Origin of the sequence: Actinokineospora inagensis DSM 44258 (genome assembly GCF_000482865.1) — a bacterium.
Lineage (GTDB): Bacteria > Actinomycetota > Actinomycetes > Mycobacteriales > Pseudonocardiaceae > Actinokineospora > Actinokineospora inagensis.
The window spans coordinates 1-57,671 of sequence record NZ_AXWW01000034.1 but is presented as its reverse complement, the minus strand read 5'-3'; the positions used below and the strand labels follow the sequence as shown (position 1 = coordinate 57,671).

The window sequence follows — 57,671 nt, the reverse complement described above, 5'->3', positions numbered from 1 at the left end:
CCGCAGAACCGAGCGCGGCCATGATGACCCGTTGCTGCGACGGTCCGTTCGGTGCTGTCAGACCGTTGGAGGCGCCATCGGAGTTCACCGCGGACCCGCGGACGACCGCCAGCACGTGGTGACCGTTGGCGATCGCGTCGGCGTACTTCGCCAGGACCAGCACGCCGACACCCTCGCCCCAGCCGGTGCCATCGGCCTCGGCGGCGAACGAGCGGCAGCGGCCGTCGACCGAGAGACCCTTCTGCCTGCTGAACTCGGTGAAGATGCCGGGGGTGGCCATCACCGTCGCGCCACCGGCCAGCGCCAGGTCGCACTCGCCGTTGCGCAGGGCGGCGGCGGCCAGGTGCAGGGCGACCAGGGACGACGAGCAGGCCGTGTCGACGGTGAGCGCGGGGCCCTCCAGGCCGAAGGTGTAGGCGAGCCTGCCGGAGGCGACGCTGGTGGCGATGCCGGTGAGCGAGTGCCCGTCGGACGGGCCGCTGTCCAGGCCGTAGAGCGAGGTCGCGACGCCCATGAACACGCCGGAACTGCTGCCGCGCAACGACATCGGATCGATGCCCGCCCGCTCGAACGCCTCCCAGGCGGTCTCCAGCAGGACCCGTTGCTGCGGGTCCATGGCGGTCGCCTCGCGCGGGGAGATGCCGAACAGGCCCGCGTCGAACCCGGCCGCGTCGTCGAGGAACCCGCCGGAGCGGGTGTAGGTCGTGCCCAACCGCCCCGGATCGGGGTCGTACAGCGCTTCGAGGTCCCAACCCCGGTCGGTCGGGAAGTCCCCGATCGCGTCCACTCCGGACATCACCAGCCCCCACAGGTCTTCCGGTGACGCCACCCCACCCGGATACCGGCAGGCCATCCCGATGATGACCACGTCGTCCGGTCCTGGGTGGCCGTCGCGGCCCCGGGTGGCGTCACGGGGCAAGTCTCGACCGCCCGCAATGGCTGTGGGGAAACTCGGTTTCGGCTGGGGACGACTCGATGAGATGTGGATAACTAGTTGCGTGGCGAGAGCATTCGGGGTCGGGTGGTCGAAGACGATGGTGGGCGGGAGGCGAAGGCCGGTGGCGGCGTTGATCCGGTTGCGCAACTCGACCGAGGTCAGCGAGTCGAACCCGAGATCGCGGAACGCACGGCGGGGGTCGACGGCCTCGGCGGACGCGTAGCCGAGGACGGCGGCGGCCTGCTCACGAACGAGGTCGAGCGCGTTGTCGGCGGTCAACTCCCGGGTCGCCTGACGGCGCTTGCCTGGGGCGAGGCCACGCAACAACGGGTGGTCCGCGCGTTTGTCGATCACCAGGGGCAGCAGGTGCGGCCGCGAGTGGGCGCACGCGCGGTCGAACAGCGCTAGTCCATCCTCAGTGGACAAAGGAGTGCCGAGGCGGGCCCGGTCGGAATCGGAGAGGGCACCGGTGATGCCGGACGTCTCCGCCCACAGTCCCCAGGCCAGCGCCTTGATCACACCCCGGCCGCGGTGGGCGAGGGCGTCGAGGACGGCGTTCGCGGCGGAGTAGTTGGCCTGGCCGGGGGTGCCGAAGGTCGCGGACGCGGACGAGTAGAACGTGAGCGTGTTGAGGTCCAGGTCGGCCAGCAGTTTCGCGGCCTCGGCCTTGGGCGCCAGGACTCTCCGCAGCCGGTCCGGGGTGAGGTCGGTGATCAGGGCGTCGTCGGTGACCGCCGCGAGGTGGATGACATCCGTGGGGCGGTGCGTGGCGATGACCTGCCCCAACGCCACCGGATCGGTGATGTCGCAGGCGACCGTGGTGACATCGAGGTCGGGGATGGCACCGCCGGTTCGAGAGACCAGCACGAGGTTGTGGCCTAGGGCCGCGAGGTGGCGAGCCAGGGCGGTGCCAAGCGCACCTGTGCCACCGGTGATCAGGACGGTTCCCCCGGGGTCGAGAGAACGCGGGAGGACGAAGACGTTCTTACCGATGTGCTTGCCTTGGCCAAGGTGGCGGAACGCGGACCTGGCCTCGCGGATGTCCCAGGTTCGAGTGGGCGGCAACGTAAGCGTGCCTTGGCTGAACAGGGCAATCAGCTCTTGGAGCATGACCTGGAGTCGGTCTAAACCGGCCTCGCTGAGGTCGAACGCGCGGTAGAGCCGGTCGGGAAAGTCGCCCGGATCGCGTGGGTCGGCCTTGCCCATCTCGATGAACCGGCCGCCTGGGGCGAGCAGCCGCGCGGACGCGTCGATGTACTCGCCGGTCAGCGAGTTGAGGACGACGTGGAAACCGGGGGTGAACTTGTCCGCGAACCCGAGATCGCGGGATGAGGCGAGGTGGTCGTCCGGTAGGCCTGTCGCGGACCACTTACCAGGGCTCGCGGTGCCGTGGACGTCTGCGCCGAGATGACGGGCGATCTGGGTCGCTGCCATACCGACACCACCGGCAGCGGCGTGGATAAGAACCCGTTCGCCGGCTTCAAGCCCGGCGAGATCCACCAACGCGTAGTAGGCCGTGAGGAACGCCATCGGCACGGCGGCGGCATCGGTGAAGGACCAACCGGGTGGGATGGACGCGATCAGCCTCTGGTCGACAACCGTGCGCGGACCGAACCCGCCTGCGAACAAGCCGAAGACGCGGTCGCCGACAGCCAGCTCTACGTCGGGACCGACCTCAACAACGACACCGGTACCTTCAGACCCCATCACCGCTTGTTCCGGGTAAGTACCCAAGGCGATGAGGACGTCGCGGAAGTTGATGCCCGCAGCGCGGACGTCGATCCGGACCTCCCCGCGCGCGAGTGGGCGGTCGGGGTTGGGTATCGGGGTCAGGTTCTCAAGCGTGCCACCGACAGCCACGTCGAGTCGCCAGGGCTCGTCCGGGAGCTCTAGGCCGGGAGCGGCACGGACCAGGCGGGGCACGTGGACGATCCCATCGCGCACGGCCAACTGCGGCTCGTCGAGCGACAGCGCGCCCGCCAAACCGTCAGTGCTGGGGGCGTCGACGAGGACGAACCGGTCGGGGTGTTCGGTCTGGGCGGACCGCACTAACCCCCAAGACGCGGCGGCTTCGAGGTCGGTGAGGTCGTCCGCTGGCACGGCGGCGATGGCACCGGAGCTGACCAGAACCAACCGGGGGTCGGGGTTGTGGCGGATCCAAGCCTGCACGAGTTCGAGCGTGTCGATGACAGTGGCGGGCATGGGGAGAACGACGTCACGGACCTCGGCGGTGTCCGGCGCGGACAACGGAGACCAGTCGATGGTGAACAGGGCGTCGTCTAGCGGCCGGGCCGCAGCACGCAGCGTAAGAGACTCGATGGTGGCGACAGGCTCACCCGCGCTACCGGCAACGACCACGCTAACCGTGTCGGGGCTGGTGCGCGTGATGTGGGCGCGCAGTTGGTCCGCCCCGGTGGCGTGCAGGGTGACGCCGGTCCAGGCGAAAGGCACGCGCGCGACGTTGTCCCCATCAAGCGCCAACGCATGAAGGACCCCGTCGAGCAGGACTGGGTTGAGGCCGAACCCGGCGTCACCGGTGACCGTCTCGGCAAGGATTCCGGTGGATGTGCGCCACGCCGCCCCCAGTGCCTGGAACTCGGGGCCGTAGTCGAGGCCGGCAGCGGCAAGAGCCGGGTATAGGTCAGCGAGGTCTACCGGGCCACTTGTCGGTGCGGGCAGCGGTGACGGGGTGGTCTGGATGTTGCTAAGGATGCCGGTCGCGTGCCGGGTCCAGGTGTCGGTCGCGCGGGCGTGGATGGTGACAGTGCGGGTTCCATCGTCCTCGGGGCCTACCGTGATCTGGATGGCAGCGGGAACGGGCAGCGGCGCTTCGATGGTGAGTTCGTCGAGGCGGGGGCAGCCAGTCTCCCCACCCGCATGAAGGGCGAGGTCGACGAGAGCCGTACCCGGTAGGACTACCTGACCGTGGACTACGTGGTCGGCCAGCCAGGAATCAGTCGTGAGGGCGCCGGAGAACAGGTGGCCGCCATCGCTAAGCGGGATGCTGGCGGTAAGAAGCGGGTGACCTGCCGTGGGCGCGGTGGGCTTCGGTTCAGCCCAGAAGCGGCGGCGTTGAAACGCGTAGGTGGGCAGGTCGGCACCGGGGCCACTGGTTGGCCACGTGACCGAGACGCCGTAGGTGTGCAGAGCAGCGGTGGCGCGCTCGAAAGACTCAATTTCGGGGTGACCAGCGCGCAGTGTCGGTAGGGCTACCGTCTCCAGGCTCTGCTGGGCGAGCGCGGTAAGAACCCCGTCCGGGCCTAGCTCAAGCAGGATGCCTACGTCGGTGAGGCTGGTAAGGGCGTCGTGGAAGCGGACCGTGTCGCGCACCTGACTCACCCAGTAGTCCGGGGTGGCTGGGTCGCCGGTTGAGGTCGGGACCATCTGGAGTCGTGGCTGCCGGTAGGTCAGGCCGGCGGCGAACTCGGCGAACTCGGCGAGCATCGGGTCCATGAGCCGCGAATGGAACGCGTGCGACACAGCGAGCCGTTTGACCCGATGGCCCTGCTCGATCATCTGGGCCTGGAAGCGCTCTAGAACAGCGGTTTCGCCAGAGATGACCAGGGAACGGGGGCCGTTGACGGCCGCGAGGTCGAGGCCATCGGGGAGGTCGATTTCGTCGGCCTCGACTGCGAGCATTGCCCCGCCGGGCGGGAGCGACTGCATCAATCGGGCCCGAGCGGCGACCAACCTGCAAGCGTCATCGAGGGAGAGGATTCCGGCGACGTGAGCGGCGGCGATCTCGCCGATCGAGTGTCCGATGAGGACGTCCGGCTGGACGCCACGGGATTCGAGGAGTCGGAACAGTGCGACTTCGAGGGCGAAAAGGGCGATCTGAGCGTTGCCGGTCTGATCGATCTCGTCGTCGGAGAAGGGCGCTCGAGCAGTGATCTCATCGAACGCGGCCGCGAACACGTCGAACGACCGCAGCCCATTGCCCATGCCCGAGCGCTGGGAACCCTGGCCGGTGAACAGGAATACGAGCTTGCCGTCGACGACCGATCCGGTGCTGCCACCGCCGCCCGCCAGATCGGCAAGCGCTTGGAGATCACCGGCCGGAACAACCGCTCGGTGGTCGAGAGCCGCCCGACCGTGTGCGAGCGTGTGGGCCACCGCGTTCCGGTCGAACTCGGCGTCGTTGTCGAGGTAGCTCAACAATCGCCTGGCCTGGTCACGAAGCCCATCCGGCGAGCCCGCGGACAGAAGCCACGCGGGGAAATCCGCACCGGCGGCCGGTTTCACCGGAGCCCCGGGAGCGGCCTCCAGGATCACGTGGGCGTTGGTTCCGCTAACGCCGAATGACGAGACTGCGGCCCGTCGAGCCCGATCCACCTCCGGCCACGACCGCGACTCGGTGAGCAGGGACACCGCACCCGTCGACCAGTCCACATGCGACGTCGGCGAGTCGATGTGCAGGGACTTCGGCAGGACACCACGCCGGAGTGCCTGCACCATCTTGATCACTCCGGCGACGCCCGCGGCGGCCTGGGTGTGGCCGATGTTGGACTTCACCGACCCCAGCCACAGCGGCGTCTCCCGGTGTTGACCATAAGTCGCCAGCAGCGCCTGGGCTTCGATCGGGTCGCCCAGCACCGTGCCCGTCCCGTGCGCCTCCACAGCATCCACATCAGACGTTCCAAGCCCGGCCGAAGCCAACGCCGACAGGATGACCCGCTGCTGAGACGGACCGTTGGGAGCCGTGAGGCCGTTGGAGGCACCGTCCGAGTTGACCGCCGAACCCTTGACCAGAGCCAGTACGCGGTGACCGTTGGCGACCGCGTCCGACAGCCGCTCGACCAGCAGAACGCCGACACCCTCGCCCCACGACGTGCCGTCGGCCGCTTCCGCGAAGGGCTTGCACCGGCCGTCCGCAGCGAGTCCGCGCTGGTGGGAGAACTCGACGAAGGCGCCGGGTGTGGCCATGACGGTGACGCCACTCGCGATCGCGAGCGAACACTCGCCGTCGCGCAGGGCCTTCGCAGCCAGGTGCAGGGCGACAAGACTGCTGGAACACGCCGTGTCGACGGTGACGGCAGGACCTTCAAGTCCGAAGCTGTAGGCAATTCGTCCCGAAAGGACACTCGCCGTAATGCCCGTCGAGAGGTAGCCGGTCAGGTGCTCCGACGCGAGGGCCACCCCGGCGTAGTCCTGGCCATTCGTGCCTGCGAAAACACCGATCGGCTCGCCGCGGAGCGACGTCGGGTCGATTCCGGCCCGCTCGAAGACCTCCCAGGTCGACTCCAGGAGTAGCCGCTGCTGGGGGTCCAGAACGGTGGCCTCGCGGGGGGAAATGCCGAAGAGTTCCGCGTCGAAGTCGGCCGCGTTGTCCAGGAACGCGCCGCGCAGGGAGTGGGAACTGGTGCCGAGTGCGTCGAGGTCCCAGCCGCGGTCGGTGGGGAAATCGTCAACGACAGCCGTGCCGGACTCAACCAGGTTCCAGAGGTCTTCCGGGGAGTTGACGCCGCCGGGGAACCGACAACTCATGGCGATGATCGCGATGGGCTCGTCGGTGCGGACCGCGATGTCAGCGCGAATCCGTTCCCGCTCACCACGGGCTTGGCGTTGGAGGCGGTCAGCCAGGGCTTTCGCGTTGGGGTAGTCGTAGACGAGAGTCGCGGGCAACGGTTGACCGGTTGCTTTGACCAGTTTGTCGCGGAGCTCGACGGCGGTGAGCGAGTCGAAACCGAGATCCTTGAACGGTTTCTGCGCGTCGACCGAGCCGGAATAGCCGAGAACGGTGGCGACTTCGGCTCGAACCAGATCGAGAGCACCCCGATCGTCCCATGTGGATTTGGTTTCGACTTCGGTTTGACGCCAAGGCAGCAAAGTGCTGGGGCGGTTGGAGGTGTAGAGCGCGGCGAACCGGGGGCCATCGACATCGACGACGGTGACGTTGGTGTCGCCCGCGTCGAGTGCCCGGCCGAGAGCGGCCAAGGCGCGACTCGGGGCCATCGGGGTGAGGCCGCGACGGCGCAGGTAGTCCTCGGACTCGGTGGCGGCGAGCATGCCCGAACCCGCCCACGGACCCCAGGATACGCAGGTCGCGGGCGTGCGATGGGCGGCGAGCGCGTCGAGGTGAGCGTTCGCGGCGGCGTAGGCGGCCTGGCCACCGCTACCCCAGACGCCGGCGATCGAGCCGAACAGGATGAGGTGCGCGTCGGGAAGCAGCTCGTGCAGGTTGGTGGCGCCGTCGGCCTTCGCGCGGACGGTGTCCGCGAACTGGTCGGTCGTGGTTTCGGCGAGGCTGACGGAGGCGACGGCGCCCGCCGTGTGGAAGACGGTGGTGATCGCGCGGCCGCCGACAAGAGCCGCGAGAGCGTCACGGTCGGCGACATCGCAGGCGGCGACCTCGACGTCGACACCCAGCTCGGCCAGTTCGGCGACGAGGTCCGCCGCGCCGGGGGCGTCGGGGCCACGTCGGCTGGTGAGGACGAGCTGACGGGCGCCCCGGGTGGCGAGCCAGCGGGCGACGTGGCCACCGAGAGCACCGGTGCCGCCGGTGATGAGAACCGTCCCTTGTGGACGCCAAGTGGTCCCGGTCGATACCGGGGCGGGGACGAGCCTGCGGGCGTACAGGCCGTCAGAGCGGACGGCGAGTTGGTCTTCGTGGCCGGTGAGAGCGGCAACCAGGTGGCCGATATCGAGGTTTTCAGGGAGGTCGATCACTCCACCCCAGCGGTCGGGGTGTTCTAGAGCGGCTACCTGGCCGAGTCCCCAAAGTTGAGCGGCGGCGGGGTTGGTGACCGGATTGTCGGGGCCGGTGGAAACCGCGCCTCGGGTAAGCGCCCAGACGGGAACCGTCGCGGCGCGGAGGATTTCAATGACAGTGGCGGGGGTGGCGCCAGGGGCGATGACGATGCCTTGCGGGTCGTCATCGCGGGGTAGTTCGGCGAGAGCTGGATCGTCGCCGATGACCTGCCAACCCCGAACTTCGTTGTGCGGCAGGGTAATTGGTATCCACTCGACGCGGTAACGCCAATCGTCTACGGCGTGTGCGGCGGGGTTGAGCCAGTAGCGGGACCGCTGGAACGGGTAAACCGGTAAAGGAACTCGCCGGGTTCGAGGGATTACCGCGGTCCAGTCGACCGGAATTCCCATGACGTAGAGACTGGCAAGAGCAGTGATGGCGGCAGTAGGTTCGTCGCGGTTGGCGCGGAGAGCGGGAATTCCGCCCACCAGCGCGGACAACACAGCGTCAGGGCCGATTTCGAGGAACCGGGTGTCCGGAACCTGCTTGACTGCGTCCGCGAACCGGACGGTTTCCCGGACCTGACGAACCCAGTACTCGGGAGTAGTGGGGTCGCCGCCGGCGGTGGGAATGAGCGGGATTCGCGGTTGGTGGAACGCGATTCGGCCGGTGACACGTTCGAACTCGGCGAGCATGGGATCCATGAGCCGAGAGTGGAAGGCGTGCGACACGGCGAGTTGCTTGACCCGCCTGCCGGTGAGTTCCTGTTTGAGGCGTTCGATCGCGGCAGCGTCCCCCGAAACGGTCAGCGCGTTCTCGCCGTTGACGGCAGCGATGTCGACGTAGTCCGGGATGTCGTCTTCGGTGGCCTCGACGGCGAGCATGGCGCCGCCCGGCGGGAGGGCCTGCATGAGCCTTGCGCGCGCGGAAACCAGGGTGCAGGCGTCGTCGAGCGTCAGGATTCCGGCGACGTGGGCGGCCGCGAGTTCGCCGATGGAGTGTCCGACGAGGACATCGGGTTTGACACCCCAGGATTCGAACAGGCGGAACAAAGCCACCTGGAGGGCGAAAATGGCGGGTTGGGCATTGCCGGTTTCCTGGATCGCGTTGTCGTCGAACGGGAGTTTGGCGCGGATTTGGTCGTAGACTTCGGCGAACGCCGGGAAGACCCGAAGGGCCTGGCCCATGCCCGCACGCTGGGAGCCCTGGCCGGTGAAAAGGAATCCGAGGTCAGTGTCGGTGATCGCGCCCGTCACCAGACCTGGGTGAGATTCGTTGCGCTGCAAGGCTTCTAGCGCTGGCTTGGAGAAGACGACGGCGCGTTCGTCGAGGTTGGCACGGGTCGTGGCGAGCGCCCAGGCGATCTCAGTGGAGAGGGTCGTCAGACTCCGGGCTTGAGCTTTGAGCGCATCCACGGACTTGGCCGAGAGTATGAACGGAGTGACGACCGGGTTTCCTACCGGAACCGATTCTTCGGCCTGGTCGTGGGATTCGAGGATGACGTGCGCATTGGTGCCACTGATGCCGAACGACGAAACACCCGCCCGGCGCGGCCGGTCAACCTCGGGCCACGGCCGGGATTCGGTAAGCAGCTCAACGAAACCGCGGCTCCACGCGGCGTGCGGGGTGGGGGCGTCGACGTGCAGGGTGCGCGGCAGGATTCCATACCGCATCGCCTGGACCATCTTGATGATGCCCGCGATACCGGACGCGGCCTGGGTGTGCCCGATGTTGGATTTCAACGACCCCAACCACAGCGGCGTTTCCCGGTTCTGCCCATACGTCGCCAGCAGCGCCTGCGCCTCGATCGGATCGCCCAACCTGGTGCCGGTGCCGTGACCCTCCACCACGTCCACATCGGACGTTTGGAGTTTCGCGTTGTTCAGCGCTGCTTGGATAACACGTTGCTGGGACGGGCCATTGGGCGCCGTCAACCCGTTTGACGCGCCATCGGAGTTGACCGCTGAACCTTTGACCACGGCGAGAACATCGTGCCCATTGGCGATCGCGTCCGACAGCTTCTCCACGACCAGTACCGCGACACCTTCGGACCACCCGGTCCCATCAGCCGCCGCGGCGAAAGACTTGCAGCGCCCATCCCCCGCCAGCCCCCCTTGACGCGCGAACTCGGCGAACACCGACGTCGACGGAATCACCGTCACCCCGCCGACCAACGCCATCGAACACTCGCCACCCCGCAACGCCCGCGCCGCGATGTGCAACGCGACCAACCCGCTCGAACAAGCCGTGTCAATCGTGACCGCCGGGCCTTCCAGCCCGAGGGCATAAGCCACCCGGCCGGAAATCACACTGTTCGCCGTGCCCGTCAACGCGTGCCCGGAAACCTCCTCGGACAACGCGACCCCAGCCCCATAACCGGAGTTCGACGCCCCCGCGTAAACCCCGATGTCCCTCCCCCGCACCGAATCCGGCGCGATCCCAGCCCGTTCCAACGCCTCCCAACAGGCCTCCAACAACAACCGCTGCTGCGGGTCCATCGCCACCGCTTCCCGCGGCGAAATCCCGAACAACCCCGCGTCAAACTTCGTGGCATCCTCGACAAACCCACCAACCCGCGCGAACCCGCCCCCGTCGACCTCCCACCCGCGGTCAACCGGAAACCCCGTTATCCCATCACCGCCCCGCTCCACCAACCCCCACAACGCCTCCGGCGAATCCACCCCACCCGGCAACCGACACGCCATCCCCACAACCGCCACAGGTTCCGCCGCCGCCGCGACCACCCCCCGCAACCGCTCCGTCTCCTTGACCGAAGCCCGCAACGCCTCGACGATCTGCTGCTCGCGACTCATACCCAGCCCCCCAGACCCACCCAGCCCAGTCCCCCATCGAGCGAACCCTTCCCCCACCTCTTGACAACCGCCCACCCACCGACCCCAGGCAGCCCCCACCCTCCCGGGGGGCGTCCCCGGTCCCAGTTTACCGGCGTGACGGGGGTGGGGAAGTGGAAGCGAGTTGGCTGTGGATGGGGTGGGGGGATGTGGATAACTCGACCTGGGGGGAGGTGGTTGTGGGGGTGCGGTGGGGCGGAAGTGCACCCGGGTGAGTGGAGGCTTGGTCGGGGTGGGGAGAAACGGTTGGGGAGTGGGAGCAGGGCGGAGGGTCGGGCTGAAGAAGGACTGCGGAAAGCTGAGAGGCCGGTAGGGAGCCGGACGCGATCAGGGCGTGGGAGCGAGGCAGGGAAGGCAGCGGCACGCCAGACCGATGAACAGCCGCGACGTGGAGGCAGCACGGCGAGACTGGCTGGCGGGATGTGGCCGCGAGGTGGTGGCGGAGCGGAGGGGTTGGCGGGCGGAAAGTAGCTGCGACCCGAAAGCGCGACCGAGCGGGTGACAGGCGAGACGTGACCGCCGCACGAAAGCAGAGCAGAGGAGCCAGCAGGCGAGACGTGGCCACGACGCGGAAACAGGGCCGATGGAATGGCAGGCAGGACACAACCTCGACGCGAAGAGGAGCTGGCAGGCGAGACGTGGCCACGACCTAAATGCAGGGCCGAGGGAGTGGCAGACGGGATGTGGCCGCGACGTAAAAGCAGAGCGGAGGAGCTGGCATGCGGGATGTTAGTGCGAGGTGGTGGGGTGGAAGGGACTGCGCCAGGCGGAAACTGCAGAGGGTGGCCTGCGGCAGTGGTGAGCCGGCCCAGGGGTGGGGTGGAAGGCCGCGAGGCGGATGGGGGCGTGGGTGTCCTCGTGAGCGGGCGGTGGGGCTGCTGGGCAGGGACTGGCGGCGGGGTGGTTGGCATGGTCACGTGCCCGGGGTGTCGAGGGCGGATGGGGGCGGGAAGAGGAGGTCGATGACGCCGAGGTCGCGGAGGTGGGTGAGGGGGAGGGTGGCCAGGGCGTGGCGGATGGCGGCCTCGGAGGTGCCCGCGTCCAGCTCGGTGGTGAGGTGGGTGGCGAGGGTGGTGGGGGTGGGGTAGTCGAAGACGAGGGCGGCGGGGAGGTCGAGGCCGGTTGCCTCGGTGAGGCGGTTGCGGAGCTCGACAGCGGTGAGGGAGTCGAAGCCGAGGTCGGCGAAACCCGCGCGGGCCTGGACGGGGGTCGCGTGGCCGAGGACGGCGGCGGCGGTGCGGCGGACGAGGTCGAGCAGGGCGCGTTCGCGGTCGGCGGGAGCGATGGTGGTGAGGCCCGCGGCGAAGTCGGTGAGCGGGCCCGACGTGTTGGGGGCTGCGAAACCGGTGTGGGAGGACAGGGGGAAGCCGGGTGTCGGGGCGAGTGCCGCAGGGACGCTGGGAGGAGCGGGCGCGGCGGTTTCCAGGACGGAGTCGACTGCAGGCGACGAGGCGGGGTCGTGGGTGGCAGGACTCGTGGAGGCGGCGGAACCAGTCAGCGGCGCGGAAGCACCAGGGATCAGAAGACCCGAGAGACCGGTAGAAGCCGCAGGCTCGGGAACGTCGACAGTGCTCTCAGCCGAGAAGCCGGTTGAGGCGGATCCGGCAAGAGGTGGTGGAACGTCGTGGCTGGCGGAGCTCAGTGCCGAAGGGGCGGGACCAACGCGAGAACTGGGAGACGCGGGGGCGGTAGGGCTCTGCATTACAGGGATGGCGGTCCCGGGGGTGTGATCCGTGCGAGGGCTGGGAGGTGCGGTGGCGGCGACCTCGGAGGCGAGGTGGGTGAGGAAGGGGCTGGGACGGGTGATGGTGAATGGCGGGAGGAAGCGGGGCCAGTCGACGTTGGCGATGGTGGTGTGGGGGGTGGGGGTGGCCAGGGTGTCGGCGAGGGCGGCGAGGGCCTGGTTGGGGGGCATGGGGATTAGGCCGCGGGCGCGGAGGTAGGTGTCGGCGGGGCCGGAGGCCAGGCCGCCGTCGGACCAGGGGCCCCAGGAGATGGCGGTGCAGCGGCGGCCCTCGGCGTGGCGGCGGGTGGCCAGGGCATCGAGGTAGGCGTTGGCGGTGGCGTAGGTGGGCTGGTTGCCGCTGCCCCAAACACCCGCGATGGAGGAGAAGAGGACCAGGTGGGCGGTGGGGAGGAGGGCGTCGAGGTGGCGGGCGCCGTCGATTTTGGCGGGGGAGGCGAGGGAGGTCAGGGTGGCGATGGGTGTGGTGTCGGCGGTGCCCGCGGTGTGGAAGACGGTGGTGGGGCGGTGTTCGGCGACGACGGCGGCAAGGGCGTCATAGTCGGTGACGTCGCAGGCGATGATGTCGACGCGGGTAGGGAGGGCCTGGAGGTCGTCGGCACCGGGGGCGGCGGGGCCGCTGCGGCTGAGCAGGATGATGTGGGTGGCGCCGAGGCCGGTGAGCCAGCGGGCCAGGTGACCGCCCAGGGCGCCGGTGCCTCCGGTGATGAGGACGGGACCGTCCGGGGCCCAGCGGAAGCCGTCGGGTTTGGGGGCGCGGACCAGGCGGCGGGCGTAGACCTTGCCATCGCGGATGGCGAGCTGGTCCTCGCGGGAGGACAACGGCAGGGGCGGCAAACCAGCAGACCCGACGAGCGGCGACGCGAGCCGGGCAACCGGGCCGGCGTGGGCATCCGGCGGCACGGTCGGCAAGCCCGCAGACCCGACGAGCGGCGACACGGGCCGAGCAACCGGGCCGGCGTGCGAGTCCGGCGGCAGGGCTGGCACACCAACAGACACGCCGAGCGGCGACACGGACCGGGAAACCAGATCAGCGTGGGAATCCGGCGGCACAGGCGACACACCAACGGGCCCGACGAGTGGTGGGGTGAGCTGGGTAATCGGGTCTGGGTGGGGGTGTAGGTCGGGTGGGAAGTCGATCGCGCCGCCGGTGGGGCGGGTGAGGGCGGCGACTTGGGCGAGGGCGAAGGTGCGGGCCTGGTCGGGGTTGTGGGACTTGTCGCGGGTGGCGGTCCACACGGGAGCGAGGGGGGTGGATTGGAGGACTTCGAGGAGGGTTTCGGGGGGGCCGGGGAGGACGAGGATGCCGTCGGCGGGGGTGGTGGCGAGGGCGGCGGGGGTGACAGGGGTGACAGTGGCGGTGTGGGACAGGGCGGCGGTGATGTCGGGGGAGCCGGTGCCGATGACGAGCCAGTGGCCGGTGGCGGGGGGTGGGGTGGGGATCTCGGTCCACTCGACGTGGTAGCGCCAAGTGTCTGTTGTGGATGGTTCGGTGAGCCAGAAGGGGGTGCGGTCGAAGGGGTAGGTGGGGAGAGGGGTGCGGGGGCCGTCGCCGAGGAGGGTGGGCCAGGGGACGGGGGTGCCGCAGGTCCAGGCGGTGGCGATGGCGGTGAGGGTGGTGGTGATGTCGTCGCGGGTGCGGCGGAGAAGGGGGAGACCATCAGGGACCAAAGTGGACAGTACGGCGTCCGGGCCGAGTTCCAGGAAGGTGGCGTCGGCCAGTGGGGCGACGGCGGCGGAGAAGTTGACGGTGCCGCGGACCTGGTCAACCCAATATGAGGGGGTGTTGATATGGCCCGTAGACGTTGTGATGATGGGGATTTGGGGTTCGTGGTAGGTCAAACCGGCGGCGACGGAAGCGAACTCGGGGAGGATCGGGTCCATCAAGCGCGAGTGGAAAGCGTGGGACACCGACAGTTGTTTGACGCGATAACCGTTGGCGGAGAGGCGGAGTTGTTCGATTGCCGAGGCGTCGCCGGAGACGACGATGGAGCGGGGGCCGTTGACGGCGGCGAGGTCGACACCGTCGGGGAGGTCGATGTCGGCGGCCTCGACGGCGAGCATGGCGCCGCCAGGTGGAAGGGACTGCATCAACCGGGCCCGTGCGGCGACGAGGGTGCAGGCGTCGTCGAGGGAAAGGACTCCGGCGACGTGGGCGGCGGCCAGTTCGCCGATGGAGTGGCCGACGAGGACATCGGGGTGGATGCCCCAGGATTCGAGCAACCGGAAGAGGGCGACTTCGAGGGCGAAAAGGGCGACCTGGGCGTTGCCGGTTTGGTCGATCTCGTTGTCGGAGAAGGGAACCCGAGCGGTGATCTCGTCGAACGCGCGGGCGAAAACCGGGAAGACGCGGAGTCCGGCGCCCATTCCCGCTCGTTGGGAGCCCTGGCCGGTGAACAGGAACACGACGCGGCCCGGACCGGCGTATCCGGTGGCGATTGGCGGGGCCTGCGGGTCGAGCAGGACGGCGCGGTGGGGCAGGTCTGCGCGGGTGGCGGCGAGCGCGCGGGCGATTTCGACGCGGGGGGCGTCCAGTGACCGGAGGCGGGCGAGTTGGGTTTCCAGGGCGCGGGCGCTGGCCGCGGAAACCACGAGTGGGATCACGGGAGGCTCGGGGTCTGCGGGACGCGGCGAAGTGGTTTGGATAGGTGCTTCTTCGATGATGGTGTGCACATTCGTCCCGCTCACCCCGAACGACGACACACCGAACCGCCGAGGCCGATCCCCGCGAACCCACGGTCGCGACTCAGTCAACAACTCAACCGCGCCCGAATCCCACTCAACATGCGGCGACGGGACCTCAGCGTGCAGAGTTCGCGGCAAAGTCGAGTGCCGCAACGCCTGAACCATCTTGATGATCCCCGCAACACCGGCCGCAGCCTGCGCATGACCGATGTTGGACTTCAACGACCCCAACCACAACGGCTCGACCCGATCCTGCCCATACGTCGCCAACAACGCCTGAGCCTCAATCGGATCACCGAGAACCGTCCCGGTCCCGTGTGCCTCAACTGCGTCCACATCAGACGGTGACAGTCCGGCAGAGGCCAAAGCGGCCCGGATGACCCGCTGCTGCGAAGGCCCATTCGGCGCCGTCAAACCATTCGACGCACCATCTTGGTTGACCGCCGAACCCCGCACCACAGCCAAAACCTGATGCCCACGAGCAATGGCGTCCGACAACCGCTCGACCAGGAGAACGCCAACGCCCTCGGACCAGCCAGTCCCGTCAGCGTCGGCGGAGAATGACTTGCAGCGGCCGTCGCGGGCCAAGCCGCCTTGACGGGAGAACTCGGTGAACATGCCTGGTGTCGCCATGACCGCGACCCCGCCGACCAGGGCCATCGAGCATTCGCCGGAGCGCAGCGACTTGGCCGCCCAGTGCAGTGCGACCAGCGACGACGAGCACGCCGTGTCGACTGTGATCGCGGGTCCCTCCAACCCGAAAACGTACGCGAGCCTGCCGGACGCCACGCTGGTCGCGGTCCCGGTCATCTGGTGGCCCGCGATCTCCTCCGACCGCACCGAAGCCCCGTAGAGCGACGCCGCCGCCCCCACGAAGACCCCGGCATTCGTGCCACGCAACGACAACGGGTCGATGCCCGCGCGCTCGAACACCTCCCATGAGGCTTCCAGCAGCAGCCGTTGTTGTGGGTCCATACCCAGGGCCTCGCGCGGGGAGATCCCGAACAGCGCCGCGTCGAAGCGGCCCGCGCCGGTGACGAAGCCGCCACGGTCGGTGGTGCTGACGCGGGTGAGTTCATCGAGGTCCCAACCACGGCCGGTGGGGAACGGGCCGATGGCGTCGCCGCCGTCAGCGACCAAGCGCCACAGGTCTTCGGGCGATTCGACCCCGCCGGGGAACCGGCAGCTCATGGCGATGATCGCGATCGGTTCGTCGGCCGGTGCCCGGACCTGGGCGCGCTCGGCCACCGGTTCGGTCAGGTGGGCGGCGAGGGCGGCCGGGGTGGGGTGGTCGAAGACCAGGGTGGCCGGGAGCCTGCGGCCGGTGGCGGTGGTGAGCCGGTTGCGGAGTTCGACGGCGGTGAGCGAGTCGAACCCGAGTTCCGCGAACGACCTGTCCGGGTGTACAGCGTCCACAGTGGAATGACCGAGCACGGCGGCGACCTCGGCGCGGACCACCGCGATCATCGACCTGTTGGTCACCGCCCGCTTCGGCGCCTTCGTGATCCCCCGGAGCAACGCAGGCCCGTCCGCGGCGCGGTTGAGCGAGGCGGCCACGAGGTGCGGGCGGCCGGTCTGGATGGCGGCGTCGAACAGGGCGAGGCCGTCTGCGTCTGAGAGCGGTGCGCCCAGTCGGGCCGCTCGGACCCGAGCCGTGTCATCAAGGTGACCGCTGAGGTCGCTCGCCCGCTCCCACAGCCCCCATGCGACCGACAGAGCAGGCAATCCCCGGGCGACGCGCTGGTGGGCGATGGCGTCGAGGACGGCGTTGGCCGCGGCGTAATTGCCCTGGCCCGCGGTACCCAGGGTCGCCGCTACCGACGAGTAGAGCACGAACAGGTCAACGTCGCCGACGAGGTCGTTCAGGTGTCGGGCACCCTCGGCCTTGCCCGCGACCGAGCGCAGGCGGTCCGGGGTGAGGGAGTCGACCAGGGCGTCGTCGGTGGTACCCGCGGCGTGGATGACGGCCGTGAGGTCCGGGATGCCCGCGAGCAACTCGGCGACGGCGTCCCGGTCGGCGATGTCGCAGGCCACAACCGTGACGTGGGCGTCGAGGTCGACGGGGACCGCCGGGCCGCGCCTGCTGGCCAACACCAGTTTGCGAACGCCGTACTGCTCGACCAGGTGCCGGGCGAGCAGTTGACCGAGCGCGCCGGTGCCGCCGGTGACGAGGACTGTCCCTTGTGGATTCAACGCGCGCGGTACGGTGAGCACGTTCTTCCCGATGTGTCCGCCCTGCGCCACGAATCGGAACGCGCTCACCGCGTCCCGCACGTCCCAGGCGCGAATCGGCGGCAGCCGAAGGATTCCACGCGCGAACAGGTCGAGGACTTCGACCAGCATGTGCCGCAACCGATCCGGCCCGGCTTCCCACAGGTCGAACGCGCGATAGCCGGGAATGCCGGTCCGCAGGTCCGCCTTGCCCATTTCGATGAATCGGCCACCGTCGGCCAGCAATCCGGCGGACGCGTCGACGAACTCCCCCGCCAGCGCGTTCAACACCACGTCGACCTGCGGGAACTTGTCCGCGAACGCCAAGTCCCGAGAAGACGCCAGGTGGTCGTCGGACAATCCCGTGGCGGCCCATTTCGTCGGGCAGGCGGTGCCGAACACTTCCGCGCCGAGGTGTCGCGCGAGTTGGACCGCCGCGCCACCCACTCCCCCGGCCACCGCGTGGATCAGCACCCGTTCACCGGAACGGAGACCGGCGAGATCCACCAGGGCGTAATAGGCGGTGAGGAATGCCATCGGGACAGCCGCTGCGTCAGCGAACGACCAGTCGTCCGGGATGCGGGCGAGGAGCCGCCGGTCGACGACGGCGGTCGAGGCGAAGCCGCCGCCGAGCAGTCCGAACACCCGGTCACCCACCTGGAGGTCGGTGACACCAGCCCCGACCCCGGTCACCACGCCCGCGCCCTCCGACCCGAGTTCGGCGGCCTCCGGGTAGCTGCCGAGGCTGATCAGCACGTCGCGGAAGTTGATCCCGGTCGCGCGAACCGCGAGCCGGACCTCACCCGGCGCCAGGTCCGCAGGCGGGATCTCGACGGCGCGCACGTCGGCGAGGGAGGTGCCGCCCGGCACCAACCGCCACGGGCGCTCCGGCAGGGAGATCGCGGGTCGCCGCCGAACCAGCCGGGGAACATATGTCTGACCTGCGCGAATCGCCACCTGCGGCTCACCCGGGACGATCTTGACCGGCGTGCCGGGCGCGCGGTCGACCAAGACGAACCGGTCCGGGTGCTCGGACTGCGCGGTCCGGACCAGCCCCCAGATCGCCGCAGGCGCCGGGTCGGTGATCCGATCGCCCGGAACCGCGACCACGGCCCCCGAGGTGACGACCGCCAGTACGCCATCGGGCCGCGCGATCCAGTCCTGAACGGCACCAAGCGCCTCGACCACATCGGCCGGTTCGACCACAGCGTCCGGGGTGACCACAGCGCCCGGGGTAGCAGCGTCCTGCGGGGTCCAGTCGATCTCGAACAGGTCACCGGCGCGGGGTTCGGTGAGCTGCCGGAGGGTGAGGGCGCCGACGGTGAGCACCGGGTTGCCCGCCGGGTCCGCCGCGTGCAGCTCGACGGTGTCGGGTCCGGTCGGGGCGATGCGCACGGCGAGCCGGGAGGCGGCGGTCGCGTGCAGCGTGACCTCGGCGAAGACGAACGGCACCCGAGCGGTGCCCCCAGGCAGTGCGACGGCCACGGCCTGGACGGCGGCGTCGAGCAGGGCCGGGTGCACGGCGAACCCGCCGGGTTCGCCGATCTCCACCTCGGCCCGGATCTCGTGCCGGAGCCACCCTGGGTGGTCGATCAGCCGGACCGACTTGAGCCCCTGGAAGACAGGCCCGTAGTCAAGCCCGGCCTCGGCAAGCGACGGGTAGTGGTCAGTCAGGTCGAGCTCGTCTGCCTCAACCGGCTGGATGGTCGTAGGCGCCGCCGCGTCGGTGAGGGTCGCCGTGGCGTGATGGGTCCACGGGCCGTCGTCGCGACGGGAGTAGACGGTCACGGTAGGGCTGTCGACGACCACTTGGAGCTCGGTAGAGCCCTCAACGGTGAGCGGCGCGTGCAAGGTGAGTTCTTCGACCGCAGGGAACTCGGTGTGTGTGGCGGCGTGCAAAACGAGGTCCAGCACAGCGGTACCGGGGACGACGACCTTGCCGTGCACCTTGTGGTCAGCGAGCCAGCCCGAGGGCGTAAGAGTCCCGGTTAGCAGTACCTGCGCACCTGTGGCCGTGGTGACCACGGCAGAGAGGAGCGGGTGGTCAGCCGCGCGAGGCCCGCCAGCCTTGGTGGGGACTTCCTGCCAATAACGGTCCCCCTGGAAGGCGTAGGTGGGGACGTCGGTGTGCCTGCCGCCCCACGGAGCGATCACCGCTGGCCAGTTCGGATCGGCGCCCCGGGTGAAAGCGTGCGCGACGGCGGCCATGGTGGTCTCGATGTCGTCACGGTCGCGGCGCAGCAGCGGGACCGAGTCGGCCACGAGCGCGGACAGCACCCCGTCCGGCCCGAGTTCGAGGAACGCGCTGGTAACCGCCGCTGCGGCCGGGGCGAACCGGACGGTCTCGCGGACCTGCCGCACCCAGTACTCGGGTGTGTCCATCGCTCCGGACGCGGTCGCCTTGATCGGGATGCGCGGCGCGCGATAGGTGAGCCCCGCCGTGACCTCGGCGAACTCGGCCAGCATCGGGTCCATCAACCGCGAGTGGAACGCGTGCGAGACCACCAACTGCTTGACCCGCACCCCTTGGTCGACCAGCGATTGCCGCAACCGCTCAACGGCCGCGCTGTCGCCGGACACCACCACCGACCGTGGCCCGTTCACAGCGGCGAGATCAACACCGTCTGGCAGTTCCAGCTCGGCTGCCTCGACGGCCAACATCGCGCCACCGGGCGGCAACGCCTGCATCAACCGCGCCCGAGCCGCCACCAGCGCACACGCGTCGTCCAGCGACAAGATCCCGGCCACATGCGCGGCAGCGACCTCGCCAATGGAGTGTCCGATAAGGACAGATGGCGTGATCTCCCACGACTCCAACAAACGGAACAGTGCGACCTGCAGCGCGAACAGGGCGGGCTGGGCATTGCCGGTCTGGTCGATCTCCTCGTCGGAGAACGGAACCCGCGACCGGATGGAGTCGAAGGTCTCGGCGAACACGGGGAACACCCGCAGGCCGGCCCCCATTCCGGTCCGCTGCGACCCCTGACCGGTGAACAGGAACCCGAGCGGAGCCGGAGAACCCGTGATCGTCCGGCCGCCGAGCACCACGGCCCGGTGTGGCAGGTTCGCCCGGGAAACCAGCGTCCTGGCCACGTCGGCGGACGGCAGGTCGAGCCCGACCAGCCGCTCGACCTGGGCGTCAAGCGCTTGCGCCGAGTTCGCCGACACCGGCCACGGCGCGGCGCCGGTGATCAGCGGCCGGGAAACCGGCGCCACCGGCCCGGCCTCCCCGATGATCACGTGCGCGTTGGTGCCGCTGATCCCGAACGCCGACACACCAGCCCGGCGCGGCCGATCCGCGACCGGCCACGGACGCGCGGCGGACAGGATCTCGACGGGGCCCGCCGACCAGTCGACGTGGCTGGTGGCGGTCGCGGCGTGCAGGGACGCGGGCAGCGTCTGGTGGCGCAGCGCCAGCACGGTCTTGATCACCCCGGCCGCACCCGCCGCCGCCTGCGTGTGGCCGATGTTGGACTTCACCGACCCGAGCAGCAGCGGCGTCGACCGATCGCGCCCGTAGGTGGCGAGCAGGGCCTCCGCCTCGATCGGATCGCCCAGCACGGTCCCGGTCCCGTGCGCCTCCACAGCGTCCACATCAGACGGTCGCAGTCCTGCCGAGGCCAACGCCGCTCGGATCACCCGTTGTTGAGCCGGACCATTGGGCGCGGTCAGACCGTTCGAGGCCCCGTCGGAGTTGACCGCCGAACCTTCGATCAACGCCAGCACGGGATAACCGTTGCGTTGGGCGTCCGAGAGGCGCGAGACCAGCAGCACGCCGATGCCCTCGCCCCAAGCCGTCCCGTCGGCGTCATCGGAGAACGGCTTGCACCGACCGTCCGCCGCCAACCCGCGTTGCCTGCTGAACTCGATGAACGCGCCCGGAGTCGCCATGACCGTCACTCCGGCCGCGACCGCCAGCGAGCACTCCCCTTGCCGCAAAGCCTGTGCCGCCAAGTGCAGCGCGACCAGAGCGGACGAGCACGCCGTGTCCACCGTCAGCGCCGGACCCTCCAATCCGAACGCGTACGCGACCCGACCGGACATGACGCTCGCCGCCCCACCGGTCGCCACGTGTCCCGCCGGGACGTCGACGGCCAGCGTCAGCCGCGTGTAGTCCTGACCGTTGGTGCCCGCGAACACCCCGGTCCGACTCCCGCGCAGCGACCGTGGATCGATGCCTGCCCGCTCGAACACCTCCCAGGTCGTCTCCAGCAGCAGTCGCTGCTGCGGGTCCATCGCGACGGCCTCGCGCGGGGAGATCCCGAACAGGTCGGCGTCGAACCGCGCCGGGTCACGCAGGAACGCGCCACGGTCCACATAGGACGTACCGGGGTGGTCCGGGTCGGGGTTGACCAGCGTGGCCAGGTCCCAGCCCCGGTCGGTCGGGAACGGGCCGGTCACCTCACGGCCGTTGACCAGCACCTCCCACAGGTCTTCCGGGGTGTCGACCCCGCCCGGGAACCGGCAGGCCATGCCGACGATCGCGATCGGGTCGGCCACTGGCGGCACGGCGATCTCGTCGTCGACCGTCGCACCGCCAACCAGGAACTCGGCCAGAGCGGACGCGGTCGGGTAGTCGAAGACGATGCCCGCGGGCAGCGGGACGCCGGTCGCGGTGGCGAGCCGGTCGCGGAGCTCGACCGAGGTCAGCGAGTCGAACCCGAGGTCGGCGAACGCGCGGTCGGCCGGGACGGCGTCGACCGACTCGTGTCCGAGGGCGGCGGCGGCCTCGGTCCGCACCAGTCCGAGCACGTCCCCGCCGACCGCCCGGCGCGGCTCGACCGCCGGGGTGAACCCGGTGAGCAGCGGGCTGGGTCGACCGGCGGTGAAGGTCGCGGTGAACCGGGGCCAGTCGACATCGGCGATGGTGACGGCGGTGATCGGGCGGTCCAGCGCCTGGGCCAACGCGGCGATCGCGTGCGCGGGTGGCATGGGCCGCAGGCCGCGACGACGGAGGTAGTCCTCGGCGCCGTCGGTGGTCAGCATGCCCTCGCCCGCCCACGGCCCCCACGCGATCGAAGTGACCGGAAGTCCTTGTGTGCGGCGGAGTTCGGCGAGACCGTCGAGGGCCGCGTTCGCGGCGGAATACCCGGCCTGGCCGCCCGCGCCCCAGGTCCCGGCGATCGAGGAGAACAGCACCAAGTGGACGTTGGGGGCGAGTTCGTGCAGGTTGACCGCGCCGGTGACCTTGGCGTGCGCGAGGTCGGCGAGGTGTTCGGGGGTGACCTCGGTCAGCGGTGCCGCGTCAACGACACCTGCGGTGTGGATGATCGCGTCTACCGGGTGTTCGGCGAGCAAAGCGGCCAGCGCGTCCCGATCGGTGACGTCGCAAGCGATCCCGAGGCACCCGTCAACAGCCGTCCCGCGCCTGCTCGCCAGGATGACCTTGCGGACGCCGCGCTCGGTCAGCCAGCGCGCGACGTGACCACCGAGGGCGCCGCTTCCGCCGGTGACCAGCACCGATTCCGGCCGCCACGGCGTGGTCTCGCCGAGGGCCACCCGCTTTAGTCTACGTGCGTAGATGCCATCAGCTCGGATCGCCAGTTGGTCCTCGCCGCCACCCAGAGCCGCGCGGAGACGGGTGGCACCCTGGTCGTCGAGTTCGGCGGGCAGGTCGATCAGCCCCCGCCACTGCGGTAACTCAAGCGCGGCAACCCGACCCAGGCCCCAAGCTCCAGCACCCTCGACCTTGTTCAGCGCATCCCTTGTGACACCCCAGACAGGCAGATCGATGCCCGCTGCGGGGAGCAGATCGGCGGCGGATTCGGCCAGGCAGAGCACCCCGGCCGCGTCGCGGTCGAGCTCGTCGCCGGGACGGATGCCGATCGTGCGGATGGCGGCGGCGAGATCGGCCGGAACGGTGCCATCGGTGGTCAAGACCAGCCAGGTTCCAGCGGACTCGGCGGCGGCATCGGGGACGCGGTCCCACTCGACGGCATAGCGCCAGGTGTCGACGGCCGGGACGCGACCGGAGCCGAGCCAGTATCGCTTGCGCTGGAACGGGTAGACCGGGAGGTCGATCCGCCTGCCACCCCGGATCAACGCGGCCCAGTCGACCTTGGTGCCGTTGACGTGCAGGGTCGCCAAGGCCCGGACGAGGGTTTCCGCTTCAGGTTGACCGGCCCGCAGAGCCGACACGGCGAGATCGTCGCGGGCCAGCGCGGACAACACGCGGTCCGGTCCCAGCTCCAGGAACTTGGTGGCGCCCTGGGCGCGAGCCACGGCGAGGCTGTCAGCGAAGCGAACCGTGTCCCGGACCTGCCCGACCCAGTACTCCGGCGTGTCGATTCGGCCTGAAGCCGTGGGCAGGATCGGAATCTTGGGTGCGTGGTAGGTCAGGGTTGCCGCGACCTCAGCGAACTCGGCCAGCATCGGTTCCATGAGACGCGAGTGGAACGCGTGTGACACGGTGAGCTGCTTGGTTCGGCAGGCGGATTCGTCCTTGAACCGGGCGATCGCCGCGCTGTCCCCGGAGACGACCAGCGCGTTTTCCCCGTTGACGGCGGCGATGTCGACGTAGTCCGGGATGTCGTCCTCTGTGGTCTCGACGGCGAGCATGGCGCCGCCCGCCGGGAGGGCTTGCATCAACCGAGCCCGTGCGGCGACCAAGGTGCAGGCGTCGTCGAGGTCGAGCACCCCGGCGACGTGAGCGGCCGCCAGCTCCCCAATGGAATGTCCGATGAGGACGTCCGGCCGCACCCCCCACGCTTCGAGCTGGCGGAACAGGGCGACTTCCAGCGCGAACAGGGCGAGCTGGGCGTTGCCGGTCTGGTCGATGTCGTCGTCGGACCAGCCCAGGCGATCGCGCAGGGTGTCGAAAGCCGCGGTGAACTCGGGGAAGTCACGTAACTGCGCGCCCATGTCCGACCGCTGAGACCCTTGACCGGTGAACAACATGGCCAACCGACCGGGCACAGCGGTTCCGGTGATCAGACTCGAAGCAGCCGAACCAGTGGAAAGTGCTTCCAGCGCGGTCCGGTCGAAGGCGACCGCGCGGAAGTCTTGGGTGGCGCGGGTCACGGCCAGCGAGTGCGCGAGGTCGACCTGTTCGGCGGAAACTGTGAGCAGGTCACCCGCTCGGGCCTGGAGTGCCGGGGCGCTGCGAGCCGAGATGAGCATCGGCAACACCGCAGCCCCGGGCCGGGCGGGCTCCACAACAGCGGTCGGGGCCTGTTCCAGGATCGTATGGGCGTTGGTGCCGCTGATCCCGAATGACGACACGGCGCCGCGACGAGGGCGGTCGACCTCCGGCCAGGGCCGGGTCGCGGTGGCCAGCTCGACCCGGCCCTGCCACCAGTCCACATGCGACGAAGGCACCTCCACGTGCAGGGTCTTCGGGATGGCGCCATACCGGAGGGCCTGCACCATCTTGATCAACCCGGCGAGACCGGAAGCCGCCTGTGTGTGGCCGATGTTGGACTTGAGCGAGCCCAACCAGAGCGGGGTCTCCCGGTCCTGTCCGTAGGTCGCCAGCAGCGCCTGCGCCTCGATCGGATCGCCGAGCCGGGTTCCTGTTCCGTGCCCCTCAACAACATCCACATCGGACGTTCCCAGACCTGCCTCGGCCAACGCATCCCGAATGACCCGCTGCTGAGACGGCCCATTGGGCGCGGTCAAACCGTTCGACGCGCCATCGGAGTTCACCGCCGAACCCTTGACCACCGCGAGAACGTCGTGCCCACGAGCCAAGGCATCCGAGAGCCGCTCGACCACGACAACCGCGACACCCTCGGACCACCCGGTGCCATCCGCCGCGTCAGCGAAAGCCTTGCAGCGCCCGTCTGACGCAAGGCCACCTTGACGGGCGAACTCCGCGAACCCGGCCGGACTGGGCATGACGGTGACCCCGCCGACGATCGCCAGCTCGCACTCCCCATGACGCAGCGCCCGAGCGGCCAAGTGCAGGGCGACGAGACCGCTGGAGCACGCCGTGTCGACGGTCAGCGCCGGACCTTCCAGACCGAGGTGGTAGGCGACCCGACCGGAGATGACACTGGTGGCCGTCCCGGTGATCAGGTGCCCGGCACCCTCCTCAGTGGAGTCGAATCCGTAGCCGGAGTTGGAAGCGCCGATGAACACGCCGCCCCGGGTGCCGCGCAGGCTGCTCGGGTCGATGCCCGCGCGTTCCACGGCTTCCCAGCCCGCTTCGAGCAGGACCCGCTGTTGGGGGTCCATGGCCGTCGCCTCGCGCGGGGAGATGCCGAACAGGTCGGCGTCGAATCCGGTGGCGTCGTGGACGAAACCGCCGAGGAGCGGGTAGTCCACACCGGACAGATCCCAACCTCGGTCGGTGGGGAAGCCGCCGATGCCGTCGCGGCCGTCTACCACCAGGTCCCAGAGTTCGTCAGGACTGGTGACACCGCCGGGGAGCCTGCACGCCATACCGACGATGACGATCGGGTCGTCGTCCACCGGCTTGCGGTCCACGGCGGTTACCGGGGTCCGCCGGGTCAGCAGGTGGTCGGCGAGGGCGTTGGCGGTCGGGTAGTCGTAGACGAGGGTGGCCGACAGGGGCGTCCCGAGCGCCGCGCTGAGCCGGTTGCGCAGGTCGACGGCGGTGAGCGAGTCGAAGCCGAGATCGGTGAAGGTGGCGTCCGGGTCGATCGTGTCCCGGTAGCCGAGTACGTCGCGGACAGCGGTGATCACCAGGTCGAGCGCCGGAACATCGGTCTCCGGGGTGAACGCGGTGAGCAGCGGGCTGCGGCGGGCGGCGGTGAAGACCTCGACGAACCGGGGCCAGTCGACGTCGGCGACTGTCACCGTGGGGTGTGGGTTGGTCACCGCAGCGTCGAACGCTTTCAGGGCCTGGTCCGGGTTGAGTGGCCGCAGACCCCGTCGGCGCAGGTGATCGGCGACCGCACCGGCCGCCATGCCCGCGTCCGCCCAGGGACCCCAGGCGATCGACGTGGTGGGCAGCCCGCGCTCGTGGCGGTGTTCGGCGAGGGCGTCGAGTTCGGCGTTGGCGGCGGCGTAGGCGGCCTGGTTCGCGCCACCCCACACGGCGGCGATCGAGGAGAAGAAGATCAGGTGCGCCTGGGGGGCGAGTTCGTGCAGGAGTTGGGCGGTGTCCGCCTTCGGCCGCAGGACCTCGGCGAAGACGTCCGGCGTGAGGTCGGTCAACGGCGTCTCGTCGGTCCGACCCGCCGCGTGCACGACGGCGGTCACCGGGTGCGCGGCCAACAGCGCTTCGAGCTGACCCCGGTCGGACACGTCGCAGGCCACGACCTCGGCGATGTCGGTCAGCTCCGGCGCGGCGGCCCGGCCACTCCGGCTGGCGAGCACCAGCCGAACGCCTTTGGCGGCGAGATGGCGAGCGACGTGGCCGCCCAGCGCGCCGGTACCACCGGTGATGAGAACCGTGCCCTCCGGCCGCCACTCAGTGGGCTTCTGGTGGACCTCGGTAAGCCGCCGCGCCTCCACACCGGTCGAGGTGACGCGGACCTGGTCCTCGCGGCCGCCGAGCGCGGTGACCACCTGGCGAGCGGTGGACTCGTCCAGCTCCCCCGCCAGTTCGACCACACCTCCCCAACGCGGACCCAGTTCCAGAGCGGCGACCCGACCCAGCGCGGCCACCTGGGCGGCCCGCGTGATCACCCAGACCGGCACCGTGGTCTCGCGGAGCACGGCGGGCAGGTCAGCCGCTGTCGCCTCGACCAGGGCGGCAGTGGCAGCGTCGCGGTCGGTCGTGATCGTCAGCCCCGCGTCGGCGAGGACCGGAGCCAGACGAGCGGGCACCAACCACGTGTTCGGGACAACCGACGGAGTGATCGGAGTCCACGTGACACGGTAAGCCGGGAGGGCTGGGGCAGCAACGTCCAGCCAGAAGTGCTTGTGCTGGAAGGGATATGCGGGAAGTGTGACGCGGCGGGTAGGGGTGGTCAGCGCGCGGATGTCGAGGGACGCACCGCGGGTATGGGCGGCGGTGACGGCGGTCAGCAGGGTCGTGACGTCATCGTGGGTGGGGAAGGTGTGCGGGGCGAACGGGGTCAGCGCGGGGGCCGGGCCGAGTTCGAGGTGGGTGTGGGCGGCGGCCTCGGTGACGGCGGCGGCGAAGCGCACGGTGGAGCGGACCTGGTCGACCCAGTACTCGGGGGTCGCCGGGTCGCCGGTCGACGTGGGCACGAGGCGGATCACCGGCTGGTGGTACGTGAGCGCGCCCGCGACCTCGGCGAACTCGGTCAGCATCGGGTCCATCAGTCGCGAGTGGAACGCGTGGGACACCGTCAGCGACTTGGCGCGGCGGTCGGGGAAGAGAGCGCGAACGGCGGCAACAGCGGCGCTGTCACCGGAGATGGTGAGAGCGCGGGGACCGTTGATGGCGGCGATGTCGACCGTGTCCGGGATCTCGGACTCGTCGGCCTCGATGGCGAGCATCGCGCCACCCGGAGGCAGGGCCTGCATGAGCCGAGCGCGCGCGGCCACGAGGGTGCAGGCGTCGTCCAGGGACAGGATGCCCGCGACGTGCGCGGCGGCGAGTTCGCCAACGGAGTGTCCGATGAGGACATCCGGACGCACGTCCCAAGACTCCACCAGCCGGAACAGAGCGACCTCGAAGGCGAACAGGGCGAGTTGGGCGTTCCCGGTCTGGTCGATCTCGTCATCGGACCAGGCCAGGCGGGCGCGGAGGTCGTCGTGGACGGCGGCGAACGCGGGAAACCCGCGCAGCCCGGCGCCCATTCCAGCCCGTTGCGAGCCCTGTCCGGTGAACAGGAACGCGAGCTCGCCGCCCACGGTCTCGGGAACGGCCTCGGTCAGGCCCGCGAGCACCTCGGCGCGAGTGGACGCCACGAACCCCAAGCGGTGCGGGTGGCGGGCTCGGACGGCCAGCTCGTTGGCCAGTTCCGCCGGCGCCAGATCGAGGGTCTTGAGCTGGTCACGCCGTTCGGCAAGCGCTTGCGGCGAGTGGGCGGAGAGGACGATCGGCACCGGCCGGTCGGCCACGGCGGCGATTTCGGCGGACGCCGGTGCTTCCTCGATGATGGTGTGCACATTGGTCCCGCTCACCCCGAACGACGACACACCGAATCGTCGAGGCCGATCCCCACGAATCCACGGCCGCGACTCCGTCAACAACTCGACCGCGCCGGATTCCCATTCCACATGCGGTGAGGGCGTACCGGCGTGCAGTGTTCGCGGCAAGGTCGAGTGGCGCAACGCCTGAACCATCTTGATGATCCCCGCAACACCGGCCGCAGCCTGGGCATGACCGATGTTGGACTTCAACGACCCCAGCCACAACGGCTCGCCCCTGCCCTGCCCATAGGTCGCCACAAGCGCCTGGGCTTCGATCGGGTCACCGAGAACCGTTCCGGTCCCATGCGCCTCAACCGCGTCCACATCGCCAGCCGAAAGCCCCGCCGAGTCCAGAGCGGCCCGAATCACCCGCTGCTGCGAAGGCCCATTCGGCGCCGTCAACCCATTCGACGCACCATCCTGGTTGACCGCCGAACCCCGCACCACAGCCAAAACCTGATGCCCACGAGCAATGGCGTCCGACAACCGCTCGACCAGGAGAACGCCAACGCCCTCGGACCAGCCAGTCCCGTCCGCCTCGGCGGAGAACGACTTGCACCGGCCGTCGACCGACAAACCGCGCTGCCGGGAGAACTCGGTGAAGATCCCCGGACCGACCATGACCGTGACGCCGCCCACCACCGCCATCGAGCATTCGCCGTTGCGCAGGGCCTGGGTGGCCAGGTGCAGGGCGACCAGGCTGCTGGAACACGCGGTGTCGACCGTGATCGCCGGACCTTCCAGCCCGAACGTGTAAGCCAACCGACCCGAGGCGACGCTGGTGGAACTGCCGGTCAGGAAATGCCCTTCCACACCCTCCGGAAGTCGGGCCCCCACACCGTATCCGGAATGCGCGACCCCGACGAAGACTCCGGTTTGCGAACCGCGGAGAGCAGCCGGGTCGATGCCCGCGTCTTCGAAAACCTCCCAGGTGGCCTCCAGCAGCAACCGCTGTTGCGGGTCCATGATGGTGGCTTCACGCGGGGAGATCCCGAACAGCCGGGCGTCGAACCCGGCGACATCGTCGAGAAACCCACCTGCCTTGGCGTAAGTGGTGCCGACGACATCGGGGTCCGGGTTGTAGAGCGCCTTGAGGTCCCAACCGCGATCGGTGGGGAAAGGCCCGATTCCTTCGCGGCCTTCGGAAACCAGGTCCCACAGGTCTTCCGGCGACAAGACCCCACCGGGGAATCGGCAACTCATGCCGACGATGGCGATCGGCTCCGGCCCGGCGACCCGCGTCTCAACCCGTTTCCGTTCGACTGGCCGCCCGAACAGGGTGATCAGGTGCTCGACGAGCGCGGTGGGGGTCGGGTAGTCGAAAATCGCGGTGGCGGGCAGTCGAAGGCCGGTCGCGGTGTTGAGCCGGTTGCGGAATTCGACGGCGGTCAGCGAGTCGAAGCCCATTTCCTTGAACGGGCGCGCGATATCGGTCGAGGTGTGGCCGAGGACGGTGGTGATCTCGGCGCGGACGATGCCGAGCAACGCGCGAGTCAGATCGGCCGGCCCCAGCGTGCGCAGGTGCTCTGCTGAGCCCGTCTTCGCCGCCCGCCGGGACTGGATGAGGCCGCGTAGCAACGCAGGCGTCGGGTTGAGCTTGCGCGCGGTCGCCGCGTCGTACCGGACTGGAATGAGGTGGGCCTGTCCAGCGCGCAAAGCCGCGTCGAAGAGGGCCAGCCCCTCGGCTTCGGTCAAGGCGGGACCGACCCGGGTCGCGCGGGCGAGGTCGACGGTGTCCAGGGACCCGGAGATCGCGCTGGCCGTCGCCCACAACCCCCACGACAGCGAGGTGGCCGCCAGTCCACGCGCCCGCCTGCGGGTCGCGACCGCGTCGAGCACCGCGTTGGCTGCGGCGTAGTTGGCCTGGCCGGGTGACCCGAAGACCGAGGACGCCGACGAGTACAGGACGAACAGGGGGATGTCGCCGACCAACTCGTCCAACAGCAGCGCGCCACCGGCCTTCGGCGCCAAGACCGAGGTCATCCGTTCCGACGTCAGCGCGTCCAGCACGCCGTCGTCCGCGACACCGGCCGCGTGGACCACACCGGTCAAGTCCGGGATACTCGCGATCAGCGCAGCCACACTGTCCGAATCGGACATGTCGCAGGCGACGACCCTCGCCCCGCGCAGGTCGACCGCGCCACCGCGCCGGTTGGTGAGGACAACCTCGCGGATCCCGTACTCGGCGATCAGGTGCCGGGCGATGACCTGCCCCAGCACGCCGGTGCCGCCGGTGACCAGGACCGTCCCTTGTGGATCAACCGGTGCAGGCACGGTCAGCACGTTCTTGCCGATGTGCTTGCCCTGACCGACGAAACGGAACACCGACCGGGCCTCCCGCACGTCCCACGCCCGCCACGGAAGCAGCGTGAACACGCCCCGGTCGAACAGGTCCAGCACCTCGACCAGCACCTGCTGCAACCGGTCGGGACCCGCCTCGCCCAGGTCGAACGCACGGTAGCCGGGAATGCCGGTCCGCAGGTCCGCCTTGCCCATCTCGATGAACCGGCCGCCCTCGGTCAACAGACCGGCGGAAGCGTCGACGAACTCGCCCGCCAAGGCGTTCAGCACGACGTCGACCCGCGGGAACTCGTCCGCGAACGCCAGGTCCCGGGAGGACGCCAAGTGGTCGTCGGCCAGCCCGGTCGCCGACCACTTGGCAGGACTGGCGGTGCCGTACACGTCGGCGCCGAGGTGGCGGGCGACCTGGACGGCGGCCATGCCGACCCCACCGGCGGCGGCGTGGACCAGCACCCGCTCACCGGCGCGCAGATCAGCCAGGTCGACCAGCCCGTAGTACGCGGTCAGGAAGGCCATCGGCACGGTCGCGGCCTCCGCGAACGACCAGCGCGCGGGCAGCTTCGCCACCAGCCGCCGGTCGACCACCACCGACGGGCTGAACCCACCCGCGAACAGCCCGAACACCCGGTCGCCCGGCACGAGGTCGACACCCGGCCCGACCTCGGTGACCACGCCCGCGCCCTCGGAGCCGAGCAGCGCGACCTCGGGGTACTCCCCCAGCGCGATGAGCACGTCGCGGAAGTTGACCCCGGTCGCGCGGACCGACACCCGCACCTGCCCCGACCCGATCTCGGCGACGGGCACGGGGGCGAGGTGGAGGTCGTCGAGCGAATCGCCGCCCGGTTCCAGCCGCCACTGGCCATCGGGCACGACGAGGTTGCCCGTCGCTCGGGCCAGTCGGGGCGCGAACACCGCACCGCCGCGCAGCGCGAGCCAGGGTTCGTCGAGGCCGACCACACCGGCGATGACCTGCTCGGACGGCTCGCGGTCGACATCCAGCAGGATGAACCGGCCAGGGTGTTCGGACTGCGCGGACCGGACGAGACCACCGACCGCCGCACCCGCGACATCGACCACCTCATCCCCCGGCACGGCAGCCACCGCACGCCGGGTGACCACCACCAACGTCGACCGCTCATCCGCCAGCCACGCCTGGACCCGCGCCAGCGCCTCGACCACCACCGAGTCGACATCGCCGGATGGGACCTGCCACACGACCGCCCCAGTCGGACCGTCGGAAAGAGACAGTTCGACCCAGTCGAGCGCGAACAGGTCTTCGTCTCGTTGGCCTGCGGTGGGTTTGCGCAGGCTCAACCGGTCGGCGGTGATCACCGGGGCGCCGGTGGGATCGGTGGCGGCGAGCGCGTAGGTGTCGTTGCCCAGGGGCGTGACCGCGACTCGGAGCCGGGTGGCGCCGGTGGCGTGCAAGGTCACCCCGGACCAGGCGAACGGCATACCGGCGCTGACCAGACCGGTCGGGTGCAGGGCAGCGTCGAGCAGGGCCGGGTGCAGGCCGAACCTGGCGGCCTCGCGGTGCGCGGACTCGGGCAGCTCGATCTCGCCGACGAGGGTGTCACCCTGCCACGCGGCTCGAAGTCCTTGGAACAGCGGCCCGTACTGGAAGCCGCCATCAGCCGCAGTGGCGTAGAAGCCATCCAGGTCAACGGATTCACCGGAGGGCGGCCACGACAACGTGGCCGGTTCGGCGGCCGTGTGGACAACTCGCCCCTCGGCGTGCCGGACCCAGGTCGATCCATCCACACTGGACTGGATCGCCACCGAGCCGTCCGCGGTGACGCTGACCTGGATTCGCACGGCACCGGCCAACGGCAGCGGCGCCGCGATGGTCAGCTCGTCGAGCACCGGTAGTCCGACCTGCTCGCCAGCGTGCAGGGCCAGTTCGACGAACGCCGTCCCCGGCACCAAGACTTCCCCGAGAACCCGGTGTTCGGTGATCCACTCGTGCGTGGTGGGCGAGAGTCGACCGGTGAGGACCACCCCGCCGTCCGCCAGGTAGACGGCGGCGCCGAGCAGCGGGTGGTTCGCGGAGCCGAGACCGGCGGCGGTGAGGTCCGCGCGGGCGGAGGGACGCGGCCAGTACCGGCGGCGTTCGAACGGGTAAGTCGGCAGGTCAACGCGTCGGCCGCCGGGCAGCAGGGTCGCCCAGTCGACTCGGGCGCCGAGGGTGTGCACCCGGGCCAACGCGCGCAGGAAGGTCTCGTCGTCGTCTCGGCCGGACCTCAGCAGCGGCACCGCGTCGTCACCGACGAGGGCGCTCAGCACGCCATCGGGGCCGAGTTCCAGGAAGCGGCCGGCTCCCCGGTCGCGGGCCTCGGCGGCGGCCGCGCCGAAGCGGACCGTCTCGCGAACCTGCCGGACCCAGTAGTCGGGGGTCGCCGGATCGCCGGACGCGGTGGTCAGCATGGTCACGCGAGGTCGGCGGTAGGTCAGGGTCCGGGCGACGGCGGCGAACTCGTCGAGCACCGGTTCCATCAGTCGCGAGTGGAACGCATGCGACACAACGAGTTGCTTGACCCGGCGTCCCAGTTCGACCATCCGAAGCCGGAACCGTTCGACCTGACCGCTGTCTCCGGAGACGACCAGCGCGCGGTCCCCGTTGACCGCCGCCAGGTCGATCCCGTCCGGGATCTCGTGCTCGTCGGCCTCGACCGCCAGCATCGATCCGCCGACCGGCAGGGCCTGCATCAACCGCGCGCGGGCGGCGACCAGGGTGCAGGCGTCGTCCAGCGAGAGGATTCCGGCGACGTGGGCGGCGGCGAGCTCGCCGATGGAGTGGCCGACCAGCAGGTCCGGCCGCACCCCGGTCGACTCCAGCAGCCGGAACAGCGCGACCTGCAGGGCGAACAGCGCGACCTGGGCGTTCCCGGTCTGGTCGATCTCGGCGTCGGTGAACGGCACCCGTGCGGTGACCTCGTCGAACGCGGTCGCGAACACCTCGAACGACCGCAGCCCGGCGCCCATCCCGGCCCGCTGCGAGCCCTGCCCGGTGAACAGGAACCCGAGCTTCCCCGCTGTCCCGACCCCCAGCTCAACGCCGGTCGGCGTGCCTGCCGCGATCCCGGCGAGCGCGGCATCCGCCTCGGCCGCGTCCCGGGTGATCACCACGGCCCGGTTGGCGAGCGTCGCCCGGGTCGTGGCCAGCGAATACGCCGTGTCCAACAGTCCGTGCGCGGATATCCGCAGCGCCGCCGCCTGCGCCCGCAACGCCTCGTCGGTTCGCCCCGACAGCAGCAACGGCACCGGTCCGGCGGCCACCGCGACCGCAAGTAGTTCGACTTCTGGTGCCTGTTCAAGAATCATGTGCGCGTTGGTGCCGCTCACGCCGAATGAAGACACAGCCGCCCGTCGCGGTCTGTCCACAGTGGGCCACGGTCGGTTAGCAGTCAGCAGGGAGACGGACCCGGTGCCCCAGTTGACGTGCGGCGTGGGCTGGTCGGCGTGCAGGGTGGCGGGCAGGACGCCGTGCCGCAACGCCATGACCGCCTTGATGACGCCCGCGACCCCGGCCGCCGCCTGGGTGTGGCCGATGTTGGACTTCACCGAGCCCAGCCACAGCGGTTCGGCGCGGTCCCCGCCGTAGGTGGCCAGCAGAGCGTCGGCCTCGATGGGGTCGCCGAGCCTGGTCCCGGTCCCGTGCGCCTCCACCATGTCCACATCGGACGGTGACAGTCCGGCGGCGGCCAGCGCGGCCCGAATCACCCGCTGCTGCGCGGGTCCGTTCGGCGCGGTCAACCCATTCGAGGCGCCGTCCTGGTTTACCGCGCTCCCCCGCACCACCGCCAGCACCTGGTGACCGGCGGCCAGCGCGTCGGACAGCTTCTCGACGACGAGGACGCCGACGCCCTCACCCCAACCGGTGCCGTCCGCGCCCGCGCCGAACGCCTTGCACCGACCGTCCGGGGCCAACGCCCGCTGGCGGCTGAACTCGATGAACGCCGCCGGGGTCGACATGACGGTGACGCCGCCGACCAGCGCCATCCGGCACTCGCCCGCCTTCAGCGCGTGGATGGCCAGGTGCAGCGCGACGAGACTGCTGGAACACGCCGTGTCGACGGTGACCGCCGGACCCTCCAGGCCGAACGTGTACGCGATCCGTCCGGAAAGGACACTGGCCGCGCTGCCGGTCGCCAGATACCCCTCTGCCGCCTCGGGATCGGCGGCGATGACGCTCGCGTAGTCCTGGCCATTGGTGCCCGCGAACACGCCGATCCGGTCACCGCGCAGCGAAGTCGGGTCGATGCCCGCGCGTTCGAACGCCTCCCAGCAGGCCTGCAGCAACAGGCGCTGCTGCGGGTCCATGGCGGTGGCCTCGCGCGGGGAGATCTCGAACAGGCCCGCGTCGAACTCGGCGGCGCCGTCGAGGAAACCGCCGGTGCGGCCGTAGCTGGTGCCGACGGTGTCCGGATCGGGGTCGAACAGCGCGTCGAGGTCCCAGCCACGATCGGCCGGGAACGGACCAATCGCGTCCCGGCCAGCGATGACCAGCTCCCACAGGTCCTCCGGGCTGCCGACGCCGCCGGGGAACCGGCAGCTCATCGCCACGATCGCGACCGGCTCGGCGGCCCGCTCGTCGATCTCCCGCAGCCGTCGGCGCGCGGTGCGCAACTCGCCGGTGACGAACCGGAGGTTGTCGAGCAGCTTCTGCTCATCCGCCATGGTCAGTGACTCCCCGGCCTCATCCGGACGTGCCGAACTCTTTGGTGATCAGGTCCAACAGCTCGTCGGCGGACGCGTCCGCCAGGTCATCGGCAGGCGCCTGGGTGCCTTCCAGGCGGGCGAGCAGACCGCGCAGGCGGACGGTGACGGTGTCGGTCTCCGTGGGCGACAGCTCGGCGAGCGCGGCTTCCAGCCGGTCCAGCTCGGTGTCGGCGGACGGGGCCTCGGTGAGCTGGTCGAGCAGGTGCGCCGCCAGGGCCTCGGGTGTGGGGTGGTCGAAGACGACGCCGGTGGGCAGGGCGAGACCGGTGGCGGCGTCGAGCTGGTTGCGCAGCTCGACGGCGGTCAGCGAGTCGAAACCGAGGTCGCGGAACGGGCGGCGCGGGTCCAGCCGCTCGCTCGCGGCGTGCCCGATGGCGGCGGCGGCACGGGCGGTGACCAGGTCGAGCAGGAGCGGGCCGCGCTCGGCGACCGGGGAATCGGCGAGCGCGGCCCGCAGGTCCGGCACCACCACCGGCTCGGGCGGCAGGATCTGTCCGAACAGGACACTTGGCCTGCCTTGGGCGAACCGGGGCCAGTCGATGGCGGCGACCGAGGCGGTGGTCAGATCGGCGTCGAGTGCGGTGGCGAGGGCGGCGATGGCCTGGGCCGGGTCGAGCGCGGTGACGCCTGCGCGGTGCTGGTGCTCGGCGGCGGCCCGGTCCGCGCCGAGACCGGCACCGGCCCAGGGGCCCCAGGCGATCGCGGTAGCGGGACGGCCCTGGGCGCGGCGGTGTTCGGCGAGGGCGTCCAGGTAGGCGTTGGCGGCGGCGTAGTTGGCCTGGCCGGGGTTGCCGACGACCCCGGCGAACGAGCTGAACAGCACGAGGTGCGCGTCGGGCAGCAGTTCGTCCAGGTACGCGGCGGCGGCCTTGGCTCGCCAGACGGAGTCGAACCGGTCCTGGGTGAGGGTGCCGATGACGCCGTCGTCCACGGTGCCTGCGGTGTGGAAGGCGGCGCTGACCTCGTGTTCGGCCAGCAGGGTAGCCAGGGCGGCGCGGTCGGTGACGTCGCAGGCGGCAATGGTGACCTTGCTGCCGCGTCGCTCCAGGTCGGTGGCCAGCGCATCGGCTCCGACGGGGCCGGTGCGGCTGATCAGCAGCAGGTGCGGGGCGCCTCGGTCTGCCAGCCAGCGGGCGACGTGGCCGCCGAGCGCGCCGGTACCGCCGGTGATCAGGACGGTGTCTGTGGGGGTCCAGGTCCGGACAGGAACCGGAAGGGTTCGGGTCAGCCTGCGGGCGAGGATGCCGTTGGGGCGCAGGGAAAGTTGGTCGCGTGTGGACAGGGCGGCGCGAAGCTGGTCGGGGTCGACGTGCTCGGGGAGGTCGATGAGACCGCCCCAGCGCCGGGGTTGCTCGATCGCGGCGACCTGGCCGAAACCCCAGACGGCGGCTTGGAGCGGGTCACGGGCGGGCGTGACGGCGCCGCGAGTGAGGCACCAGAGTGGGGCGTCCACGGTCCGGATGACCTTGAGTGCCGTGTGGACGGTCGGCTCGGTGGCGGCGACGCCGGAGACGGTGAGGCCGGTCAGGTCGTCGGCGCTGGACCGGACGATGGTGGTGACCCCGGTGAACGCTTGGGTGACGTCGTCGGTGGGGTCGATGAGCAGCCAGGTCCCGGCGAGGGCGGGCTGTGGGGTGACCGGGGTCCAGTCGATGCCGTACCACCAGTCGCCGACCTTGGTCTTGGGCCAGAACCGCCGGTGCTGGAACGGGTATACCGGAAGTGTGACCGTGGGGCCGTCGCCGAGTATTTTCGTCCACTGTGGAGTTCCACCGTGCGTGTAGTCGTGGCCGATAGCGGCAAGCAGGGTGGTGTGGTCGTTGTGGTCGCGTCGCAAGGTCGGGGCGGCGTTGGGGACCATGGCCGAGAGCACACCATCCGGTCCTAGTTCCAGGTAGTGCGCGTCTGAGATCTGGGCGACCGCGTCGGCGAAGCGAACGGTGTCACGGACCTGGGCGACCCAGTAGTCAGGAGTCGTGGGATCGCCGGTGGCGGTGGGAATGAGCGGGATGCTCGGCTGCCGGTAGGTGATACTGGCGGCGACCTGGGCGAACTCGGCGAGCATCGGGTCCATCAGGTGCGAGTGGAACGCGTGGCTGACCGTCAGCCGCTTCACCCGACGCCCACGCGCGACCATGTCCTCCCGGAACTGGTCGATGGCCGTGCTGTCGCCGGAGACCACCAGGGAGTTCGGACCGTTGACCGCCGCCAGGTCGACCCCGTCGGGCAGGTCTTCGTGGTCGGACTCGACGGCGAGCATCGCTCCGCCCGGCGGGAGCTGCTGCATGAGCCCGGCGCGGGCTTTGACCAGCGCGCACGCGTCGTCCAGGTTGAGGATGCCGGACACGTGGGCGGCCGCCAGCTCGCCGATCGAGTGTCCGATCAGGACATCTGGGACAATTCCGAACGACTCCAGAAGGCTGAAGAGAGCCACTTCCAGGGCGAACAGGGCGGGCTGGGCGTTGCCGGTCTGGTCGATCTCGGTCTCGTCGAAGTCCACCCGCAGCCGGACAGCGTCGAACGCGTCGGCGAACACGGGGAACGCGTTGTAGAGGCCCCGGCCCATGTCCGCGTACTGCGAACCCTGGCCGGTGAAAAGGAACACTCGCTTGGTCGTCACGGTGGTGCCGGTGATCGTGGACAGTCGCTCGCGGAACTCGTCCTGATTGGACGCAACCACCACCGCGCGGTGCGGCAGTCGCGGGTCCGTGCGGGCGAGGGTCCGCGCCACGGCGGCGATCGGGAGATCGACAGCAGCGAGGTTGGCGGCGCGTGTATGGAGGGCCGCCGTGGAGTGCGCGGAGAGGACCCAGGCTGTTGGTGCGCTCGTCTCGACGGGCACGGGTTCCGGGGTGACGTGTTCGAGGATGGCGTGAGCGTTGGTACCGCCGATTCCGAACGCGGAGACAGCGGCGCGGCGCGGGCCGGTCCAGGGCTGGTCCTCGGTGAGGACGCGCATGGCGCCGGACCAGTCGACGTGCGGGGTGGGGATGTCGGCGTGCAGGGTGCGCGGGAGGGCACCGTGCCGCATCGCCTCGACCAGCTTGATCACGCCCGCGACCCCGGCCGCCGCCTGGGTGTGCCCGATGTTGGACTTCACCGACCCGAGCCACAGCGGCCGCGTCCGATCTCGCCCGTAGGTCGCGAGCAGGGCCTGCGCCTCGATTGGATCACCGAGAGCGGTGCCGGTCCCGTGCGCCTCGATCACGTCCACATCGGACAGTTCGAGCCGGGCATCGGCCAGCGCCGCGCGGATGACCCGTTGCTGCGCGGGTCCGTTCGGGGCGGTGAGGCCGTTTGAGGCGCCGTCCTGGTTGACCGCCGTGCCGCGAACCACGGCGAGCACCCGGTGACCTGCGGCGACGGCGTCCGCGTTGCGCATGAGCAGCAGGACGCCGATTCCCTCACCCCATCCGGTTCCGTCGGCCGAGGCAGCGAACGCCTTGCACCGGCCGTCACTCGCGAGCCCGTTCTGGTGTCCGAACTCGACGAAGGCGGTCGGCGTGGACATGACCGTCACCCCGCTCGCGAGGGCCATGTCGCACTCACCGCCCCGCAACGCCCGGACGGCGAGGTGCAGCGAGACCAAGCTGCTCGAACACGCCGTGTCGACCGTCAGCGCGGGTCCTTCCAGACCGAACGCGTATGCCACCCGACCCGACAGCACAGCCGCCGCACTACCGATCGCGACGTGCCCGTCCAGGCCCTCACCGGTGACGAGCGACGCGTAATCCTGCCCGTTCGTACCTGCGAAAACACCGACCCTGGCGCCCTTAAGACCAGTCGGATCCAGGCCGGCGCGTTGAAAGACCTCCCAGGTGGTCTCCAGGAGCAGGCGCTGTTGCGGGTCCATGGCCAGGGCCTCGCGCGGGGAGATGCCGAACAGGTCGGCGTCGAACCCGGCGACGTCGTCGAGGAACCCGCCGACCCGGGCGAAGTCGGGGGCGCCGGTCAGGTCCCAGCCCCGGTCCGGCGGGAGGCCGCCGATGGCGTCGGTGCCGGAACTGACCAGCCGCCACAGGTCCTCGGGGGTCCGCACGCCACCGGGGAACCGGCAGGCCATACCGACGATCACCACATCGTCGTCGACCGTAGCGCGTTCGGCAGTGGCAGTGGTTTTCGCTGTCGGGGCAAGGAGTTCGCGCAGGTAGTCGGCGACGGCGGCCGGGGTGGGGTGGTCGAAGACCAGGCTCGGCGGGAGCGCGACACCCACCCGCTGGGCGAGGGCGTTGCGGAACTCCAGCGCGGTCAACGAGTCGAAGCCGAGATCGCGGAAGTTGCGGTCGGCGGCGATGGTCCCCGGCCGACCGAGGGTGGCGGCGGCCTGGGTCCGGACGAGATCCGCCAAGTCGGCGACGTCCACCGGGTCCGGGGTGTCGTCCAGGAAGTCGGCCAACAGGGGCGACCGGGCCGGGAACCGCGACCAGGCGATGTCGGCGACGACGGTGTGCGGCTCGTCGAGGGTCAGGCCGGTCAGCGCGGACGCGGGCGGCATCGGGACGAGGCCCGCGCGCTGGAGCCGATCGGCGACCCCGGCCGCCATGCCCGACTCGGCCCACGGGCCCCACGCGATCGCGACGGCCGGTTTGCCCTGGGCGCGCCTGCGGGCGGCCACGGCGTCCAAGGCCGCGTTGGCGGCGGCGTAGTTGGCCTGACCGGGATTGCCGATCACACCGGCCAGCGACGAGAAGACCACGAACGCGTCGAGGTCACCGGCGAGCTCATCGAGGTTGCGCGCGGACTCGACCTTGGCGCGGTGCAGGGCGGCGAACCGTTCTGGGGCAAGGGATTCGATGACGCCGTCGTCGACGGTTCCGGCCGCGTGGAAGACGGCGGTCACCGGGTGCTCGGCGAGCAACCGCGCGACGGCGTCCCGATCGGCGACATCGCAGGCGACAACGGCGACCTCGGCGCCCAAGCCGGTCAGTTCGGTCACCAGCTCGGCCGCGCCCGGTGCGTCGATGCCGCGCCTACTGGTGAGGACGAGGCACACACCTTCCCCGGCCACCGAGCGGGCGACGTGGCCACCGAGCGCTCCTGTACCGCCCGTGATCAGCACAGGACCAGTGGGCTGCCACGGTTCGGCGTGCCTCGGGGTGGCGCGTTCGAGGCGGCGGACGAGGGCGCCGGCGGGCACAAGCCGGATCTGGGACTCCTGGCCTGCGAGGATCGTTGCGAGGCGACCCGCGGAACGCTCGGTGAGGGGTTCCGGGATGTCGATGAGGCCGCCCCAGCGGTCGGGGTGCTCCAAGGCGGCGACCAGGCCGAAGCCCCAGATGGCGGCCTGGTCGGGATCGGTCTCGGCATCGGTGGTCACGCACCAGACGCGGGTTCGGCGGGTCTGGACCAAGTGGAGGGCTTCGTCGAGGGAACCGGTGGAGATGATCCCGTCGGCTTCCCGGTCTGGGTCGTGGTGCACGGTGGCGCCGAGTGCGGTCAACGCGTCGGCGACCCCGGCCGGGTCGGGGCCGAGGACGAGCCAGGTGCCGGACATCTTCGCGGGCTTGACGTCCACTGGCCGCCAAGCGATCCGGTACCGCCACGACTCGACTTTGGACAGCTCGGTGCGCGAACGCCGCCAGGTCGCCAAGGCGGGCAGGACTTCGGTGAGCGCAGGGCCGGACAGGCGCAGGGTCGCGGCGACGGTGGCCACGTCTTCCTGCTCGACGGCCGCCCAGAACCGGTCGTCGGCCGGGTCGGACCTGGTTGGGGCGATCCAGAACGGTTCGCGCTGGAAGGCGTAGGTGGGGAGGTCGACGCGGGTACCACCCCAGGGCTGCAAAACGGCTCGCCAGTCGACGGGGGTGCCGTTGACGTGCAGGGTCGCGAGGGCGCGTAGGGCGGTTTCCGGCTCGGGATGGGCTTTGCGCAGCAGGGGAATGCCGCCGACCAGTCCGGATAGGACAGCGTCGGGGCCGAGTTCCAGGTAGCGATGGTCGGCGGGGACGGCTGCGGCGAACCGGACGGTGTCGCGGACCTGGTTGACCCAGTACTCGGCGGTCGCGGGATTTCCGGTCGCGGTGGGGCTGAGCGGGATGCGTGGCTCGTGGAAGGTCAAGCCCGCGACGATCTCGGCGAACGCGGGCAGCATCGGGTCCATCAGGTGCGAGTGGAAGGCGTGGCTGACGTTGAGCCGCTTCACTCGACCCTGGGCTGCCTCCTGGAGGCGGTCGATGGCCGCGCTGTCACCGGAGACGACCAGCGAGTTCTCGCTGTTGACGGCCGCCAGGTCCACGCCATCGGGGAGGTCGATGTGGCAGGCCTCGATGGCGAGCATGGCGCCGCCGGGTGGGAGCTCCTGCATGAGACGGCCACGGGCGGCGACCAGGGTGCAGGCGTCATCCAGGCTGAAGATGCCCGCGACATGGGCAGCCGCGATCTCGCCGATGGAGTGTCCGATCAGGACATCCGGGTTTATGCCCCAGGATTCGAGCAGCCGGAACAACGCGACTTCCAGCGCGAACAGGCCCGCTTGGGCGTGCACCGTTTGGTCGATGGCGTCGTCGTCGAATGGCAGCCGGTCTCGGATTTCGTCGAACGCGATTGCGAAGACCGGGAAGACATGCAGTTCTCTCCCCATCCCGGACCGCTGCGAACCCTGCCCGGAGAAGAGGAAAGCGAGTTTGGCGGGGGTGACTGTTCCCTTGACGACAGCGGGCGATATTTGGTCCGCTGCCAGATCTTGGAGCCCGTTGCCGAAAACCACGGCCCGGTGTGAGAGCACCGGTCGGTCCACAAGAGACACAGCGATGTCGAGCCGTTCGGCGACCACTTCGGTTAGGCGGGCAGCCTGGGCCGGGAGGGCTTCGGCGGTCACGGCGGAGAGCAGCAAGGGCACCTCGACGGGTGCGGCCCTGGTCGGTTCGGGCATGTTGGCCGGGGCTTCTTCGAGGACGGCGTGCGCGTTGGTACCGCTGATACCAAAGGAGGACACCCCGGCCCTTCTCGGCCGGTCGGATCTCGACCAAGGGCGAGACTCGGTCAGCAGCGACACCGATCCGGACGACCAGTCGACGTGCGGGGACGGGGTGTCGACGTGCAGGGTGGCGGGGAGGATGCCGTACCGCATGGCCTGGACCATCTTGATGATCCCGCCGACCCCCGCCGCCGCCTGCGTGTGGCCCACATTGGACTTGAACGAGCCCAGCCACAGCGGTTCGGCTCGGTCTCTCCCATAGGTGGCCAGCAGCGCCGACGCTTCGATCGGGTCGCCGAGAGCGGTACCGGTCCCGTGTGCTTCGACGGCGTCCACATCGGACGTGTTCAGGCCCGCGTCGGCCAGGGCGGACCGGATGACCTGTTCCTGGGCGCGGCCGTTGGGCGCGGTCAGGCCGTTGGAGGCGCCATCGGAGTTGACGGCGGTGCCCCGCACAACCGCGAGGACCTTGTGACCGTTGCGTTGGGCGTCTGACAGGCGCTCGACCAGCAGGACACCCGCGCCCTCAGCCCAGCTCGTACCATCCGCCGCAGCGGCGAAGGACTTGCAGCGGCCGTCCGGAGCCAAACCGCGCTGGCGGCTGAAGTCCACAAACACCGTTGGCGTCGACATGACCGTCACACCACCGACCAAGGCGAGGTCGCACTCACCGGAGCGCAAAGCCTTGGCGGCCCAGTGCAGGGCGACCAGACTACTGGAACACGCGGTGTCAACCGTGACAGCAGGCCCCTCGAACCCATAGGTGTAGGCGAGACGACCGGAAACCACGCTGCCCGCCCCGCCGGTGGCGAGGTAACCCTCCACATCAGACGGTACAGAACCAGTGGCGTAGTCGTGGTACATCACGCCAGCGAAGACCCCGGTGCGGCTGCCGCGCAGACCGGTGGGATCGATGCCCGCGCGTTCAAAGGTCTCCCACGACAATTCGAGCAGGACGCGCTGCTGCGGGTCCATGGCCAGCGCCTCGCGCGGGGAGATGCCGAAGAACTCTGCGTCGAACAGGTGCGCGTCGTGCAGGAAGCCGCCGTGCCGGGTGTAGGTGGTGCCAGGCTGTTCGGGGTCGGGGTGGTACAGACCAGCCAGGTCCCAGCCACGCGCGGTGGGGAACTCGGTGATGCCGTCACGCCCCTCGGCGACCATCGCCCACAACGATTCGGGACTGTCGACGCCTCCCGGGTAACGGCAGGCCATGGCGACGATGGCGATCGGGTCATCGGTGGTGACCGTGGCTGTCTTTGTGGTCGGCACGACCTCGGCGCGCAGGTGATCGACGAGGGCGGCCGGGGTCGGGTAGGAGAAGACCACTGTGGCGGGCAGGGCGAGACCGGTCGCGGCAGTGATCCGGTTGCGCAGGTCGACACCGGTCAACGAGTCGAACCCGAGGTCCTTGAAGGTACGAGTCGGGTCGATCCGATCACCGGAGCCGTGACCGAGGACGGCGGCAACCTGGGCGCGGACCAGCTCGTCGAGGTCGCGTGGCGGGGCGGGCGCGGTGGTCCGCGGGGTGCGGAGCGGCGTTGCGACGGCGATGGCGTGCGCGCGGTCGGGGGCGTGGTCGAGCAGGTCTAGACCTTGTGCTGCGGTGAGGGTGCCGCCGAGGTCGACGAACCGGGTCTTGTCGGCAGTCGTGCCCATGCCTTCGGCCCACAGCCCCCAGGCGATCGAGCGAGCCGGGCGCCCTTCAGCACGACGACGGGCGGCGAGACCGTCCAGGAACGCGTTCGCTGCCGCATAAGCGGCTTGGCCGGCGGTACCGAGGGTGCCCGCGATGGAGGAGAACAGGACGAACTCGGTCAACGGCCGGTCTCGGGTGAGGTCGTCGAGGTGAACCGCACCCTCCACTTTGGCCCGAATCGCGGCGGACAACCGGTCCGGGTCAAGAGTGTGGACCGGTGCGTCGTCAAGAGTCCCGGCCGCGTGGATGACAGCGGTGATGGGATATTCGTCGAACAGGGCAGCCAACGCTTCCCTATCGGTGACGTCACACTGGACAACACCGTCCCCACCGCGACGGCCTACCCGGATGACCCGGACACCGGCGGAGGTGAGGTGCTGCGCGACAAGGGTGCCGAGCCCGCCGGCGCCACCGGTGATCAGGACGGTGTCGCCCCAGTTCATCTGACCATCGGCGGACACTTGGACTCGTTGCGGTGTAAAGGTTCTGCCTCCGCGTACCGCGATCTCGTCGGCATCGGGGATGACGGTGGGGATTTCGCCGTCGAGCAGGATGAACCGGCCGGGGTTCTCGGTCTGGGCGGACCGGACCAAACCCCACACCGCTGCTGCCGCCGGGTCGGTCTTTTCGTCCGATGTGGACAGTGCATTGGTGGTGGCGATGACCAGTTTGCCCGCACCCTCGCTCAGATGCCGCTGCACAACGTCCAAAGTGGATCGTGTGGCGGCGTGCGCACGCTCGACGAGGGAGCCGCCTGAGATCTCGACCCGGACCGACTCGCCGACCGGATTCGTCGCCGGGGCAGGCTGCCAATCGAGAACGTAGACGACACCGGTGTCGCGAAGCTTCGCAGGCCGCAGCGTCAGCGAGTCAACGGTGAGAACGGGCGCGCCCTGCGGGTCGCTGGCGTAGATGGCGTACTCATCCGGGCCGCGCCGAACCAGACGCACATCCAGACTGGTCGCCGCCGAGTGCCGGGTAACGCCGGACCAAGCGAAGGGAAGCAGCGGAATGCCGTCCCGATTGAGCGCCGGGCCGAGGGCGTGCAACACGGAGTCGAGAACCGCGATTTGAGGCCCGTCCAGCTCAACCCGCGCGCGCTGGTCACCTACCTCGCGGAGGCCTTGGAAGGCGGGGCCATAGTCAAAGCCAAGGGCGGCAAGGTCGGCGTAGTCGGCGGGCGTCAACTCGGGCGGGCCGACAGGCTCAGGCTCAGCCGGGGTCAAGTTATCCACATTCCGCCCGGTGGTCCACAGCTCACCAGCTCCACCCCTGTTGATCTCGCCATCCCGGTAGACTGGCCTCGGGGACGCCCCCCGGGAAGGGTGGGGGCCGCCCGGGGGCGGGAGGATCGCGCCTGGACGTGGCTGAGTGGCGAACTCGGGTGAGGCGACCGGCTGGGGCGGAGTCGCAGGCTGAGGTGCTGTGACAGATTCAGGCAGGACAACTGACTCAGGCCAGGCGACCGACTCAGGCAGGGCGACGGGCTCGGACATGACAACCAGTTCGGGCGGGGCAACAGGCTCGGGCGAGGTGACGGACTCAGGCTTACCCGAGACCGAGTTATCCACACCCTGCCCAGCAGCCCACAGCTCACCGGCCTCACCCCTGTTGATCTCGCGTTCCCGGTAGACTGGCCTCGGGGACGCCCCCCGGGAAGGGTGGGGGCCGCCCGGGGGCGGGAGGATCGCGCCTGGACGTGGCTGGGTGGCGAACTCGGGTGAGGCGACGACGGGCTCGGCCGAGGCGGCCGGCTGGGGCGGGGTCGCAGGCTGAGGCGAGGTGAGAGGCTCAGGCAGGACGACCGACTCTGGCCAGGCGGCTGGCTCGGACAGTGCGACGGGCTCGGATAGGGCGACTACCTCGGGCGGGACGACCAGCTCGGGCGAAGCGACCGGTTGGGACGAGACGGCCGGCTCGGGTGGGGCGACAGACTCGGGCGAGGTGACCGGCTCCGACGGGATCACTGAGTCCGACAGGGTGGCGGACTCAGACCAGGCAACCGGCCGGGTGATGGGCTCAGGTGAGGTGACCGGCTCAGGCGTGCCCGATGCCGAGTTATCCACATGCCGCTCAGCAGCCCACAGCTCACCGGCCTCACCCCTGTTGATCTCGCCATCCCGGTAGACTGGCCTCGGGGACGCCCCCCGGGAAGGGTGGGGGCCGCCCGGGGGTGGGGGGGTTGCGCCTGGGCGGGGGGTGGTGAGGGTGCCGGTGGCGTGGGGGGTCCATTTGTGGTTGGTGTGGCTGTGGATGGTGATGGAGGAGCCGGTCACGGTGACTCGGAGGCGCACGGAACCTGTGAGGGGCAGGATGAGGGGGGCGGTCAGGGTCAGGTCGGCGATGGTGGGGAGGCCGATGTGAGCGCCTGCGTGGAGGGCAAGGTCGATGAAGGCGGTGCCGGGGAGGATGACTGTTCCGCGGATGGCGTGGTCGGCTAGCCAGGGGTGGGTGGCGAGGGAGATCTGGCCGGTGAGGACGATGCCGTTGTCGAGGGGGATGGCGGCGCTGAGGAGGGGGTGGTCGGTGGTGGTCAGGCCTGCCGTGGTGGGGGTGGTTGGGGTGGGCCAGAAGCGGGTGTGGTGGAACGGGTAGGTGGGGAGGTCGACGTGAATGCGGGGTCCGTTGTGGACCGAGTGCCAGTCCAAGTGGACGCCGGTGGTCCAGAGGGCGCTGAGGGCATTCGACACCGATTCGCGGCCTGTGCGGAGGAGGGGGATGCCGTTGTCGACGAGGGCGGACAGGACGGCATCGGGGCCTAGTTCCAGGAAGACCGAGCCGGGCAGGGTGGCGATGGCGGGGGCGAAGCGGACTGGCTCGCGGGCTTGGCGTACCCAGTAGTCCGGGGTGGCGGGGTCGCCGGAAGAGGTTGGGATGATGGGGATGCGTGGGGGGTGGAAGGTCAGCTCGCTGACGACGCGGGTGAGGTCGGCGAGTATGGGGTCCATGTGGTGCGAGTGGAACGCGTGCGAGACTATGAGGCGTTTGGAGCGTTTGCCTTCCGCGCGCAGTCGCCCTTCCAGGCGGCCGATGGCGGCGCTGTCGCCGGAGACGACGAAGGCGTTTTCGCCGTTCACGGCGGCGAGGTCGACACCGTCCGGTAGCGCGGCAACCTCCACGGCCTCGACGGCGAGCATCGCGCCGCCGGGGGGTAGGGACTGCATGAGGCGACCGCGGGCGGCGACCAGGGTGCAGGCGTCGTCCAGCGAGAGAATCCCGGCGACGTGGGCGGCGGCGATCTCGCCGATGGAGTGGCCGACCAGCACGTCCGGCCGCACACCCCAGGACTCCAAGAGGCGGAACAGCGCGACCTCGATGGCGAACAGGCCCGCCTGGGCGTGTGCGGTCTGGTCGATGTCGGTGTCGGAGAACGGCAGCCGCTCCCGGATCTCGTCGAACGCGGCGGCGAAAGCCGGGAACCTCCGCAGGTCTTGACCCATGCCCGGCCGCTGCGATCCCTGGCCGGTGAACAGGAAAGCGAGCTTCGCCGGGGTGGCGGTACCGGTGCGAACCTGGGCGGAATCGCGACCGGCGGCGAGGTCGGCGAGGCCTGCGGTCAAGTCATCGGGCTGGATGGCGGCCCGGTGCGGTAGTGCGGTTCGCGTTGTGGCGAGGGCCTGGGCCAGGGCTCCGGGCAGAACGTCCACAGTCAACAGTCGGGCGGCCTGAGCGCGCAGGGCGGCCGTCGAACGGGCGGAGAGCAGCACGGGGAATCCGTTGGCGGAGGCCTCGGGCCAGGTCTGGGTCGGGGGTTCCTCGATGATGGCGTGCGCGTTGGTGCCGCTGATCCCGAACGACGAGACACCGGCGCGGCGAGGCCGGTCGCCGCGTGGCCACGGTTGAGCGTTGGTGAGCAAGGAAATCGCGCCGGTGTCCCAGTCGATGTGCGGGGACGGGGTGTCGGCGTGCAGGGTGGCGGGTAGCGAACCGTGGCGCAGGGCCAAAACCAGCTTGATGACACCGGCGAGCCCGGCGGCGGCCTGGGTGTGGCCGATGTTGGACTTCACCGAACCCAGCCACAGCGGCTCGGCGCGGCCATGGCCATAGGTGGCGAGCAGGGCGCCCGCCTCGATCGGGTCGCCCAGGGTGGTACCGGTACCGTGACCTTCCACCGCGTCCACATCGGACGGTTGGAGGCCCGCGGTGGCGAGGGCGTCCTGGATCACGCGCTGCTGGGCGGGACCGTTGGGCGCGGTGAGGCCGTTGGAGGCGCCATCGGAGTTGACGGCGGAACCGCGGACGACGGCGAGGACCTTGTCGCCGTCGCGCACCGCGTCCGACAGGCGGCGCACGGCGAGCACCGCGACCCCCTCCGACCAGCCGGTCCCGTCGGCGCCCGCGCCGAACGCCTTGCAGCGGCCGTCCCGGGACAGGCCGCCCTGACGGGCGAACTCGGCGAAGATGCCGGGGGTCGACATGATCGTCACGCCGCCCGCGAACGCCAGGTCGCATTCGCCCGCGCGCAGCGACCGGGCGGCCAGGTGCAGGGCGACCAGGCCGCTGGAACAGGCCGTGTCGACGGTGAGCGCGGGGCCTTCGAAGCCGAAGGTGTAGGCGATGCGACCGGAGGCGACGCTGCCGGTGTTGCCGGTCAGCAGGTAACCCGCGGTGTCGCCGGTCGCCTCGTGCATGCGCGGGCCGTAGTCCTGGGCCATGGCGCCGACGAAGACGCCCGTCCTGCTGCCGCGCAGCGCATCCGGGTCGACGCCGAGGCGTTCGACGGCTTCCCAGGTGACTTCCAGCAGGTGCCGCTGTTGCGGGTCCATCGCCAGGGCCTCGCGCGGGGACACGCCGAACAGGTCGGCGTCGAACCCGGCGGCGTCGGTGAGGAATCCGCCGCGCTCGGGGAGTCCGTCGAGGTCCCAGCCGCGGTCGGTCGGCGGCGCGGTCAACGCCTCACCGCCGGTGGAAACCAACTGCCACAAGGCTTCCGGGGAGTCGATGCCCCCTGGGAATCGGCAGGCCATCGCGACGATGGCGACCGGCTCCTCGGACGCGGTGATCGTCCGGCGGCGGGTTGGGGCGGTGCCGAGCAGGTGGTCGCGGAGGTAACCGGCGACCGCGAGCGGGGTGGGGTGGTCGAACAGCAGGGTGGTCGGGAGCCGGAGGTCGACCGCGACGGCGAGGCGGTCGCGCAACTCGACGGCGGTCAGCGACTCGAACCCGAGGTCTTTGAAGGTCAACCCCGGGTCAACGGCGCCGGAGAACCCGCCGACGACAGCGGTGTGCGCGAGGACGAGGTCGAGCACCACGGACGAATCGGGATTCGCCTGGAGCGCGCCGCGCAGCGAGTCGTCGTGCTCGGCGGCCTGTTCGACGTCGGGGTTGCCGGGGCGCCAGTGGCGTTCGCGCTGGAAGGCGTAGGTCGGCAGGTCGACGGTGTTGCCGGACGGGAGGAGCAGGTCGACGCCATGCGCGAACAACTCCGCCGCGTTGCCGAGAAGCCGTTGCCGCCCTTCGTCCCGGCGGAGTGAGCCGACAACTACGCCATCCACTTCGGACTGAGTCAGGGTGTCGCGGACGGCGGCGCTGAGGACGGGGTGCGGGGTGCACTCGACGAAGAACCGGAACCGGGATTTGGCGAGTTTGGTGGTGGCGGTGGCGAACTCGACGGTGCCGCGCAGGTTCCGGTACCAGTAGTCGGCGTCCAGCTCGGTGGTGTCGATCCACTCGCCGGTAACTGTTGACAGGAAAGGGATGTCACCAGTGCGGGGCTGAATACCTCTCAGCGTCGAGTGGATGTCGTCGCGGATCGCTTCAACGTAGGCGGAGTGGGACGCGTAGTCGACGGGGATGCGCTTGGCGTCGACATCGAGCGAGGCCGCGAACCCGTCCAACGCCACCGGATCACCGGCGACGACCACAGCCGCGGGCCCGTTGACGGCGGCGACCGACAGCGTCGGCCAGTCGACCAACCACGTCCGCACGTCGGCGACCGGCGCCGGAACCGACAGCATCCCGCCCTGACCGGCCAGCGCGACGATCGCTTTCGCCCGCAGGGCAACGACTTTCGCGGCATCGGCCAGACTCAACGCACCCGCGACGCACGCGGCGGCGATCTCGCCCTGGGAGTGGCCGGCGACCGCGTCCGGGATCACCCCGAGCGACCGCCAGACGGCGGCGAGCGAGACCATGACCGCGAACAGGGCCGGTTGCACGACGTCGACCCGGCTGTAGTCGCCCGCGCGCAGAACGTCGACCAGCGACCAGTCGACGTGCGGGGCGAGGGCGTCAGCGCAATCGGTGATGGCGGCGGCGAAGACCGGGTCGGTGTCCAGCAGCTCGACGGCCATGCCGGACCACTGCGAGCCCTGGCCGGAGAACAGGAACGCGATCTTGCCCTCGATCAGGGTGCCTTCGGCCACTCCGGCGGTGGGGAGCCCGGCGGCGACCGATTCCAGACCGGCCTTGAGGTCTGCGGAGGTGTCCGCGACGATGGCGGCCCGGTGGTCGTGCCCGGTCCGGGTCGTGGCCAGCGAGTGCGCGATGTCCTGGGGTGCGGCGTCGACCGCCAGGAGCCTGCGGGCTTGGGCGCGGAGCGCGGCTCGGGTCTTGCCGCTCACCAGGGCGATGGTCGTCCTATCGGACCGGATTTCCGGGGATTTCCGCGCAATGGAGCCGAGAACTACGTGGCAGTTCGTGCCGCCCATGCCGAACGCGCTGACCCCGGCGATTCCGGGACCGGCCAACGGCGCCAACTCGGTCTGCACCAGGAGGTTCAACTCGTCGAGCGGAATGCGCGGGTTCGGTGTTTCGAAGTTGAGGCTCGGCGGGATGAGGCCGTTTTCCACCACCAGGGCCGCTTTGATCAGTCCGGCGATCCCGGCGGCGCCTTCCAGGTGGCCGATGTTCGTTTTCACCGAACCGACCGGGAGAGGCTTGCCGCGGGCCTTGCCGATGGCGGCACCCAAAGCGGCGGCCTCGATCGGATCGCCGAGCGGGGTGCCGGTGCCGTGGAGTTCGACGTAGCCGATGTCGTCGGGGTTGATGCCTTCGTGCGCGGCGCGCAGGACGTCTTCCTGGGCGTAGCGGCTGGGGGCGGTAAGGCTGGCGCCGCCACCGTCGTTGTTGACGGCGCTGCCCAGGATCACGGCGTGCACGCGGTCGCCGTCGTCGATCGCGGCTTGAAGTGGTTTGAGGACAACGAGTCCGCCGCCCTCGCCGCGGGCGAACCCGTTGGCGCGGGCGTCGAAGGTGAAACACCGGCCGTCCGGGGACAACCCGCCGAACCGCAGCGCGCTGACCGTGCTCTCCTCGACGAGGTTCAGGCTCACCCCACCGGCGAGCGCCATGTCCACCTCGCCGCGGCGGAGGCTCCCGCAGGCCAGGTGCACCGACACCAGCGACGACGACTGTCCCGCGTCGACCGCCAGGCTCGGCCCGCGCAGGCCGAACAGGTAGGAGATCCGGTTGGCGATGATGCTGCGGTGCGTCCCGGTGAGCGTGTGCCGGTCGACGGCGCCGTCTTGGCGGAGCAGGGTCGTGTAGTCGTCCCACATGGCGCCGACGAACACGCCGGTCCGGCTGCCGCGCAACGCTTTCGGCACCATCCGAGCGTCTTCCAGCGCCTCCCAGGCCAGTTCCAGCGCGAGCCGCTGCTGCGGGTCCATCGCCGCCGCCTCGCGCGGGGAGATCCCGAAGAACGCGGCGTCGAACCGGTCCACCGCCGCCAGGAATCCGCCGCGCGGCACCTCCGGCAACCGCCACCGGTCCGCCGGAACGGCGGTCGTGGCGTCGATCCCGTCGCGCAGCGAATTCCAGTAAGCACCGGTGTCCGCGGCACCCGGAAAACGGCAGGAATACCCGACCACCGCGATGGCCTCGGCGCGCACGTGCGACATGAATGCCTCAAACCCACTCGATACCGCAGGTTTCGCGGGGAAACCCACCCCGAAGCCGGACCGAATGCCTCCGATTTCTCCGTTCAGACCTCGGAATGGACCCTAGTTAGCCGCGCTCGGCAGGGCCAACCCCTAAGGCCCCGACCCCGGCCCCTAACCTGCCTGGCCTGGGCAAAGCACAGCCCCCGACCGCACGCGGTCAGGGGCCGGGTCGAGCGGGTCAGCCGACCGGGAGGACGTCGGCGTACCGGGCACGTTCCTCGGCGCGGCGCTCCAGTTTGGCCTTGAGCCTGCGCGACTCGACCAGGTACACCCAGCCGGACAGGCCGAAGGCGGCGAGGCCGATGAGCAGGAACAGGGCGATCACCGGCCACTGCAGGCCGTCCGGCAGGTAGAGGGCGAGGAACCAGACACGGGCGATGTCACCGCTGATCTTCATGCCCATCGGCACCAAGCCCTGCGGGAACAGGGCGAGGCAACCGATGAAGAAGCTGGTCCACAGCAGGCCGCGACGGTGTCGGGGCATCGCCTTGAGGACGGCGGTCTCGGCGCTCAGGGCCGCCTCGTACTCCTTGCCCGCGCGCATCAGGTAGAGCAGCTCGGGGCCGCGCGCGGCGAGGTGCTTGATGGCCAGCAGGCCGAACAGTTGGTAGCAGAGGACGCCGGTGAGCAGGCCGACCAGGCCGCCCGCCCAGGTCAGCAGGGGCTGGTGCAGGACGCTGCCCGCGATGACCGTGCCGATGGCCGGGGTCGCGGCGGCGAGGACCAGGAACAGGGTGACGAAGGCCGGACCGGTGACGTCGCCGTGGTCGAGCGGGGAGTTCTTGTTGCGGTGCGGGTCGGGGCCGGGCACCAGTTGGTCGACCGAGGTGAGCACGAACAGGCCGCCGCCCGCGCCGATGACCGCCGTGGTCGCGGCGATCGCCCACGGCGCCAAGTCCCCATGCAGAGCGGTACCGACAATCGTGAGGACGACCGACAGCGGCGCGTAGACGACCAGCCAGGCCTGCTGACGGCCGCGCACGTCGTCCGCCTCCGTGCCGGGGTTGAGCAGGGTGAGCCAGAGCGCGGTGCCGTCTTGGCCGTAGAGGTTCGCGCTGCTGGTGGCCCCCATCAGGGCGGTGATCGCGCCGACGAACGGCAGGAACGCGGTCGAGCCGAACAGCAGCGGCAGCACCCCGCTCAAGATCGCGAACGCCGGGGCGACCACGATGGCCTGCACCCGCTGCGGGTCGCGCAGCCAGGTGCGCAGCTCCTTGACCAGCACGCCCGTGACCGGGCTGCAATGCGCCCAGAGTGCCGCCTGGTCCTTCGCCGACCCGCGCACCACCGACCGGGTGAGCCGCTGCGGACCCAGCGCCCGCGCCCACAGCAGGACCAACAGGACCACGAGCCCGGCCAGCGCGACCAGCGGGCCGACCGTCCACAGCCAGTCGTGCCGGGTGGACGCCTCGACCGCGACCACGCCCCAACTGGACGGCAGCACCCGCACCGCCACCGAGAACCCGTGCGAGAAACCGGTTTCCAGCACCGCGTCCAGCGCGATGAACACGACCCAGCCGGACTGGCTGAGCACCAGCATCACCGCCGTGATCACCGCCGTCACCGCGGCGCCGACCCGGGACCGGGCCAGCGCGCCGAAGAACCGCGCCGCCAACCGGGACAACAACACCACCAACGTCAACTGCAGCACCAGCGCGGGAATCGACACGATCACCGGCACCGCGCCGAACCGTGCGGCGAAGACGACCAAGGCGGCGAACGCGACCAGGGTGACCGCCGTGGTCACGCCGACGAACGCGGCCGCCAGCAGCCCCAACGCGAGCCGGGTGCGCGACACCGGCTCCAACGCGAACTGCTCGGCCCGCAACACCGGGTCGCCGCCGAACGCGGGACCCAGCACCCAGCCGAACGCCCAGATCGCGAAAGTGACCGCGAGCAGGTCGGCGACCGTGCGCGGGGCGGCGTCGACGGTGGCCACGGCGATGGTGCCCGCCGCGATGGCCAGACCGACCAGGCCACCGGTCAACATCCAGGTCGCCTTCGGCCCGGCGATGCTGTGCCGCAGGACGGCCAGCTTCATCCGGATCAGGACGCCAGCCACGACAGCCCCTCCCCGCCGCCGAGGTGCGCGCCGACCAGCTCGACGAAGGTGTCCTCCAGCGACGCCGACCCGCGCACCGCGTCCAGCGGCCCCTCGGCGACCACGCGGCCCTTGGCCATCACCGCGACCGTGTCGCACAACTGCTCGACCAGGGCCATCACGTGGCTGGACAGCAGCACCGAGCCGCCACCCGCGACGAACCGGTTGAGGATCTGCTTGATGGTGGCCGCCGACACCGGGTCGACCGCCTCGAACGGCTCGTCCAGCACCAGCAGCCGGGGGCCGTGCAAGAGGGCGGTGGCGAGACCGATCTTCTTGCGCATACCGGTGGAGTAGTCCACCACGAGCGTCCGCTCGGAGTCACCGGACAGCTCCATCACGTCCAGCAACTCGTCCGCTCTGCCTGCGACGGTAGGCGCGTCGAGTCCACGGAGCTGACCGAGGTACGAAAGCAGTTCACGTCCGGTCAGGCGCTCGGGCAGGGCAAGACCGTCGGGCAGCACGCCCATCAGCTTGCGGGCTTCGAGCGGGCTCGCCCAGACGTCCACGCCGAACACCCGCGACTCGCCGCCGTCCGGGCGCAGGAGACCCACCGCCATGGACAACGCGGTCGTCTTGCCCGCGCCGTTGGGACCGACAAGACCGTAGAAGGACCCGGGCGCGACGGTGAGGTCGGCGTGGTCCACCGCCGTGTACTCGCCGAACACCTTGTGCACGCCGAGCAACTGAAACGCCGCCGTCCCACCATCGACCTGTGGCAGCACCGGGGTACCCCTTCCACACGTTCGCCCACCGGGGCGTTCGCCGGATTTGTCCGGGACCGCCCCGCCGCGGCGGTGATCGTACCTTCGCGCGAAGTCAAGAGGGTGAACCCCCGTCGCATGCCGGGATCCACCCGAACGAGCGATGGGTAGTCGTTGTGCGGCAGGAAGATCGCGATCGAGCGCACAGCGGGACTCACCGCGGCAGGGGGCCGTAGGGGTACTGCGCCGCGGGCGGGAGCCCATACCTTGGCTGAGGCCACGAGGAGGGGACCCATGTCGACCACCGCGGACCGGATCGCCGATCTGGCGGCGCGGCGGGCCGAGGTGGTGGAGATCGCCGAGAAGCGGGCGGTCGACCGGCAGCACGCCAAGGGGAAGCTCACCGCGCGGGAGCGGATCGAACTGCTGCTCGACCCCGGGTCGTTCACCGAGCTGGACGAGTTCGCGCGGCACCGGTGCACGGACTTCGGCATGGCGGACAACCGGCCGTACGGTGACGGGGTGGTCACGGGGTACGGCACCGTGGACGGTCGGCAGGTGTGCGTGTTCGCCCAGGACTTCACCACCCTCGGCGGCAGCATGGGTGAGGCGTTCGGGCTGAAGGTGCTCAAGGTGATGGACCTGGCGCTGAGCATCGGCTGCCCGGTGATCGGCATCAACGATTCCGGCGGCGCGCGCATCCAGGAGGGCGTGGTGTCGCTGGCGCACTACGCCGAGCTGGGGATGCGCAACGTGCGGGCGTCCGGGGTGATCCCGCAGATCTCCCTGCTGATGGGGCCGTGCGCGGGTGGGGCGGTGTACTCGCCCGCGATCACCGACTTCACCGTGATGGTGGACGGGACGTCGTACATGTTCGTCACCGGCCCGGAGGTCGTGTCGGCGGTGACCGGGGAGCAGACCACCCTCGACGAGCTCGGCGGGCCCGCGGTCAACAGCGAGGTCTCCGGCAACGCCCACTACGTCGGCCACGACGAGCAGGACGCGGTCGGCTGGGTGCAGACACTGCTCGGGTACCTGCCCAGCAACAACCTGGACCCGGCCCCGGTGTACGCCGCGCCGCACGGGCCGGAGCCGACCGAGCGGGACCTGCGACTGGACTCGCTCATCCCGGACGCCGAGAACCAGGGCTACGACGTCACCGAGGCGATCCGCGCGGTCGTCGACGACGGGGACTACCTGGAGGTCCAGCCGGAGTACGCCAGGAACATCATCACCGCCCTGGGGCGCGTGGACGGGCACTCGGTCGGCGTGGTCGCCAACAACCCGCTGGTGAACGCGGGCGCGCTGGACATCGCCTGCTCGGAGAAGGCCGCCCGGTTCGTCCGGTTCTGCGACGCGTTCAACATCCCGCTGATCACGTTCGCCGACGTACCCGGGTACTTGCCGGGGGTCGCGCAGGAACGGAACGGGATCGTCCGGCACGGCGCCAAACTGATCTACGCCTACGCCGAGGCCACGGTTCCCAAGATCACCGTCGTCCTCCGCAAGGCATACGGCGGCGGGTACGCGGTGATGGGGTCCAAACACCTGGGCGCCGACGTGAACCTGGCCTGGCCGACGGCGGAGATCGCGGTGATGGGGGCCGTGGGCGCGGTACAGATCCTGCACCGGAAGGCGCTGCAGGGGGCTGAGGACCGGCAGGCTCTCGCGGCGCGACTGGTGGACGAGTACCAGCGGACGTTCAGCAATCCCTATGCGGCGGCGGAACGCGGGTATGTGGACCGGGTTATCCAGCCTGCGCGCACGCGTTTAGAGGTGTCGACGGCACTGCGACTGCTGCGCAACAAGCGAACGGTCGTGCCGACTCGGAAGCATGGGAACATACCGCTCTAAACTGGGGGTATGGGGGTATTCGGGCGCTTCTGGCTGGCTGACGCGATCTCGGTTTTCGGGACGTACGTGACGACGGTCGCGGTGCAGGTGATCGCGGTCGTGACCCTGACGGCGTCGCCACTGGAAGTGGGGGTGCTCAACGCGGCGCGGTGGCTGCCGTATTTGCTGTTCGGCCTGGTGGCCGGGGTGGTGGTGGACCGGTGCAGGCGGCGGCCGCTGCTGATCTGGACCGACCTGGGGCGGGCGGCGTTGCTGGCGGTGGTGCCGGTGCTGGGAGCGGTGGGGGGTCTCAGCCTGCCGGTGCTGGTGGGGGTGGTTTTTGGGGTCGGGGTGCTGTCGCTGTTGGGGGACGCGGCATTTCAGTCGTTCTTGCCGCACATTGTTGAAGGGGCCGCGCTGGGTAAGGCGAACGTGCGGTTGGAACAGACGAACTCAGTGGCGGGTACGGCGGGGCCGTTGCTGGGGAGTGGGCTTTTGCAGGTTATGACGGCGCCTGTTGCGGTGCTGGTTGATGCGGGGTCGTATGTGGTGTCTGGGGTGTTGGTTGCCTCGCTGCGGGTGGAAGAGGCTCGGCCGGAGCGGGTGGAGCGGCATGTCTTTCGTGAACTTCGGGAAGGGCTTCGGTGGGTTTACGGACATCGGCGGTTGGCTGCGTTGTCGGTGAGTTCGCATGTGCGGTTTTTGTTCACGGCTGTGGCTTCGACGGCGTTTGTGCCGTATGCGATTCATGAGGTGGGGGCGGGGCGGTTGGGAGTGGCTTATGCGTGTGCGGGGGTGGGGGCGGTGATGGGTGGGGCTCTGTCGCTGCTGGTGTATCGGTGGGTGGGGCTGGCTGCGACGATTGTGATTGGGCGGGTGTTGGCGGCGGGTGGGTTTCTGTTGGTGCTCGGTGGGGTTTGGGGGGTGTTTGTGGGGCAGTTTGTGTTGGGGATGGGGTTGGGGGTGGAGGGGCCGCATGATGTGACTTATCGGCAGCGGATCACGCCTGCGCGGTTGCAGGGGCGGTGCAATGCGACTATACGGTCGTTTAATTGGGGGATGATTACGGTGGGGGCGCCGGTTGGCGGGGTGATCGGTGGGTGGTTTTCGTTGGGGGTGGCGGTGGTTGTGGGTGGGGTGGGGATGGCGGTTGCGGGGGGTGGGTTGGTGTTTTCGGCGTTTTGGGGGGTGGGGGAGGAATGAGTCACTGGGCCTCGGCTGCGCCTCGGGGGTCGGCCTGGTCGCCTGGCGGCGACGCCGGCGCTTGGGCGCCAGATGAAAGCGGTGGTGCCCGTTGTGGTGAAGTTGTTTTGTTTGGGGCCCCTAGCGGTGGCCTGGGTAAGGCTAAAAGGCGGGGCCACTGGAAAGCGTGGCCTTACCCGCCAGCC

At 70.1% G+C, this 57,671-nt stretch carries 6 protein-coding genes and 1 pseudogene (1 of these 7 running past the window's edge); 2 read left to right on the top strand and 5 right to left on the bottom strand.

Annotation, left to right across the window (positions count from 1 at the left end):
* The 5 genes and pseudogenes from H504_RS43105 to H504_RS0114780 all read right to left on the bottom strand — a co-directional run.
* On the bottom strand, positions 1-10,438 hold the beginning of the coding sequence (locus H504_RS43105; RefSeq protein ID WP_051385891.1) for a type I polyketide synthase. The gene continues 11,555 nt to the left of window position 1, outside the view; 10,438 of the gene's 21,993 nt are visible here — the first part of the coding sequence; its start codon is at positions 10,436-10,438; its stop codon lies beyond the left edge, outside the window.
* A 1,081-nt stretch (positions 10,439-11,519) separates the two neighbouring features.
* Positions 11,520-35,108 (bottom strand): annotated as a pseudogene (locus H504_RS43095) (SDR family NAD(P)-dependent oxidoreductase); the annotation flags it as partial.
* A gap of 19 nt (positions 35,109-35,127) precedes the next feature.
* The gene (locus H504_RS41995) at positions 35,128-51,603 is read right to left on the bottom strand and encodes a type I polyketide synthase (RefSeq protein ID WP_035304434.1); all 16,476 of its coding nucleotides are present in this window, start codon (positions 51,601-51,603) and stop codon (positions 35,128-35,130) included.
* A 220-nt stretch (positions 51,604-51,823) separates the two neighbouring features.
* Positions 51,824-53,707: a hypothetical protein gene (locus H504_RS0114785; protein ID WP_026423403.1), complete on the bottom strand. Its 1,884-nt coding sequence runs from the start codon at positions 53,705-53,707 to the stop codon at positions 51,824-51,826.
* Positions 53,692-54,471: an ABC transporter ATP-binding protein gene (locus H504_RS0114780; RefSeq protein WP_026423402.1), complete on the bottom strand. Its 780-nt coding sequence runs from the start codon at positions 54,469-54,471 to the stop codon at positions 53,692-53,694. The genes H504_RS0114785 and H504_RS0114780 overlap by 16 nt, the downstream gene beginning before the upstream one ends.
* 273 nt (positions 54,472-54,744) lie before the next feature.
* Between H504_RS0114780 and H504_RS0114775 the strand changes: the two genes are divergently transcribed.
* Together H504_RS0114775 and H504_RS35150 are read left to right on the top strand one after the other, a co-directional pair.
* Positions 54,745-56,304 carry an acyl-CoA carboxylase subunit beta gene (locus H504_RS0114775; protein ID WP_026423401.1) on the top strand — a complete coding sequence of 520 codons (1,560 nt, stop codon included), beginning with the start codon at positions 54,745-54,747 and terminating at the stop codon, positions 56,302-56,304.
* A 9-nt stretch (positions 56,305-56,313) separates the two neighbouring features.
* Positions 56,314-57,486 (top strand): MFS transporter, encoded by a 1,173-nt coding sequence (locus H504_RS35150; RefSeq protein WP_051385889.1) that lies wholly within the window; start codon positions 56,314-56,316, stop codon positions 57,484-57,486.
* Positions 57,487-57,671: the final 185 nt, after the last annotated feature.

Coding starts and splice junctions, on each gene's coding strand:
- H504_RS41995 (WP_035304434.1), bottom strand. CDS start 51,603: ATGTCGCACGTGCGCGCCGAGGCCATCGCGGTGGTCGGGTATTCCTGC.
- H504_RS0114775 (WP_026423401.1), top strand. CDS start 54,745: ATGTCGACCACCGCGGACCGGATCGCCGATCTGGCGGCGCGGCGGGCC.
- H504_RS35150 (WP_051385889.1), top strand. CDS start 56,314: ATGGGGGTATTCGGGCGCTTCTGGCTGGCTGACGCGATCTCGGTTTTC.